Origin of the sequence: Rhodococcus mengyinensis (genome assembly GCF_048381435.1) — a bacterium.
Classification (GTDB): Bacteria; Actinomycetota; Actinomycetes; order Mycobacteriales; family Mycobacteriaceae; genus Rhodococcus_F; species Rhodococcus_F opacus_D.
Genome location: NZ_JBLWIT010000154.1, coordinates 55,972 through 113,642, shown reverse-complemented (window position 1 = coordinate 113,642; position 57,671 = coordinate 55,972). Strand labels below are relative to the sequence as shown.

The 57,671-nt window shown below is 69.1% G+C and carries 51 protein-coding genes (2 of these 51 only partly in view); 35 read left to right on the top strand and 16 right to left on the bottom strand.

Translation table 11 applies throughout. The annotated features are described in order from the left end of the window. Positions 1-1,383, bottom strand: the 5' portion of a protein-coding gene (gene pknB / locus ACNJ7E_RS40695; protein ID WP_418342486.1) for a Stk1 family PASTA domain-containing Ser/Thr kinase. 621 nt of this gene lie to the left of the window's left edge; only the first 1,383 of its 2,004 coding nucleotides appear in the window; its start codon is at positions 1,381-1,383; the stop codon falls past the left edge of the window. Between the two features lie 110 nt (positions 1,384-1,493). On the opposite strand from pknB, the gene ACNJ7E_RS40690 reads away from it, so the two are divergent. After that, positions 1,494-1,862: an Rv2175c family DNA-binding protein gene (locus ACNJ7E_RS40690; RefSeq protein ID WP_105413630.1), complete on the top strand. Its 369-nt coding sequence runs from the start codon at positions 1,494-1,496 to the stop codon at positions 1,860-1,862. 7 nt (positions 1,863-1,869) lie between these two features. Here the strand turns inward: ACNJ7E_RS40690 and ACNJ7E_RS40685 are convergent, their stop codons facing one another. The 4 genes from ACNJ7E_RS40685 to ACNJ7E_RS40670 form a co-directional block, all read right to left on the bottom strand. Then, positions 1,870-2,811 (bottom strand): phytoene/squalene synthase family protein, encoded by a 942-nt coding sequence (locus ACNJ7E_RS40685; RefSeq protein ID WP_418342485.1) that lies wholly within the window; start codon positions 2,809-2,811, stop codon positions 1,870-1,872. A 7-nt stretch (positions 2,812-2,818) separates the two neighbouring features. Further along, positions 2,819-4,423: an alpha-(1->6)-mannopyranosyltransferase A gene (locus tag ACNJ7E_RS40680; RefSeq protein WP_280782574.1), complete on the bottom strand. Its 1,605-nt coding sequence runs from the start codon at positions 4,421-4,423 to the stop codon at positions 2,819-2,821. Between the two features lie 121 nt (positions 4,424-4,544). Continuing rightward, complete coding sequence (crtI, locus tag ACNJ7E_RS40675; RefSeq protein WP_418342484.1) at positions 4,545-6,143, bottom strand: phytoene desaturase family protein; 1,599 nt, start codon at positions 6,141-6,143, stop codon at positions 4,545-4,547. A 10-nt stretch (positions 6,144-6,153) separates the two neighbouring features. Then, positions 6,154-7,251, bottom strand: a complete 1,098-nt coding sequence (locus ACNJ7E_RS40670) for a polyprenyl synthetase family protein (RefSeq protein ID WP_418342516.1) — start codon at positions 7,249-7,251, stop codon at positions 6,154-6,156. A 189-nt stretch (positions 7,252-7,440) separates the two neighbouring features. Here ACNJ7E_RS40670 and metF point away from each other — a divergent pair, with 189 nt between their 5' ends. Continuing rightward, the gene (gene metF / locus ACNJ7E_RS40665; RefSeq protein WP_280782572.1) at positions 7,441-8,406 is read left to right on the top strand and encodes a methylenetetrahydrofolate reductase [NAD(P)H]; all 966 of its coding nucleotides are present in this window, start codon (positions 7,441-7,443) and stop codon (positions 8,404-8,406) included. Here metF and ACNJ7E_RS40660 read toward each other — a convergent pair. From ACNJ7E_RS40660 to ACNJ7E_RS40640, 5 genes are read right to left on the bottom strand one after another with little or no spacing between them, the layout of a single operon-like run. After that, a complete protein-coding gene (locus ACNJ7E_RS40660; RefSeq protein WP_280782571.1) occupies positions 8,399-9,559 on the bottom strand; it encodes a glycosyltransferase family 2 protein in 1,161 nt (386 codons plus the stop codon). The genes metF and ACNJ7E_RS40660 overlap by 8 nt on opposite strands. Then, positions 9,556-10,269: an LppM family (lipo)protein gene (locus ACNJ7E_RS40655; RefSeq protein ID WP_280782570.1), complete on the bottom strand. Its 714-nt coding sequence runs from the start codon at positions 10,267-10,269 to the stop codon at positions 9,556-9,558. Before ACNJ7E_RS40655 ends, ACNJ7E_RS40660 begins: the two co-directional genes overlap by 4 nt. A 31-nt stretch (positions 10,270-10,300) precedes the next feature. Next, positions 10,301-11,113 (bottom strand): carotenoid biosynthesis protein, encoded by an 813-nt coding sequence (locus ACNJ7E_RS40650; RefSeq protein WP_418342483.1) that lies wholly within the window; start codon positions 11,111-11,113, stop codon positions 10,301-10,303. After that, positions 11,110-12,684, bottom strand: a complete 1,575-nt coding sequence (locus ACNJ7E_RS40645; protein ID WP_280782569.1) for a phytoene desaturase family protein — start codon at positions 12,682-12,684, stop codon at positions 11,110-11,112. Before ACNJ7E_RS40645 ends, ACNJ7E_RS40650 begins: the two co-directional genes overlap by 4 nt. Continuing rightward, positions 12,681-13,292, bottom strand: a complete 612-nt coding sequence (locus ACNJ7E_RS40640; RefSeq protein WP_280782568.1) for a GNAT family N-acetyltransferase — start codon at positions 13,290-13,292, stop codon at positions 12,681-12,683. Before ACNJ7E_RS40640 ends, ACNJ7E_RS40645 begins: the two co-directional genes overlap by 4 nt. Positions 13,293-13,549: 257 nt before the next feature. On the opposite strand from ACNJ7E_RS40640, the gene ACNJ7E_RS40635 reads away from it, so the two are divergent. From ACNJ7E_RS40635 to ACNJ7E_RS40520, 24 genes are all read left to right on the top strand, one after another. Continuing rightward, positions 13,550-13,930 carry an SAV_6107 family HEPN domain-containing protein gene (locus ACNJ7E_RS40635; protein ID WP_009473746.1) on the top strand — a complete coding sequence of 127 codons (381 nt, stop codon included), beginning with the start codon at positions 13,550-13,552 and terminating at the stop codon, positions 13,928-13,930. 233 nt (positions 13,931-14,163) lie between these two features. Next, on the top strand, positions 14,164-14,592 hold the full coding sequence (locus ACNJ7E_RS40630) for an SCO2097 family morphological protein (protein WP_009473745.1): 429 nt from the start codon (positions 14,164-14,166) through the stop codon (positions 14,590-14,592). Between the two features lie 488 nt (positions 14,593-15,080). Beyond that, positions 15,081-15,512: a division/cell wall cluster transcriptional repressor MraZ gene (gene mraZ / locus ACNJ7E_RS40625; protein WP_005247637.1), complete on the top strand. Its 432-nt coding sequence runs from the start codon at positions 15,081-15,083 to the stop codon at positions 15,510-15,512. A 196-nt stretch (positions 15,513-15,708) separates the two neighbouring features. Further along, complete coding sequence (gene rsmH / locus ACNJ7E_RS40620) at positions 15,709-16,725, top strand: 16S rRNA (cytosine(1402)-N(4))-methyltransferase RsmH (protein WP_105413639.1); 1,017 nt, start codon at positions 15,709-15,711, stop codon at positions 16,723-16,725. Then, positions 16,722-17,399: a cell division protein FtsL gene (gene ftsL / locus ACNJ7E_RS40615; protein ID WP_105413640.1), complete on the top strand. Its 678-nt coding sequence runs from the start codon at positions 16,722-16,724 to the stop codon at positions 17,397-17,399. Before rsmH ends, ftsL begins: the two co-directional genes overlap by 4 nt. After that, positions 17,396-19,246, top strand: a complete 1,851-nt coding sequence (locus tag ACNJ7E_RS40610; protein WP_418342482.1) for a peptidoglycan D,D-transpeptidase FtsI family protein — start codon at positions 17,396-17,398, stop codon at positions 19,244-19,246. Before ftsL ends, ACNJ7E_RS40610 begins: the two co-directional genes overlap by 4 nt. A gap of 169 nt (positions 19,247-19,415) precedes the next feature. Beyond that, positions 19,416-21,029: a UDP-N-acetylmuramoyl-L-alanyl-D-glutamate--2,6-diaminopimelate ligase gene (locus ACNJ7E_RS40605; RefSeq protein WP_418342481.1), complete on the top strand. Its 1,614-nt coding sequence runs from the start codon at positions 19,416-19,418 to the stop codon at positions 21,027-21,029. Next, on the top strand, positions 21,026-22,540 hold the full coding sequence (locus tag ACNJ7E_RS40600) for a UDP-N-acetylmuramoyl-tripeptide--D-alanyl-D-alanine ligase (RefSeq protein ID WP_280782564.1): 1,515 nt from the start codon (positions 21,026-21,028) through the stop codon (positions 22,538-22,540). Before ACNJ7E_RS40605 ends, ACNJ7E_RS40600 begins: the two co-directional genes overlap by 4 nt. Beyond that, on the top strand, positions 22,537-23,616 hold the full coding sequence (gene mraY / locus ACNJ7E_RS40595) for a phospho-N-acetylmuramoyl-pentapeptide-transferase (protein WP_005247625.1): 1,080 nt from the start codon (positions 22,537-22,539) through the stop codon (positions 23,614-23,616). The genes ACNJ7E_RS40600 and mraY overlap by 4 nt, the downstream gene beginning before the upstream one ends. Positions 23,617-23,620: 4 nt before the next feature. Continuing rightward, positions 23,621-25,120 carry a UDP-N-acetylmuramoyl-L-alanine--D-glutamate ligase gene (murD, locus tag ACNJ7E_RS40590; protein WP_280782563.1) on the top strand — a complete coding sequence of 500 codons (1,500 nt, stop codon included), beginning with the start codon at positions 23,621-23,623 and terminating at the stop codon, positions 25,118-25,120. After that, positions 25,117-26,652, top strand: a complete 1,536-nt coding sequence (gene ftsW, locus ACNJ7E_RS40585) for a putative lipid II flippase FtsW (protein WP_280782562.1) — start codon at positions 25,117-25,119, stop codon at positions 26,650-26,652. The genes murD and ftsW overlap by 4 nt, the downstream gene beginning before the upstream one ends. Continuing rightward, positions 26,649-27,797: an undecaprenyldiphospho-muramoylpentapeptide beta-N-acetylglucosaminyltransferase gene (gene murG / locus ACNJ7E_RS40580; RefSeq protein ID WP_280782561.1), complete on the top strand. Its 1,149-nt coding sequence runs from the start codon at positions 26,649-26,651 to the stop codon at positions 27,795-27,797. Before ftsW ends, murG begins: the two co-directional genes overlap by 4 nt. After that, the gene (gene murC, locus ACNJ7E_RS40575; RefSeq protein WP_280782560.1) at positions 27,794-29,305 is read left to right on the top strand and encodes a UDP-N-acetylmuramate--L-alanine ligase; all 1,512 of its coding nucleotides are present in this window, start codon (positions 27,794-27,796) and stop codon (positions 29,303-29,305) included. Before murG ends, murC begins: the two co-directional genes overlap by 4 nt. Continuing rightward, the gene (locus ACNJ7E_RS40570) at positions 29,302-30,189 is read left to right on the top strand and encodes a cell division protein FtsQ/DivIB (protein ID WP_283334265.1); all 888 of its coding nucleotides are present in this window, start codon (positions 29,302-29,304) and stop codon (positions 30,187-30,189) included. Before murC ends, ACNJ7E_RS40570 begins: the two co-directional genes overlap by 4 nt. A gap of 217 nt (positions 30,190-30,406) precedes the next feature. Further along, positions 30,407-31,603 (top strand): cell division protein FtsZ, encoded by a 1,197-nt coding sequence (gene ftsZ, locus ACNJ7E_RS40565; protein WP_105413648.1) that lies wholly within the window; start codon positions 30,407-30,409, stop codon positions 31,601-31,603. After that, positions 31,600-32,343: a peptidoglycan editing factor PgeF gene (pgeF, locus tag ACNJ7E_RS40560; protein ID WP_280782558.1), complete on the top strand. Its 744-nt coding sequence runs from the start codon at positions 31,600-31,602 to the stop codon at positions 32,341-32,343. The genes ftsZ and pgeF overlap by 4 nt, the downstream gene beginning before the upstream one ends. A gap of 45 nt (positions 32,344-32,388) precedes the next feature. After that, a complete protein-coding gene (locus ACNJ7E_RS40555; RefSeq protein ID WP_418342480.1) occupies positions 32,389-33,114 on the top strand; it encodes a YggS family pyridoxal phosphate-dependent enzyme in 726 nt (241 codons plus the stop codon). Between the two features lie 85 nt (positions 33,115-33,199). Continuing rightward, on the top strand, positions 33,200-33,877 hold the full coding sequence (locus tag ACNJ7E_RS40550; protein ID WP_280782556.1) for a cell division protein SepF: 678 nt from the start codon (positions 33,200-33,202) through the stop codon (positions 33,875-33,877). A 133-nt stretch (positions 33,878-34,010) separates the two neighbouring features. Continuing rightward, a complete protein-coding gene (locus ACNJ7E_RS40545; RefSeq protein ID WP_005247609.1) occupies positions 34,011-34,313 on the top strand; it encodes a YggT family protein in 303 nt (100 codons plus the stop codon). Positions 34,314-34,415: 102 nt separating this feature from the next. Continuing rightward, positions 34,416-35,261 carry a DivIVA-like cell division protein Wag31 gene (gene wag31, locus ACNJ7E_RS40540; protein WP_011594219.1) on the top strand — a complete coding sequence of 282 codons (846 nt, stop codon included), beginning with the start codon at positions 34,416-34,418 and terminating at the stop codon, positions 35,259-35,261. Between the two features lie 49 nt (positions 35,262-35,310). Beyond that, positions 35,311-35,562 carry a hypothetical protein gene (locus ACNJ7E_RS40535; RefSeq protein WP_280782555.1) on the top strand — a complete coding sequence of 84 codons (252 nt, stop codon included), beginning with the start codon at positions 35,311-35,313 and terminating at the stop codon, positions 35,560-35,562. A 286-nt stretch (positions 35,563-35,848) separates the two neighbouring features. Beyond that, entirely contained in the window at positions 35,849-38,983 is a 3,135-nt protein-coding gene (gene ileS, locus ACNJ7E_RS40530) for an isoleucine--tRNA ligase (RefSeq protein WP_280782554.1), read from the top strand. Positions 38,984-39,014: 31 nt separating this feature from the next. Further along, positions 39,015-40,364: a DNA polymerase IV gene (locus tag ACNJ7E_RS40525; protein WP_489686855.1), complete on the top strand. Its 1,350-nt coding sequence runs from the start codon at positions 39,015-39,017 to the stop codon at positions 40,362-40,364. 152 nt (positions 40,365-40,516) lie between these two features. Beyond that, positions 40,517-41,017 carry a WKL family lipoprotein gene (locus ACNJ7E_RS40520; protein WP_005247603.1) on the top strand — a complete coding sequence of 167 codons (501 nt, stop codon included), beginning with the start codon at positions 40,517-40,519 and terminating at the stop codon, positions 41,015-41,017. 102 nt (positions 41,018-41,119) lie between these two features. Here the strand turns inward: ACNJ7E_RS40520 and ACNJ7E_RS40515 are convergent, their stop codons facing one another. Then, positions 41,120-41,872, bottom strand: coding sequence for a sensor domain-containing protein (locus tag ACNJ7E_RS40515; RefSeq protein ID WP_418342479.1), 753 nt, complete (start codon positions 41,870-41,872; stop codon positions 41,120-41,122). Continuing rightward, positions 41,872-42,825, bottom strand: coding sequence for a hypothetical protein (locus ACNJ7E_RS40510; protein ID WP_280782552.1), 954 nt, complete (start codon positions 42,823-42,825; stop codon positions 41,872-41,874). The genes ACNJ7E_RS40515 and ACNJ7E_RS40510 overlap by 1 nt, the downstream gene beginning before the upstream one ends. 51 nt (positions 42,826-42,876) lie before the next feature. Here ACNJ7E_RS40510 and lspA point away from each other — a divergent pair, with 51 nt between their 5' ends. The 5 genes from lspA to dnaE all read left to right on the top strand — a co-directional run bounded on the left by lspA (position 42,877) and on the right by dnaE (position 49,624). Next, entirely contained in the window at positions 42,877-43,473 is a 597-nt protein-coding gene (gene lspA / locus ACNJ7E_RS40505; protein WP_280782551.1) for a signal peptidase II, read from the top strand. Further along, complete coding sequence (locus tag ACNJ7E_RS40500) at positions 43,470-44,396, top strand: RluA family pseudouridine synthase (RefSeq protein ID WP_029537355.1); 927 nt, start codon at positions 43,470-43,472, stop codon at positions 44,394-44,396. Before lspA ends, ACNJ7E_RS40500 begins: the two co-directional genes overlap by 4 nt. Before the next feature lies 1 nt (position 44,397). Then, the gene (locus ACNJ7E_RS40495; protein WP_280782550.1) at positions 44,398-45,075 is read left to right on the top strand and encodes a hypothetical protein; all 678 of its coding nucleotides are present in this window, start codon (positions 44,398-44,400) and stop codon (positions 45,073-45,075) included. Beyond that, positions 45,072-45,989 carry an EamA family transporter RarD gene (gene rarD, locus ACNJ7E_RS40490; protein ID WP_280782549.1) on the top strand — a complete coding sequence of 306 codons (918 nt, stop codon included), beginning with the start codon at positions 45,072-45,074 and terminating at the stop codon, positions 45,987-45,989. Before ACNJ7E_RS40495 ends, rarD begins: the two co-directional genes overlap by 4 nt. A 98-nt stretch (positions 45,990-46,087) precedes the next feature. After that, positions 46,088-49,624, top strand: a complete 3,537-nt coding sequence (gene dnaE, locus ACNJ7E_RS40485; protein WP_280782548.1) for a DNA polymerase III subunit alpha — start codon at positions 46,088-46,090, stop codon at positions 49,622-49,624. Between the two features lie 4 nt (positions 49,625-49,628). Here the strand turns inward: dnaE and ACNJ7E_RS40480 are convergent, their stop codons facing one another. After that, a complete protein-coding gene (locus ACNJ7E_RS40480) occupies positions 49,629-49,865 on the bottom strand; it encodes a hypothetical protein (RefSeq protein WP_280782547.1) in 237 nt (78 codons plus the stop codon). A 171-nt stretch (positions 49,866-50,036) separates the two neighbouring features. Here ACNJ7E_RS40480 and ACNJ7E_RS40475 point away from each other — a divergent pair, with 171 nt between their 5' ends. The 3 genes from ACNJ7E_RS40475 to ilvA are packed head-to-tail and all read left to right on the top strand — an operon-like array spanning position 50,037 to position 53,694. Then, complete coding sequence (locus ACNJ7E_RS40475) at positions 50,037-50,471, top strand: nitroreductase family deazaflavin-dependent oxidoreductase (RefSeq protein ID WP_280782546.1); 435 nt, start codon at positions 50,037-50,039, stop codon at positions 50,469-50,471. A gap of 51 nt (positions 50,472-50,522) precedes the next feature. Continuing rightward, positions 50,523-52,298 carry a pyruvate dehydrogenase gene (locus ACNJ7E_RS40470; protein WP_280782545.1) on the top strand — a complete coding sequence of 592 codons (1,776 nt, stop codon included), beginning with the start codon at positions 50,523-50,525 and terminating at the stop codon, positions 52,296-52,298. Positions 52,299-52,341: 43 nt separating this feature from the next. Then, entirely contained in the window at positions 52,342-53,694 is a 1,353-nt protein-coding gene (gene ilvA, locus ACNJ7E_RS40465) for a threonine ammonia-lyase IlvA (protein WP_280782544.1), read from the top strand. A gap of 4 nt (positions 53,695-53,698) precedes the next feature. Here the strand turns inward: ilvA and ACNJ7E_RS40460 are convergent, their stop codons facing one another. After that, complete coding sequence (locus ACNJ7E_RS40460) at positions 53,699-54,223, bottom strand: TetR/AcrR family transcriptional regulator (RefSeq protein ID WP_005260248.1); 525 nt, start codon at positions 54,221-54,223, stop codon at positions 53,699-53,701. A gap of 125 nt (positions 54,224-54,348) precedes the next feature. Between ACNJ7E_RS40460 and ACNJ7E_RS40455 the strand changes: the two genes are divergently transcribed. Then, positions 54,349-55,914, top strand: a complete 1,566-nt coding sequence (locus ACNJ7E_RS40455) for an MFS transporter (protein ID WP_280782543.1) — start codon at positions 54,349-54,351, stop codon at positions 55,912-55,914. Here ACNJ7E_RS40455 and treZ read toward each other — a convergent pair. Together treZ and ACNJ7E_RS40445 are read right to left on the bottom strand one after the other, a co-directional pair. Continuing rightward, positions 55,881-57,614, bottom strand: coding sequence for a malto-oligosyltrehalose trehalohydrolase (treZ, locus tag ACNJ7E_RS40450; RefSeq protein WP_418342478.1), 1,734 nt, complete (start codon positions 57,612-57,614; stop codon positions 55,881-55,883). The genes ACNJ7E_RS40455 and treZ overlap by 34 nt on opposite strands. A 40-nt stretch (positions 57,615-57,654) precedes the next feature. Beyond that, positions 57,655-57,671, bottom strand: the 3' portion of a protein-coding gene (locus ACNJ7E_RS40445; protein ID WP_198601994.1) for a hypothetical protein. The gene runs 133 nt beyond the window's last position; only the last 17 of its 150 coding nucleotides appear in the window; its start codon lies off the right edge, out of view; its stop codon occupies positions 57,655-57,657.

Below are 57,671 nucleotides of genomic sequence, written 5' to 3'. Positions count from 1 at the left end.
GTCGCGGGAGATCCGCGAGCCGCCGGTGGGATCGGTACCCAGCACCGTGTCGAGCGCAGCCGTGTCGGAGTACTGGCCCCGGGTCTCCGTCGACAGTCCGGCCGCTTCGATCGCCGTCACCGCCGCACCGCGATCGAGACCGTCGGTGGTCGGGACCGCGGTGAAACGGCCCGAACCCATCCACCAGCCACCGAAACCCACCGCGAGGGCGAGCATCAGGATCACGAGCAGCCACACGATCGTGGTCCGGCGCGACCGCTGCCGTTCGGCGGCGAAGTCGGGGTAGTGGTAGCCGTCGTCGGGTTCGTCCTCCACCGCGAACGACGGTTCGTCGATCGGCGGGCGCGGAGTCTGCGTGGTGACCACCCGCGTGTGCTGGACACCGGGCTGCGCCGGCAGCGGGCTGGGCGGCGACAGCGGCGGGGCGGGGGGAAGGTGCACCGTGGGCGGTGCGGCGGGGCCCGGCGGCGCGCTCGCGGCGGCCGCAGCGCTCAGGTGCTGCGCCGAGCGTCGCGGGGCGGGCACCCGGTAGGCAGGCAAATCGAGGGCCGCCGCGATGCTGCGCAGGGCCGAGCCCATCTGCTCGGCGTTGGCGAAGCGGTGCGACGGTTCCCGGTGGGTGGCCTCCGCGACGAGTTCGTCGAACTCGGGCGGGACACCCGCGATGAACGAACCCGGCCGCGGCACGTCCTGATTGATCCGCTGATACGCGACGGACAACGACGTGTCCCCGGTGAACGGTGTCCGCCCGGTGAGAAGTTCGAACAGCAGGACACCGGTGGAGTAGACGTCACTGCGGGTGTCCGCGATACCGGACGTCACCTGCTCCGGCGACAGGTACGCCGCCGTGCCCAGAATCACACTGTTCGACGTGGTGGTCGACGCGGCGGCGGCCCGCACCAGACCGAAATCGGCGATCTTCACCTCACCGCCGTCGGAGATCAGGATGTTCTCGGGTTTGACGTCGCGGTGCACGAGACCGGCCCGGTGGGCGACTGCGAGCGCGTCGAGAACCGGGCCCGCGACCGCGGCCACCGCGTGCGGCGGCATCGGCCCGCGTTCCCGCAGGAGTTCGCGGAGCGTTCCGCCGTCGACGAGTTCCATCACCAGGAACGCGTGCTCGCGGTCGTGTCCCTGGTCGTAGACCGCGACCAGGGAGGGGTGCTTGAGTCGCGCGACCGAGCGGGCCTCGAACTCGAACCGGGTGACGAACGCCGGATCGGCCGCGAACTGCGGATCCATCACCTTGATGGCCACCGGACGGTCGAGACGCGTGTCGAGCCCCCTGTAGACGGTGGACATGCCGCCACGCGCGATCGTGGCATCCACCCGATAGCGCCGGTCGAGCAGCTCGCCGATCAAACGTTGACCTCCATCGTGCACAGTGTCCGTTCCCCCGTCAGTGCGCGCAGCCCGGCCACGCGCCCCTCAATCGTAGCCAGCGACACCGACCGGTAGCGCCACGCCGGAGGCGACCAGATAACGTTAGGGGAGTGAGTGCCATCCCTTACTGTGACGATGTCCTGGACCCTTCCGTCTCGCTCCTCCAGTTGGTGGACGTCGCGAAGAACCTCGGTGTGGCCGTCACCCGCGTGCAGCAGCTTCTGCGCGATCAGCAGTTGATCGCCGTCCGACGCGACGGCGTCCTCGGTGTTCCCGAACTCTTCTTCGACGAGACCGGCGAGATCGTCAAATGGCTGCCCGGTCTCGTCGCCGTGCTCCACGACGGCGGATTCAAGGACGAGGAAATCCTGCAGTGGCTGTTCCGCGAGGACGACAGCCTCCCCGGCACGCCCGTCCAGGCCCTGCACGGCGACCTCGCCCGTGAAGTGATCCGCCGCGCTCAGGCGATGGGATTCTGACGGCCGGTCACCACACTCGGCCACGGGCAGGCACCGCGAGCCGGGCGAACTGAGGCAGCGCCGTCGCCCACCGGTTTCTCCGGGACACGGTGGCGCGCCGGTCGAGCACCCGGTAACCACCTCGCTCGATCTCGTCGAGAATGCGGGAATACAGCACGAACGCGGTCCGGATACCCGGTTGCACCCGCCGGTCCAGCATCGCGATGCCCGGTTCCGCGTCCCGGTACACCGACCGAGTGACCGAGATCAGGTGGGCGAGGGCCCGCACGATCCGCTGGTCCGTCGTGCCGCTGCGGCGACCGTGCGCGAGAAGTTCGGTGTCGACACCGAACGCGGCCAATTCGTCGGCCGGGAGATAGACCCGGCCCCGATCCAGGTCCTCGCCGACGTCGCGAAGGAAATTGGTCAGCTGGAACGCCTCACCGAGAGCCGCAGCGTGCGGTTCGGCATCGGCGACGGGCCCGGTGGTTCCGAGGACGGGCAGCATCTGCAACCCGATCACGACGGCCGATCCGTACATATACGTCCGGAGTTCGGTCATGGTGCCGTACTCGGACCGATGCTCGGCAGTCCCCGGAACATCCATCCGCATGGACTGCAGGAACGCGAAGAAGTAGTCGTGGGGGATGTCGAAAGACGCGACGGTGTCGAGGAACGCGGGAAGGACCCGCCGCATCTCCCGTGAGCACGCATCCGGCCCGACCGCGGTCCGGTCGGTGAAGCCGAGTCGCAGTGCCGCGTCGATCCGATCGAGTTCGGCGGCGCAGTCGCCGGCCGTCCGGCCGGGATCGACGTCCACGATGTCGTCGACCGTGCGGGCGAACCCGTACAGGGAATGCACGGCGGCGCGTCGGCGCTCGGGAAGGAGCCGGGTCGCGAGATGGTAGGTGCGTCCGTGCTCCGCCGTCACCGCGCCGCAGTACCGGTAACTGTCGGCCAGCTCGGTCATCAACCGGTCATTCGACGCGCGGCGACGACGCGGCACCCGCGAGGTCGGCGGTGCGCTGTTCCTCGACGGGCCGAGGTGTGCGCAGCCGCAGCGGGTCGACCGTGCGGAGCGACACGGCCGCGACGACCGCAGCGAACGTTGCGAGCACGACGTGCGGGAACGTGTAGAGGCCGATCGAACCGTCGGGCTGGAAGACCAGCATCAACCAGGTGGACAACCCGACGAGGATCATCAGGGTCCGGGTCGACAACGCGAAGCCGGCTGCGATGGCGATCGGCCACGAGTAGTACCAGGGCAGCGCGGCGGGCGACAGGATCACGATCGCGACCAGGACGATGAGGATTCCGAGAATCGCGTCACGCTCGGTCTTCCGGTAGCGCCACCAGGCCGCCAGCACGAGAGCGACCAGCGCCACCGCGCAGATCGGGCGGGTGATGGCCAGCACCTCACCCAGCCGCAGTTCCGCGAACCACGACGTTCCGACGGTCACGATGTGGGCGAGGATCGTCGGCAGCGACAACCAGTTGATGATCTTGTTCGAACCGGACAGCGCGGTCATCCAGCCCAGTCCGACACCGGCGACGGCGGATGCGGCCGCGAAGATGGCCACGAACACGGCGAACCCCGCGCCCGCGGTCTTCGCGAACGACGCGAGCGGCGACGCGGGTGTGCGCCCCTCCGCCTCGGCCTTCTCCTTCTCGTGGAGCATCCAGATCCACACCATGAAGGGCAGCGCGGCGCCTGCGGTCGCCTTGATCGCGACCGCGACGGCGACGAGGGCGATCCCGGCGAGATGGCGACGTTCGAGGACGAGCGCGATGCCGGCGATCATCAGGCCGACCATCAGCAGCTCGTTGTGCACCCCGCCGATGAGGTGGACGAGGACCAGCGGATTGAGCACGGCGAGCCACAGGGCGATCGCCGGATTGCCGCCGAGGTGCCGCGCGAGGTGCGGAACCCCCCACACCATCAGCGCGAGTCCGGGCAGCATCGTCACGCGCAGAAGCATCGTCCCGGCGATCACGTTGTCGCCGGTCAGCCCCGTGATCCCCTGACTGAGGAGCAGGAACAGCGGACCGTACGGCGCGGTGGTGGTGGTCCACACGTTGCTGACGTTGTCGAGGAGGACTCCCGGGTTGACCACCGGCCCGACGGCGTACGGGTCGAACCCGTCACGCAGGAGCGCACCCTGCGCCAGGTAGGAGTAGGCGTCGCGGCTGAACATCGGCACTGCGAGGAGCAGCGGCGCCGTCCACACCGGGACGATCATCCGCAACTGCCGGAGGGTGACGTCGCCGCCGAGCGTGGCACGACCCAACCGCACCCAGGCCGTGATCATCGCGACCACACCCACCCAGACGATGACCGTCGACAGGATCTGACCGTGACCGAACCGGAGCCACGACAGGTGCATCGCCTCGAGGAGTGGGTCCTCGCGGCGGACGCTGCCCGCACCGAAACCACCGAACGTGATCATCACGGCGCCCACGAAACCGAGGATGGCAGCGTGTCCCTCCGGGCTGCGGAGGAAGTCGGCCGTGGTCTGGGGCCACGACCGCTGCGGCGTGGTCGTCGCAGCGGCGACGGTCGCCTGCCGGGCAGAGGACGTCATGAGTGCAGATTCCTCCCCCGAGGTGAGTTCGGTTGCGGTCGGTGCGCTCATCGGCGTGCGCATCGCATGGTCGAGGAACCAGTTTAATTGCTGCCGGCACCAGTTCCCGCCACGCCTCGCCCTATCCTCCCGCACTTGATGCTTCCGTGGGTCTTTCCGCGCTTCGTGCTGCGGTGGGCCCGGTGATGCGGGCGGCCGCGAGCTTCCCCGACAGCAGGACGGTCGGAACTCCGACGCCCGGAACGGTGCCGGAACCGGCGAGCACGACGTTGTCCAGGCCTCTGACCAGGTTGGGGCGCCGGAACGGTCCGGTCTGCCGGAACACGTGCGCTGCCGCGAAGGGGCTGCCCGCCGCCATGCCCTTGCCGAGCCAGGTGAAGGGGGTGTCGACACGGTCGATCGTGAAATGCTCCGCGATCCCGCGGTACCCGCGCGTCTCGAGTTCGCGCAGCAGTTCGTTCACGTACGGGCCGGTCAGCGACGACCACTCCAGCGGTGCGCTGTGCAGGTTCGGGCAGGGCGCCAGCACCGACAGCGGTTCCGAGGGAATCCCCGAGCGGTCCAGGACGAGGCCCGGATCCGACAGGGCGGGCCGGGTGATCAGCAGCGACGGGTCCGTCATCAGCCGTCCGCGCCCCGCGCGGGCGGTGATCTCCGCGAACGTCCGCTTCCACGCGTGACCGAAATCGATGGTGTGGTGTCGTTGGGCGGCCCACTGCGACGCGACCGCGGTGGGGACGGTCCCGTGCAGGACCACGGCGGACGGCGACACCCGCACCCGCCGGGGGGTCCGGCGTGTCACCGGGCGGAGCAGTTCGTCGACGACGGCGGTGTCCGGGGTGAGCACCAGCGCGTCGCAGTCGATGCGGTCACCCGCCGCCGTGACGACGGCGCCGACGCGGTCGCCGGTTCGCTCGAGTGCGGCGACCTCGGTGTCGAACCGGATCTCGCCACCTGCTGTGGTGAGGGCGTCGGCGAGGGCGAGCGCGATCGAGCGCATCCCGCCGCGGGGGAAGTAGACACCGAGCGAGGTGTCCATGTGGGCGATCGCGCCGTACACCGCGAGGGCGTCGGCGGGCGCGACCCCGGCGTACAGGGCCTGGAACGTGAAGATCCGGCGGAGTCTCGGATCGGTGATCGTGCGGTCGACGCGGGCGCCGAGCCTGCCGAACCCGCCCAGGGCGGTGAGCGTCAGCAGATCCCGCGCGGCCGCGGGGGACGAGACGAGATCCAGCGGCGAGTCGAAGTTCGCATCCATGAACCGGTGGTATTCGGCATCGAAGATCCGGCCGAGCCAGCGCCGCAGCCGCAGGTACCTGGCCGACTCCTCCGGCCCGCACACCCGGCTGACCTCGGCGACCATCGCGTCGGGATCGGAGTGCACGTCCAGCGAGGAACCATCGGCGAACCGCGCGTGATACGCCGGCGCCAGCCGCTCCAGGACGAGCGGCGGCCGGGTGGACGCGAAATCCGCGCCGACGGCGGCGAGGGCCTCGCCGACCAGTTCGGGCATCGTGAGGACGGTGGCACCGTTGTCGATGTCGTAGCCGGGACCACGGTAGGTGCCGACCCGGCCGCCCGGCGACGACTCCCGTTCGAGGACCGTGACCCGCCGGCCCGATCCGGCGAGGTGCAGAGCGGCCGAGAGACCGGCGAGACCCGCACCGACGACCACGACGTGATCGGTGCGGCCGGGAACCGTCCGGAGCGCGCGGGCCATCCCCGGACCCTCAGTAGTCGCGGCGCGTCGCGGCGACGGCCATCTCGGTGAGCTGCTGCTTCGCCTCGGCGGTGGCGGTGCTCGCCGCCAGCGTCGACAGCGCGTTCCCGACGAGTTCCTCGATTTGCTTCTCCACGTCCGCGACCGCGCCGAGCGACGTGATCGTGGTCCGGAGGGTGTCCACGTCCGAATCGGACAGATCGGTGCCGATGCCTTCGCGGAGGAGTTCGGCCGCCGCGGGGTCTTCGGCGTCGGCGCGCTGCAGCGACATCGCGAAGAGGACGGTTCGTTTGCCCGCCCGGAGGTCGTCGCCGGAGGGTTTCCCCGTCACGGCCGGATCGCCGAACACGCCGAGCAGGTCGTCGCGGAGCTGGAAGGCGATACCGATGTCGGTGCCGAATCGGCGGTACGCCGAAACCAGGGTGTCGTCGGCGCCTGCGAGCGCCGCGCCGAGGTGCAGGGGCCGCTCGATGGTGTACGCCGCCGTCTTGTACCGATTCACCTTCATGGCGGCGTCGATCGACTCGTCCGCCCGGGCCTCGTTGCTGATGTCGAGGAACTGCCCGCCGAGCACCTCGGTGCGCATCGCGGACCAGACGGGGGAGATGCGGGCCGATGCGTCCGGGGTGATGCCGGCTTCGCGGATCATGTCGTCGGCCCAGGCCAGCGCAAGATCGCCGAGGAGGATCGCGACGCTCTCGCCGAAGTGAGCGGAATCACCGCTCCACGCCCCGGCGCGGTGCTGTTCCGCGAACTCGACGTGGACGGTCGGGAACCCGCGGCGCGTCGTGGAGGCGTCGATGATGTCGTCGTGGACCAGCGCGCAGGCCTGAACCAGTTCCAGCGCGGAGCAGGCGCGGAGCACGGGTCCGGCGTCGGGGCCACGCGCGTCGCCGCCCGCCCCGAGCCAGCCGGTCCACGCGAAGGCCGGGCGGACCCGCTTGCCTCCGCGCAGGACGAAGTCTTCGAGCGTGGTCACGGCCTCGCGGTAACCACCGCCCACGGAGTCGACGAGGTCCTGCCGGCTGGTGAAGAAGTCGCGAAGCGCATTTTCGACCTCGGCCGCGAGGGCGGCGGGGCGCGTTCCAACGGACAGTGTTGCCTCCAGGATCGAATTCTCGCGTGCGCGCCGAGACCGGCGACAGGCGTCGACACCACCATAGTGGGCGCCCTCCCGGGTGGCCGGATACCCGGATCCCGTCGCCCGCGCAGACGCAGTGGGTGCATTGCCCCGGGCACTACCTATGCTGGACGGGTGACATTCGATTCCGTCAGGGGGCGGGCCAGCGAAGGTTGGGTGACCCGCACTCCGTCCATCGTCGACCGGATCCGGTCGTCCAGCGACGGACGGGTCCCCTTTTCCGTCGAGTTCTCGCCGCCGCGTGACGAGGCCGCCGAGGCTCGCCTGTGGCGTGCCGTCCGGGAGTTCGAGCGGATGGGTCCGGCCTTCGTGTCCATGACCTACGGTGCGGGCGGGTCGACGCGGGACCGCACGGTCCGCGTCACCGGGCAGCTCGCCGAGGAGACCACCCTCCTGCCGGTCGCGCACCTCACGGCCGTGTCGCACAGCGTCGACGAACTGCGGTCGATGGTCGGCGCCTACGCCGACCGCGGAATCAGCAACATCCTGGTCCTGCGCGGCGACCCGCCCGGTGACCCGCTGGGCGAGTGGGAGAAGCATCCGGACGGAGTCGAGTACGCCGAGGACCTCGTCCGGCTCGTCCGCGACCTCGGCGACTTCCATGTGGGCGTCGCGTCGTTCCCGGAAGGCCACTACCGGGCGCCCGATCTCGCGCACGACACCCGGTACCTGGTGTCGAAGCTGCGGGCAGGCGCCGAGTACTCGATCACCCAGATGTTCTTCGACGTGGACGACTACCTGCGGCTGCGCGACCGGGTGTCGGCGTACGACCCCGAACAGGGCGCCAAGCCGATCATCCCCGAGATCATGCCGATCACGTCGCTGCGGTCGGTCCGCCGCGTGCTCGAACTGTCGGGGTCGCGTCTCCCGGCGCACCTCGAGAAGCGTCTCGCCGCGGCTGCCGGGGACGGTCCGGAGGAGAACCGCGCCGCCGTGCGCGAGATCGGCATCGACGTCGCCACCGAGATGAGCGAACGCCTCATCGCGGAGGGCGCACCCGGCCTGCACTTCATCACCCTCAACTTCGCGCGCGCCACGAGCGAGGTGCTGGCCCGGCTCGGCGACAAGGTCGGGTCGGGTGTGGCGGATCCCGCCGCGGTCACCCCGGCGCGGGTCAGCTGAGGCTCCGCCCCTTCCACCGGGTGCGCCCGCGGCGGTGATTGCGGTGTGACGACACCGTCAGTGCCGTCACCGCGGCGACGGACAGCGGGTGCGCGACCGCCCCGGCCACGTCGGCGGCGGTGATGCGGCCACCGCGTTCGAGTGCCCGGGCGCACAGCCGCGACGTCGTGGCCGCGAGATATCCCACCGCACCCCACCGGCGCACGCGTCCCCGTCCGGCCGCGAACGCGACCGGCGGCGCGAGGTACGCCACACTCGCCGCTCCGAGGACCGCTGCGGCGCCGAGGCGGGAGCCGAATGCCGTCCACAGCCAGCGGTCGTAACCGCGGCGCAGCGCGCCGGCGTCCTCGTACATCCGGCACGACGCCGACCGGCCGGCCACGACCAGTGCGGTCGCGTGACCCCGAGTGCGGAGCAGCCGCGCGATGTCGAGGTCCTCGGTCACGCTGTCCACGACGGCCCGGTGACCTCCGACCCTGCGGTACGCGGCGGAATCGAACACCATGAACTGCCCGCAGCCCACCGCCGTCGACGGGCGCCGCGACCGGTCGGCCACGCGGATCGGCAGCGTCGCCGCCCACGACCACGCGAGCAGCGGCTGCACCAGCGCCTCGGTCACCGACCCCGCCTGCTGGAACGGCCACGGGCAGACCAGCGCGGCCTCGGACTCGCGCAGTGCGGCGCAGGCGGCCTTCAGGGCACCCGGACGCAACCGCACATCGGCGTCGAGGAACACGAGTATCCCGCCGTCGCCGCGGCCCCGGGCGAAGGCGTGCTCACTCAGCCGATGGCAGGCCGCGGGTTTGCCCACCCAGCCCGGCGGCGGTTCCGCGGTCCCCCGCACCACGGAGAAGCGGGGGTCCGCGCCGCTCGCGGCGTCCGCGACGTCGGCGGTCCCGTCCGTGGAGGCGTCGTCGTAGACGAACACCCGCAGATCGTCGACGCCTCGCTGTTCTCGCAGGTCACCGATCAGGTCCGGCAGCCGGTCACGTTCGTCCCGGGCCGGGATGCAGACGGTGACGGGTTCGGTGACCGGGCGGGCCGCCGTGGGGAGGCGCGGGGCGCGGCACAGGTTGACGACGGTGGTGGCGAGTCCGAGAACCGAGATCAGGGAGCCGATCCGGACGACCCGCTCGATCGGGCGAGAGGTCACACCTCCGAGTGGTCCCGTGCGCGACCGCTGCCGATCACCGGATCCTTGTTGCGGGCCATCCAGGCCAGCGCACCGACGATCACGGCGACGCCCAGCGTCACGCCGGCCATGATGCCCGCCCAGCCCGCGAAGCTGCGGGTGCTCGGGTCCGAGTAGCGCACCTCGGCGCGGATCGTCGAGGTGTCGCCGGCGGGAAGTTTCCACGACACGATCGAGTCGCCCTCGCGGGTGCCGTTGGTGGTGGCGACGCGCGCCGGGAAGGCGATCGTGAACTGCACGTCCGTGCCCTGCGCGGGGACCGAACTGAGATCGGCCTTCCCGTCGAGGGTCACGAGGTCGCCGGTCCGCTGGAGCGAGATCTGGAAACTCCCGTTGGCCTGCTCCGACATGGTACCGAGCTGCTGCACGTCGCCGAACGTGAGGTCGCTGAAGAACGCCTGGCTGCCGACGTACCCGTCCTTCTTGTACTCCTGGACGCGCACCTTGTCCGACAGCGAGTCGGGCGGAGTGAGTTGCGGGCCCTTGTCCTGATCGTTCGCCGGCACGGCGGCGGCCACGATCTGGCCGGAGACCCGGTCGTCGGCGGACACCCCCATCGACACCTGAACCCGCAGGCATCCCGCGAGGAGGGGCACGAGGAGGAGCCCGAGGGCCGCGAGGGACAAAGCCCTCCGCGAGCGGGTCGAGGTCGGAACTGAGGGCGGCTGCACAGTCGTATCGTGCCAGGGGAGTGGATCGGTGTCAGGCGTGAGGGTGCGTGTCGTGGGTCCCGGGTCGCCGGGCGCGCGGCCGAAGCAGCGACACGAGCAGCGGAACTCCCAGGATTCCCATCGCCAACCACCCGTAGATCGCCGAATACCGCAACTCGGGAGAGCCCAGGAACACCGAGTGGGCCAGCGCCGAACCGAGCCACGTCCACAGGAACAACCCGATCGGGACACCGTCACGGTGCCGGGTCCCGGCGTCCAGTCGACGGTCGATGCGGTCCACGGCGACGGCCATCACGGCCGCGACGACGAACCACCCGGCGTAGTTGGTCAGCGGAATGTGCTCGATACCGGGCAGGCCGGCGTCGGTGACGCACCAGCGCCACTGCCCGTCCGCGACCATCTGCGGGTCGAGGTACAGGTCCCAGCCGACCACCCCGATCGTCGTCAGCGCGATGCGCGTCAGCCGTCGACGCGGACCGCGCGCGAGCACGGACGCCACACACCACACCGGATAGAACCCGGCCGTCCACGCGAACGGCACCACGAGAGGCACCCCGGCGAGTGCAGGCCCGAGCCGGTCGACGCTGTAGTCGTAGCAGCCGTAGGGGAAGCCGGTGGCCGTGCCGACGACCTCGGAGCACAGACCGAGCCCTGCGGTGACGAGCACCAGTCCCACCGTCCAGCGGGCACCCCGGGTCACGGCCGCGTGGGTGACGGACGCCGCGGCCAGCAGCGCGACGACGAGCACGGTGACCACGTCGCGGGTACTGCCGTGCACCAGCGGGTAGACGATCTGCGCCGCGACCGCCGCGCCGGCGAGGATCAGGGGCAGGCGGGAGGTCATCGCCGGCGTCGCAGGCGTCCCAGGCCCCGCCGGTCGTCGTGGAGCGCGATGCGTGCGGCGCTGCGACCGCTCGCGCCGGACACCCCGCCGCCCGGGTGGGTGGAGGCGCCGGTGAGGTACAGGCGGTCGGCGCCCGGCACCCGGTGCCCGGACAGTTCGGGGAGGGGACGCCACATCATCATCTGGTCCAGCGACATCTCCACGTGCATGACGTTGCCGCCGAGCAACCCCATCTCGTCTTCGAGGTCCTGCGGCGACTGCACGTGCCGGTCGAGGACGGACTGACCGAAACCGGGTGCCAGCGCGTCGATCTCGGCGACGATCCGATCGGCCTCCGGTCCGGCGAGGTCGCTCCAGCGCCTGCCGCCGCTCAGCCGGTACGGCTGCCACTGCGACCACAGGGTCACCTGGTGCCTGCCCTCGGGTGCGATGGTGGGGTCGAGGCCACTGAAGCTCATTCCCAGCACCGCGGGCCGCGGCGGGAGTTCCCCGGCGAGCGCCGCGCCGTGCGCGAGCCGCAGGTGCGCGCGATCCGAGACCAGTAACTGGAGCCCGTGGGTGACCGAGGCGTCGGGCGCACTCGGATAGGCGGGGAGGGCGTCGGTGGCCAACCGCACCACCATCCCGATCCCCGGGCCGACGCGGATCCGGCGACGCCACCGGTGGAGGGTCTGCGCGTCGTACCCGCCGCGCTCGAGCAGGCCGAGCGTGGTCAGCACGTGACAGCCCGCGATCACGGCCCGTGAGCGGATCTCCCGCCCGGACGCCGTCCGCGTCGTCCAGGAGTCGCCGTCGCGGCTCAACGAGACCACCGAGTCGCCGAGCGAGACGGTCCCGGAGTCGGCCCGCAGCCTCGCGGCGAGAGCCGCGGTCAGGGCTCCGCTGCCGCCGACGGCACGGCCGGGCGGAATGGTGTGCATCAGCGCCGCGAATCCGACCATCGGCGCCGTCCCCGGCTCCGACATCGGCGGACCGGACTGGGCGCCGAACCATGCGAGGGCGGCCTTGAGACGCTCGTCGTCGAAGTACTCGTCGAGCAGCGCGTCGCCGGAACCGAGGAACTGCCGGGACAGGTCGCTGCCGCCGCCGCCCGTGTCGAGCCCCCAGAACGACGAGAGCAGCGCAGGCCCGGTCGGCGGGTTCGAGAACGCGCGCATGACGCGTGCGCTGCGCGGACCCCACACCGCCACGAACCGGCGGTACGCGTCGGCATCCGCGGCGCCGCAGGACTCCTCGATGGACCGGCACGTCGCATCCAGGCTGCGGCGGAACACGATGCCCGGCCGATCCGTACCCGCCGGGGCGGGGGCGAACGCCCACGGATCGCAGTCGAGGTACCGCAGTCCGTGCGAACCGAGATCGAGTTCCTCGACGATCCCCGTGTGACGGACCATGATGTGCGCGGACGACCCGCGGTCGACCTTGTACCCGGGGAAGCGTTCCACCGTGGACACCGCGCCGCCGAGCACGGTGTCGCGTTCGATCACCTCGACCGACCAGCCGGATCGCGCGAGGTAACACGCCGACACGAGGGCGTTGTGTCCCGACCCCACCACCACCGCGTCGATCACAGGGGAAGCCCGCGTCCCAGCACCGCGAACGGCCGGTTGTCCCCGGCGAATCGGAAGTGGCGCAGGACGTCTCTGAAGCCGAGGCGGCGATACAGCCGCCAGGCGCGGTTGTCCTCGTCCGCCACTTCGGGGGTGGAGAGCAGCACCCCGCGTTCGGGCCTGCGTTCGAGGAGGCGGAGGAGCAGGGTCTCGCCGAGCCGGTGTCCCTGGGCGTCCGGGTGGACGTGGAGTTCGGTGAGTTCGAAGTAGTTGCCGAGGATCACGTCGATCTGGTCCCGGGTCCACCCCGTGTGGCGCAGACCCGAACGGACCTGCTGGTGCCACCACTGTTCGGGCGCCCCGCGGTAGCCGTAGGCGACGGCGACGAGCCGGGCGGCCCCGTTGTCGGTGGATCCGTCACCGGCCGGGACGAGCGCGCCGACGCCCCGCCACCCCGAACGCTGCAGGTGCTCGTTCCACATCGGCGCCCGGTGGTATTCGGTGCCGTGGGGATAGCCCATGGCGGCGACGTAGATCGACAGCGCCTCGTGCAGGCGGTCGCGGAACTCGGTGGCCGAGAGTTCGACCACGAGCGGAGTCTGGTCAGCGTTCGTGTCGACCGGTCTCACCTTTCTCTTGACGACGTGTCGGTGGGTCCAGCTATATTGAATAGGTCGAACAGATGTTCGATAGCGGGGATCCGGCGATGCTCGAGGGAAGCGAGCATCGCCGGCCCCCGAACTCACGACCTGACTACGCCCGGCGGGGTGGTTGCACCGGGGTTTTGGAGGTGTTCGAAGTGATGACGAACCCGGTCACGGGACCGACCTCTGGGAACTCACGCCGACCGGGTGACGTACGCAACCCGGGCTCCAGGCGGGGTTCGGTGCTGCTCGATCGCGCCGACGCGCTCCTCGCTCAATCGGTGGGGGCCGGTGGGCCGGCGGATCGATTCCACAGCGCGTATCTGGCCGCGCTCCGCGGGGCGGGCGCAGTGCTGGCCGCCGTCGAGGGGCCCGCAGCGGGGCGCAGACGGACACGAACGCGTAACGCCTGGGTTCTCATGGCCGACGCGGCGCCCGAATTCGTGAACTGGGCCGACTACTTCGCCGGGCACTCCGCCACCCGCGCCGCGATCGAGGCGGGAATGTCGCGAACCCTCACCGATCTCGAGGCCGACGAGTTCTTCGTCGAGGTCGGACGCTTTCTCCAGGCCGTCGAAGATCACATCGGACGTGGCGCGGGTCTCGATCTGCGGGCGTCCTAGTCGGCGGCGGGCCCGGAAACGGCGGGAAAACGGTGGGACGTCCGCGACATTGCGGTGCCCCGAACGGGGTTCGGTGCGGGAGTCCGTAAGGTTGGTCGGGAACTCGTACGTGGAGTAGGTGGTACGGGGATCGAACTGCTCGTATTATTAAATCTAGGTAGCCGCCAAAGTCGGTTACCCACCGTCTCGCACCGTGAGGCGGTGGCCAACACTCCAGTGCCGGGGGAGGTACCGTGCCACTCTCCGAGCACGAGCAGCGCATGCTCGACCAGATCGAGAGCGCTCTCTACGCCGAGGATCCCAAGTTCGCCTCCACTGTGCGAGGCGGTCGCATGCGTGCGGCATCGAGTCGTCGTCGATTGCAGGCGGTGGCCCTGTTCGTTCTGGGGCTGGTCCTGCTCATCGCCGGCGTCGCCCTTCCGATCAAGCCGGGCGGTTTTCCCGTCATCAGTCTGATCGGCTTCATCGTCATGTTCGGTGCCGGAGTCCTCCTCCTGTGGGGTGGAGGAAAGAGCAAGTCCGGACAGTCCTCACGTGGTGGCTCGACCACGCAAGGTGAGACCGGCCGTGCCGATCGCGGTAAGCCCCGAAGCGGGCGCAAGAGTGGCGGATTCTCGTCGCGAATGGAAGACCGCTTCAAGAAGAGATTCGAGCAGGAGTAGTACTACCCGCTCAGCAGCCCAGTGGCGGCGTGGCATGTGATGCCGCGCCGCCACTGCTGTGTCGGGGCCCGGTCCCGGGTCGCCCGGGTGCGGAGGCGGGTCGATCCGGTGGGGCCAGTGAACCGTCCCGCCCACGAATTCCCACCCTCACCCACCCCGTTTCCCACTTTCCCCCCTTTGCTCCGCGACGAACCGCGAGACGGGGGCGCCGCCACCTCGCGTTGGGCTTTCACCTGGGCTTTTGCGCCATCCTGCCCTGTTGTGGGGACGAGCCCGATCGGCTCCGCTCGTGGCGGTGATCACGTCGGGAATTTTCCCCCACCATCTGCAATGAGCGTTGACCAGCAAGTATTGGGCAAATTGGGGAACAACACGCCGTTATCCACCTTGTGGGTGGGGGAAAGTGGGGTACTGTGGTGCGCAGCGGGGAGCGAAGGTGAACCGCCCGGGCATACGGCGTTCGATATGAACGCGGTGGGAGGTGTCGAGTGTTTCTCGGTACCTACACGCCGAAGCTCGACGACAAGGGGCGGCTCACGTTGCCCGCAAAGTTCCGGGATGCGCTGGCGGGAGGGTTGATGGTCACCAAGGGTCAGGATCACAGCCTCGCGGTGTATCCCCGGGAAGAGTTCACCGCTCTCGCACGCAAGGCCGCGGCCGCGTCGAGAAGCGATCCGGAGGCGCGAGCCTTCGTTCGCGGACTGGCGGCAGGTACCGACGAGCAGCACGCAGATGCCCAGGGGCGCATCACCCTCTCGGCAGATCACCGTCGTTACGCGGGTCTCTCCAAGGACTGCGTAGTGATCGGTTCGGTCGATTTCCTCGAAATCTGGGATGCGCAAGCCTGGCAGACCTACGTCGAGGCGAACGAGGAGAACTACTCGCAGGCAACAGGAGTCGCGCTCGGCGAGATCGTCTGAGCGTGACCGCGTCCCCGCGAATGCCGCGAGGCCTCTGTCCGACGGAACCCTGACGCACTTCCCCAGCGCCAGGTTTTCATTTCGGGCAGGGACCTCGAAGCATTCGCCACGGCAACTGGCCGACAAGAGAAGGTCGAGCAGTGAACCCCGGCATCGGGCACTTCACCCGCACCACTGAGCAGGAGCCGGAGGGATCATGGTGGATCACGAGGGGGAAGATTCCTCGCCCGCCGATGGTTTCGGTCACATTCCGGTTCTGCTTCACCGCGCCGACGAACTGCTGGGTCCCGCCCTCACCGTGAACGACCCGCAGGGCGGGGGAGCCGTCATGATCGACGCGACCCTCGGTCTCGGCGGACACTCCGAGCACTTCCTGCGGACCTACCCTCAGCTGAGGCTCATCGCCCTCGACCGAGATCCGCACGCGCTCGAGATCGCCGGCGGACGGCTCGCACCGTTCGCCGATCGCATCACGTTCGTGCACACCCGCTACGACGGCATCGAGGACGCGCTCGACCAGGCGGGCCTGCCCGCGCAGGAGTCGGTGCACGGGATCCTCTTCGACCTCGGCGTTTCCTCGATGCAGCTCGACGAATCGGATCGGGGGTTCGCGTATTCGATCGACGCGCCCCTCGACATGCGGATGGACCCGACCACCGGCATCACCGCGGCCGAGGTCCTCAACACGTACAGCCACGGAGATCTCGCTCGTATCCTCAGCACGTACGGCGAGGAGCGCTTCGCGGGCAAGATCGCGTCGGAGATCGTCCGGCAGCGCGCGAAGGAGCCGTTCACCACCAGCGCAGCGCTGGTCGAACTGCTGTACCGCTCCATTCCTGCGGCGACCCGCCGTACCGGGGGACATCCCGCCAAGCGGACGTTCCAGGCCCTTCGAGTGGAGGTCAACGGCGAGCTCGATTCACTGCGCGCCGCGGTCCCGGCTGCACTCGACGCGTTGACCGTCGGGGGACGCGTCGTGTTCATGTCGTACCAATCCCTGGAAGACCGGGTCGTCAAGCAGGAAATCACTCCCAGGTCGAAGTCGAAGAGCCCCGAGGGGCTTCCTGTCGAACTACCGGGGATGGGACCGGAGTTCCGGATCCTCACACGAGGGGCGGAGCGGGCGTCCGAACAGGAAGTCGAAGAGAACCCACGATCAGCCCCGGTGCGTTTGCGCGCTGCAGAAAGAATTGCCAGGAGGTCGGCGGCATGACGGTTCAGGTGAGTTCCACCGAGATGCGGCCCGCGCGGGCGGCCAACCGGACGGGCGCGGCTGAGCGGGCGTACAAGAAGCGCACCCAGCGTGCGGCCGTGCACAGTGGGTCCGCGATCGCCGTCTCCGGCAAGAACCGCACCGGTACGCTCACCGCCCGCATCCCGTTCGTGGCGACGATCCTCGTTCTGCTCGCCATGGGTCTGGCCATGACACTGCTGCTGACCACCCGCTCCGCCGAGGACTCGTACCAGCTGAGCGCCGCCCGCGCTCACAACCAGTCACTCGCGGAGGAGAAGGCCGCGCTGCAGCGTGACGTCGAGACCGCCAACTCCGCCCCGAAACTGGCAGAGGAAGCGGCCAAGCTCGGCATGGTGCCCGCCAACGATCCCGCTCGCCTCGTAGTCCACCCCGACGGCAGCGTCGAGGTCGTCGGAAAGCCGGCCCCGGCGTCCGGTGCACCCGTGCCGCCGCTGGATGTCGCTGTCCCGCCCACCCAGCGCGGCAACGCCGTCGCGACCGCCCCCAACCGCGGGACGACGACGCAGTCGCCGCGCGCCACGCCGCAGCCCGGCAATGGCACGGAGATCCAAGCTCAGGGTGAACAATTGGTTCCCGTGATCCCCTCGACCACCGCTCCGACGACTGCTCCACCGTCCGGCGGTCGCCGGTGAATCGAAGCGCACCGAGAAGTCGTCCCCGGCGCCCCAAGGGCGCCGGTTCGGCGTCCTTTCCGTTCAGGCAACGGTACGGACGCCTGGTGATGTTCTTGGCGCTCGGCCTCGCCGCAGTGCAGCTTCTGTGGATCCAGGTCATCGACGCACCACAACTGTCCGCGGAGGCGGCGAACCAGCGCACCACCACCGAGGTGGATCCGGCGCTGCGCGGGTCGATCACCGACCGCAACTCCAACCCCATTGCGTTCACGATGGAAGCGAAGGCCCTGACGTTCCAGCCCGTACGGGTGCGGAAGGAACTCGAGGAGGCGAAGGCCAAGAGCGACACCGCCCCCGACGTCGACTCCCGTCTCGACGCGATCGCGAAGGAGATCCACGACCGGCTCGGCGACGCCGCACCCGAGAAGGATCTGAAGGAGAAACTGCACGGCGACGACACGTTCGTCTATCTCGCGCGCAGCGTCGACCCCAACATCGCGGCGCAGATCAGCGACAAGTTCCCGGAGGTCGGACTCGAACGCCAGGACATCCGCGAGTATCCGGGCGGATCCCTTGCCGCCAACCTCGTCGGCGCCACCGGCTGGGACGGCCACGGACTGCTCGGCCTCGAGGACTCGCTCGACTCCACCCTGGCAGGCACCGACGGCTCCCAGACCTACGACCGGGGCTCCGACGGCGCGGTGATTCCCGGCAGCTGGCGTGACAAGCAACCGGCGGTGGACGGGTCGAGCGTCGAGCTCACCATCGACTCCGACCTGCAGTACTACGTTCAGCAGCAGGTGCAGATGGCCAAGGACAAGTCCGGTGCGAAGGACGCCTCGGCGGTCGTGCTCGACTCCCACACCGGTGAGGTGCTCGCGATGTCGAACGACAGCACGTTCAACCCGGCGATCGGGGTGGGCAACAATCCGCGGACCGCGGAGATGGGCAACCTGTCGGTGAGCACGCCGTTCGAACCGGGCTCCGTCAACAAGATCGTCACCGCGGCCGCCGCGATCGAGTACGGGCTGACCACACCGGACGAAGTTCTCGAAGTTCCCGGCAACATTCAGATGTCGGGTGTGTCGGTGAAGGACGCGTGGGACCACGGGGTCGCCCCGTACACGGCCACGGGTGTGTTCGGGAAGTCCTCGAACGTGGGCACCCTGATGCTCGCTCAGCGGGTGGGGGAGGACCGCTACGCGGACATGCTGTCCAGGTTCGGGCTCGGCCAGCGCACCGACGTCGGGCTACCCGGTGAGAGCGCGGGCAGCGTCCCCAGCCGCGACCAGTGGTCGGGGGGCACGTTCGCGAACCTGCCGATCGGTCAGGGCCTGTCGATGACGCTGCTGCAGATGACCGGCATGTACCAGGCGATCGCCAACGACGGCGTTCGCATCCCGCCGCGCATCGTCAAGGCGACCGTCGACGCGTCGGGGAACCGGACGGAGACCGAGGCGCCCGAGGAGGTGACGGTCGTCAGCCCCCAGACCGCGTCCACCGTCCGTGACATGTTCCGCTCCGTCACCCAGAACGACACGGGCAACCAGCGCGGTACCGGGGTGCAGGCAGCCGTCGACGGGTACCAGATCAGCGGCAAGACGGGCACCGCCCAGCAGGTCGACCCCGCCTGCAAGTGCTACTCGAACTCGAACTACTGGATCACGTTCGCCGGGATCGCCCCCGCCGACAACCCTCGGTACGTCGTCGGAATCATGCTGAACGCGCCGACACGCAGCGCGGACGGTTCCGGCGGCCAGTCCGCGGCGCCGCTGTTCCACAACATCGCGTCCTGGATGCTGCAGCGCGACAGCGTGCCGATGTCCCCGGACCCCGGACGCAGGCTGGTGCTGCAGGCCGATTGAGCGAAGGTCGGCCGAATCGGGTTCCGAGAGCGCTCGCGGTAATCTGACACGTCGGCCGTTCAGTGGACACGGACTTTCCCGTGGACGCAGGGAACTGCCGAGGTAGCACGCTGTATCGATCCGTGCACTATGCCGTTGTCAGTGAGAGTCGACATCCGAGAGGAGCCCGGTGCCTGTTCCGTCCCGCCCGCAGTCGGCGTCAGTGGAGGTGAAGGTCACAGACAGCCTTCGCCCCGCCCAGCCGGTCCGTACCACGGTGAGCGCTCTGGCGGCGCTCGCCGGAGCGAGGGTCGAGGCACCCACCGGAACCGCCGAGCACGTCATCGTCACCGGGGTGGATCTCCGCGCCCAGGGGATCGTCGAGGGCGATCTGTTCGCGGCCCTTCCCGGGGCCCGCGCGCACGGCGCGGAATTCGCCGCCGACGCTCTCGCACGCGGCGCGACCGCGATCCTCACCGACGAGGCCGGATTCGCGCTGGTGTCCGCGCTGGGCTCGGACATGCCGGTGCTCGTCCACGACGACCCACGCGGCGTCCTCGGTGAGCTGTCGGCAACCATTTACGGCCGGCCCTCGGAGAAGATGCAGGTCATCGGCATCACCGGGACGTCGGGGAAGACCACGACCTCGTATCTCGTCGAAGCCGCGCTCACCGCCGCGGGGCGGACGACCGGTCTCGTGGGCACCATCGAGACCCGGATGAGTGGCCGCCGGGTGCCGAGCGCACTGACGACCCCTGAGGCGCCGCAGCTCCACGCCCTGTTCGCCGTGATGCTCGAGCAGGGGATCGACACCGTCGTGATGGAGGTGTCCAGCCACGCGCTGTCGCTCGGCCGCGTCGACGGAGTCCGCTTCGATGTGGGCGCCTTCACGAATCTCTCCCAGGACCACCTGGACTTCCACCGCGACTTCGAGGACTACTTCGCCGCGAAGGCGCGGCTCTTCGCGGCCGATTCGTCCGTGCACGCCCAGCACGCCGTCATCTGTATCGACGACGTGTGGGGACAGCGGATGGCCGACGTCGCCCGCGGTGCGCACTCGATCGTGACGACGGTCGCGACCACGCCGGACAGCGAGGGCGCGGTGTGGACGGCGGGCCCGGCGACGGTGTCGCTCTCGGGCTCGCAGACCTTCGCGCTCACCACGGCCGAGGGCACGACACTCGACGTGGAGCTCCGTCTGCCGGGGCAGTACAACGTCGCCAACGCTTCCCTCGCCGTCGCGCTGTGCGCGGCGCTGGGTGCCGATCCGCGCGACGCCGCCCGGGGCATCGCCGGGGTCGACGTGCCGGGCCGGGTGCAGCGGATCGACCGGGGACAGGACTTCCTCGCCGTCGTCGACTACGCGCACAAGCCCGCAGCGGTCGAGGCCGTGATCGCGACGCTGCGCGACCAGGTGCGCGGTCGCGTCGCTGTCGTCGTGGGTGCGGGCGGCGATCGCGACGCAGGCAAGCGGCCGCTGATGGGCGCCGCGGCCGCGCGCGGTGCCGACCTGCTGATCATCACGGACGACAACCCCCGCACCGAGGACCCGGCGAAGATCAGGGCCGCGGTCCGCGAGGGCGCTCTCGGAGTGCCCGAATCCGAGCGGGGACAGGTGTGGGAAGTAGCGGACCGAGCGAAGGCGATCGCCGACGCCGTCGGCTGGGCGCAGGCAGGCGACGTGATTCTGGTCGCAGGCAAGGGACACGAGATCGGTCAGGAGATACACGGGGTGAAGTACCCATTTGACGACCGCGACGTACTGGGCGACGCGATCGAGCGACAGGTCGGAGGAGCGCGATGATCCCGATGACACTCGCTCGCATCGCCGAGATCGTGGGCGGCGAACTGCACGACGTCGCCGATCCGTCGGCCGAGGTGACGGGAACGGTGGAGTTCGACTCGCGCAAGGTCACCGCCGGGGGGCTGTTCCTCGCCCTGCCCGGCGCCCACGTGGACGGCCACGATCACGCGGCGTCGGCGGTCGAGGCCGGTGCGGTCGCGGTCCTGGCCGCGCGCCCGGTCGGCGTCCCCGCGATCGTCGTCACCCCGACGCCCAGCGACATCCCGAGCAAGGCGATGGCTCTCGAACACGACACCGACGGATCGGGCGCCGCCGTGCTCGCGGCCCTCGCGAAGCTCGCGCGCGCCTCCGTCGACGGCCTCACCGCGAAGGGGCTGACCGTCGTCGGCGTCACCGGATCGGCGGGAAAGACGTCGACCAAGGATCTGCTCGCCGCCGTCCTGCGCCCCCTCGGCCTCGTCGTCGCGCCGCCCGGATCGTTCAACAACGAACTCGGCCACCCGTGGACCGCGCTGCGCGCGGACGCGGACACGGGATTTCTGGTTCTGGAGATGTCGGCCCGCGGCCGCGGCCACATCGCCTCCCTCGCGAACATCGCACCCCCGAGGATCGGGGTCGTCCTCAACGTGGGTACGGCGCACCTCGGCGAATTCGGTTCGCGTGACGCGATCGCCGCCGCCAAGGGCGAACTCGCGGAGTCGCTGCCCTCGGCGGACGAGGGTGGTGTCGCGATCCTCAACGCCGACGATCCGCTGGTGGCAGCCATGGCCCCGCGCACGTCGGCCCGTGTGGTCCTCGTCGGCCGGTCGGAGTCCGCGCACGTGCGGGCCACCGACATCGTGCTCGACGAGAAGGCAAGGGCGCGTTTCACTCTCACGGCGCCGGCGGGCAGTGTCGCCGTCGAGCTCGCCGTGCACGGCGAACACCAGGTCGGCAACGCGCTCGCCGCAGCGGCGGTGGCGCTCGAATGCGGGGCGGACCTCGAGCAGATCGCGCAGGCCCTCTCCGGTGCCGCCGCCGTCTCGGCGCGCCGGATGGACGTCCGCGACCGGCCGGACGGTGTGACCGTCGTCAACGATTCGTACAACGCGAACCCCGACTCGATGCGGGCGGCCCTGAAGGCGCTGGTGTCGATGGCCAGGACGGGCCGGGGTGCGGCGCGCCGGAGTTGGGCGGTGCTCGGAGAAATGGCCGAGCTGGGTCCAGAATCAGTGGTCGAACACGACGCCATCGGCAGATTCGCCGTCCGACTGGACGTGAGCAGGCTGATCATCGTCGGAACCGGCAGGCCCGCCCGCGCCATGCATCAGGGTGCGGTCATGGAGGGTTCGTGGGGTGAGGAGTCGATCCTCGTCCCCGACATCGCCGGTGCGGTCGCCTTGCTCGAAGCGGAACTGGCGCCGGGTGATCTGGTGCTGGTCAAGGCGTCGCAGTCCATCGGATTGTGGGAGGTCGCGGACACGGTGTTGGCGGGAAGCACGGGACAGAAGGGTTCGGAGGCTACGCGGTGAGACAGATCCTCTTCGCGGCGGGCATCGCGCTCGCCGTCTCGATTCTGCTGACCCCCGTTCTCATCAAGGCCTTCTCCCGTCAGGGATTCGGCCAGGAGATCCGTGTCGAAGGTCCGGCGAGCCACCAGTCGAAGCGCGGCACCCCGACGATGGGTGGCGTCGCCATCCTCGCCGGACTGTGGGCCGGCTACTGGGGTTCGCACCTGATCGGCATCGGCTACAACGCGGACGGGCCGTCGGCATCGGGACTGCTGGTTCTCGGTCTCACGACGGCGCTCGGCGGGGTCGGGTTCCTCGACGACTTCATCAAGATCCGCAAGCAGCGCAACCTCGGACTGAACAAGACGGCGAAGCTGGTCGGACAGCTCATCGCGGCAGTGGCGTTCGGCATTCTCGCGCTGCAGTTCCGGGGCGCGAACGACCTCACACCGGGCAGCGAGCACCTGTCGTACGTGCGTGACATCGCGACGGTCACGATGGGCTCCGTCGTGTTCGTCGCGTTCTGCTACCTCCTGGTGAGCGCCTGGTCGAACGCGGTCAATCTCACCGACGGCCTCGACGGTCTCGCTGCCGGGTCCATGAGCCTGGTCCTCGGCGCGTACGTGATCATCACGTTCTGGCAGTACCGCAACGCGTGCGAGACGAGCCCCGGCAAGGGCTGCTACGACGTCCGAGATCCGCTCGACCTGGCCCTGATCTGCGCAGCCGGTGCCGGTGCGTGCATCGGATTCCTGTGGTGGAACGCGGCGCCGGCGAAGATCTTCATGGGCGACACCGGTTCGCTGGCACTCGGCGGCATGCTCGCCGGACTGTCGATCACGACGCGCACCGAACTGCTGATGGTCGTGATCGGCGCGCTGTTCGTCGCCGAGGCGGCATCGGTCGTGATCCAGGTCGCGGTGTTCCGGTCGAGCCGAAGACGAGTGTTCCGGATGGCTCCGTTCCATCACCACTTCGAACTCGCAGGGTGGGCGGAAACCACGGTGATCATCCGGTTCTGGTTGTTGGCCGCCATCGCCTCCGCGATCGGGCTCGCGCTGTTCTACAGCGAGTACCTGGCAGCGATCGGGGGCTGACGACGTGGCAGAGGAACACGGCGGGCTCGACTGGTTGCGGGGTCGCAGCGTCCTCGTCGCCGGTGCGGGTGTCTCCGGCCGGGCCACCATCGAACCTCTTCGTGACCTCGGTGCGCTCGTCACCGTGACCGACGCGAACGTCGACGCCCTCGCCGAGTGCGCGCGGCTCGGCGCCGCGACCGTCCCGATCGACGATCTGCTCGCCGAGCGGGACCGGGTCGCCGAGTTCGCGCTGGTCGTGACGAGCCCGGGGTTCCGCCCGGACGCACCGCTGCTCTCGCTCGCCGCCGGGGACGGGGTACCGATCTGGGGCGACATCGAGTTCTCGTGGCACGTGGACCGGGCCGGGCTCTACGGCCCGCCGCGACGGTGGCTGGTGGTCACCGGCACCAACGGCAAGACCACGACGACCTCCATGCTGCAGTCCATCCTCGAGGCGGCCGAGCTGCCGAGTCTGGCCTGCGGCAACATCGGGCTTCCGGTGCTCGACGCCCTGCGGCACACCGAACCCCGGGCGGAGGCGCTGGCGGTCGAACTCTCGTCGTTCCAGCTGCACTGGGCGCCGTCGGTCCGGCCGGCCGCAGGCGCGATCCTCAATATCGCCGAAGATCATCTGGACTGGCACGGCGGGATGCAGCCGTACATCGATGCGAAGGCGCGCGCCCTGACCGGTGAGGTCGCGGTGCTGGGCCTCGACGACGAGGTCGCGTCCTCTCTCTTCTCATCGTCCCTCGCAGCCCGGACCCTGGGTTTCCGGCTGGGGGTGCCGGCGCCGGGCGAGCTGGGTGTCGAGGACGGGTACCTCGTCGACCGCGCGTTCGCGGACGGCGAGCGGCTGGCCCCGACCGAGGGGATCACTCCGCCCGGGCCTGCCGGACTGATGGATGCCCTGGCCGCGGCGGCTCTGGCACGGGCGATCGGAGTTCCGCCGGACGCGGTCGCCGCAGGTTTGGCCGCCCACGTCGTGGGCCCGCACCGCGCGGCACTCGTCGCCGAGGTCGGGGGCGTGACGTTCGTCGACGACTCCAAGGCCACCAACCCGCACGCCGCCCGCCCGTCGATACTCGCCCACGAGCGGGTGGTGTGGATCGCCGGGGGTCTGCTGAAGGGTGCGCGGGTCGACGACCTCGTCCGGGAGGTGGCCGGTCGCCTCGCCGGCGCCGTCCTACTCGGCCGCGATGCGATGCAGATCGCAGAGTCCCTTGCGCGACACGCCCCCGAGGTTCCCGTGGTCACTGTGGAAACGGGAGACGATGCAGGTGTGAGTGCAGTCCCGCAGACCGCGACGCACCGGGTGGTGCTGCCGGCGGACACCGACAGCGACGCCGTGATGGGTGTCGTCGTGCGTGAGGCGGCTGCGCTGGCAACGGCAGGGGATTCCGTCGTCCTGGCGCCTGCGGCGGCCTCGCTCGACATGTTCGCCAGTTACGGCCACCGGGGGGACAGCTTCGCGGAAGCCGTCGGCGGGCTCGACGCGTCGGACATCTCCAGGACGCTGCGATGACCTCCGCCGGAGCCCGCACCCGACGCGTCCCCGAGGGACAGCGGTCCCCGGCTCGCACGGCGGCCGCCCCCGGTGTGGCGAAGCGTGCACCATCCGGTCCCCGCACCCGCACTGCACCTCCGCGCGGCCCGCGCACCCGGATCGGGGCCTGGCTGTCGCGGCCTCTGGCGTCGTTCCACCTCGTGGTCACCATCGCGTTTCTGCTGACGGTCCTCGGCCTGGTGATGGTGCTGTCGTCGTCGAGCGTCGAGGCCTACGCCTCCGACGGTTCGGCGTACACCCTCTTCACCCGGCAGGCGTTGTTCGCGGCTCTCGGGCTCGGCCTGTTCTACGCGGCGCTGCAGATCCCGGTCCGGGTGATGCGCGCCCTGTCGTTCCCGGCCTTCGCGGTCACGATCATCCTGCTGGTTCTGGTCCTCATACCCGGCATCGGCACCGTGTCCCAGGGCACCCGCGGCTGGTTCGTCGTCGCGGGATTCTCGTTGCAGCCCGCCGAGCTCACCAAGATCGCGCTGGCCGTGTGGGGTGCGCACATCCTGGCGTCGCGGCGCAGCGACATCTCCAGTGTCCGGGACATGCTCGTTCCGCTGGTGCCGGCCGCGCTCGTCGCGTTCGTCCTGATCATCCTGCAGCCCGACCTCGGCACGACGGTCTCGCTGGCCATCATCCTGATGGCGCTGCTGTGGTTCGCGGGCCTGCCGCTGAAACTGTTCGTCGCCATCCTCGGCACCGGTTTCGGCGGAATCGTGATCCTCGCGCTCACCGCCGGCTACCGCTCCGCTCGCGTGCGCGAGTTCCTCAATCCCGGTTCCGACCCGCAGGGCATCGGGTACCAGTCGCGGCAGGCGATGTATTCGCTCGCGGACGGCGGGATCCTCGGACGAGGGCTGGGGCAGAGCCGCGCGAAGTGGAGCTACCTGCCGAACGCCCACAACGACTTCATCTTCGCGATCATCGGCGAAGAGCTCGGATACCTCGGCGGCGCCGCCGTCCTCGGCTTGTTCGGACTGTTCGTGTACACGGGCCTGCGCATCGCGGCCCGGTCCGCCGACCCGTTCCTGCGCCTGCTCACCGGAACGGCGACGGTGTGGATCACCGGACAGGCGTTCATCAACGTGGGGTACGTGATCGGGCTGCTGCCCGTCACCGGCCTGCAATTGCCGCTGGTGTCGGCCGGCGGAACGTCGACGGCCACCACATTGTTCATGTTCGGCCTCGTCGCCAACGCGGCGCGGCACGAACCGGAGGCGGTCGCGGCGCTGCACTCCGGGCAGGACGGCCCGTTCGGTCGTCTTCTGCGTCTCCGCAAGCCGGAGGCGTATTCGCCGGTGCGGGCCGACGCGGCACGCGCCGAGGCGGTGCGCCGCGCCGAAGCCCGGCGGAGGGCCGGTCGCGAGATGGCCCCGCGGACCCGCAGCGTCACATACGAGAAGGGCCGCCCCGAACGCGGCAAGGGCCGCACCCCCGAACGAGGTGCACGTCAACAGCGAAGCTCGGGTGGCCGAGCAGGAGAGCGAGGATTTCGTAGGTGAACGGCGACAAGTCCACCCTGTCGGTGATCGTGGCCGGTGGTGGTACCGCCGGGCACATCGAGCCGGCTCTGGCAGTGGCCGATGCGATCAAGGCGATCGACGACACCGCGGTGGTGACCGCTCTCGGCACGGCGCGCGGCCTCGAAACCACCCTGGTTCCCGAGCGGGGCTATCCGCTCGAGCTCATTCCGCCGGTGCCGCTGCCCCGTAAACCCACCCTCGACCTGCTGCGGCTTCCCGGCCGGGTACGCGCGTCGGTGCGCCGCACCCGCGAGGTACTCGACGCGACCGGCGCCGACGTCGTCGTCGGGTTCGGCGGGTACGTCGCACTGCCCGCATACCTGGCGGCCGGCCCCGGTCTGCTCCGCCGCAGGCGCCGCATTCCGATCGTGGTGCACGAGGCGAACGCCAGCGCCGGGATCGCGAACAAGATCGGTGCCCGCCGCGCCGCCCGGGTCCTGGCGGCGGTCGCCGGTTCCGGAGTGTCCGCTCGCGGCCGCTCGGAGGCGGAGATCCTCGGGATCCCGGTCCGGGCGTCGATCACCGGTCTCGACCGGGCGGCTCTGCGCGCGGAGGCGCGTGCACACTTCGGGCTCCCCGCCGAGGGTCCGGTGCTGCTCGTCTTCGGCGGCTCGCAGGGTGCGCGGTCGCTCAACGAGGCCGTGTCGGGCGCGGCGGAGTCGCTCGCCGCGGCCGGTGTGGCCGTTCTGCACGCGCACGGACCGAAGAACACCCTCGACGTTCCCGCGACCCCGGGCGGCCCGCCCTACGTGGCCGTTCCCTACCTGTCGCGGATGGACCTCGCGTATTCGGCCGCGGACGCGGTGATCTGCCGGTCGGGCGCGATGACGGTGGCGGAGGTGTCGGCGGTGGGACTTCCCGCGGTATACGTGCCGCTGCCCCACGGCAACGGGGAGCAGGAACTGAATGCGCGACCGGTGGTCGCCGCCGGAGGTGGAATGATTGTCGCCGACGGAGACCTGTCCGCCGGATTCGTCGCGGAGACCGTGATCCCTCTGCTGCGCGACCCCGCACAGCTCGAGGACATGGGGCGACGGGCGGCCGGCGCGGGTCACCGCAGCGCAGCCACCGAGGTTGCGCGGATCGTGCTCGACGTGGCCGCGCTGACAAGGGGAACCCGATGACCGACCTGCCCGCGGAGTTGGAACGAGTCCACATGGTCGGGATCGGCGGCGCCGGAATGTCCGGAATCGCGCGGATCCTGCTGGCCAGGGGAGGGCAGGTGTCCGGATCGGACGCCAAGGAGAGCCGCGGCGTCCTCGCCCTGCGTGCCCGCGGCGCGCAGGTCCGCATCGGCCACGACGCCGGCGCGCTCGACCTGCTGCCCGGCGGCCCGACCGTCGTGGTCACCACCCACGCCGCCATCCCCAAGGACAACCCGGAACTGGTGGAGGCGGCCAGGCGCGGGATTCCCGTGATCCTGCGGCCCGCGGTGCTGGCGTCGCTGATGCAGGGGCACCGCACCCTGCTGGTTTCCGGCACCCACGGCAAGACGTCGACCACGTCGATGCTGGTGGTGGCGCTGCAACACTGCGGCTTCGATCCGTCGTTCGCGGTCGGCGGCGAACTCAACGAGGCCGGAACCAACGCGCACCACGGCAGCGGCGACGTGTTCGTCGCGGAGGCCGACGAGAGCGACGGTTCGCTACTCCAGTACGACCCGGACGTCGTCGTCGTCACCAACGTCGAAGCCGACCACCTCGACTACTTCGGCAGCACCGAGGCGTACATCCAGGTGTTCGACGATTTCGCGGCCCGTCTGTCGCCCGGCGGTCTGCTCGTCGCCTGTCTCGACGATCCAGGGTCCTCGGCGCTCGCGCAGCGGGTGGCGGCGCGGGGGCTGCCCGGTGTGCGGGTGCTGGGATACGGCAGCGCCGAGAACGCGGACGGGGCCTTCGCGTCGGTCGACGGTGTCGAGGTCGGCGCGCGACTGCTCAGCTTCGAGGCGAGGGACGTCGGCGGAGTCCTGCAGTTCCAGCTGGCCGGCGAGCAGTCGCCGAGGACGGTCCGGATGGGTGTGCCCGGCAGGCACATGGCGCTCAACGCGCTGGCGGCTCTCCTCGCCGCCCGGGAGGCAGGCGCCGACGTGGACGAGATCCTCGAAGGCATCGCCGGATTCGGGGGAGTGCACCGCCGGTTCCAGTTCACCGGCCGCGAGCACGGGGTCCGCGTGTTCGACGACTACGCGCATCACCCGACGGAGGTGCGTGCCGTGCTCGGCGCCGCCGCCGATCTGGTGCGCCATCCCCACGAGGCCGACCGCCGAGAATCCGAGGACTCGGTGCGCAGCGGCAAGGTCATCGTGGTGTTCCAGCCCCACCTGTACTCCCGCACAGCAACATTCGCGGAAGAGTTCGGACACGCCTTGGATCTCGCCGACGAGGTTGTGGTCCTCGACGTGTACGGCGCGCGCGAAGAACCGCTCCCGGGTGTCAGCGGCGCCCTGGTCGCGCTGTCGGTGTCGAAGCCGGTGCACTACCAGCCCGACCTGTCGCTGGCACCGCGTCAGGTCGCGGCACTCGCGTCCCCCGGGGACGTGGTGATCACCATGGGTGCCGGTGACGTGACGATGCTCGGCAACCAGATCCTCGACGCTCTGCGTGCGGCTCCGCACCACCACCCGTCGCGATGACGCGGGAGCGTCGGGGCCGGTCCGAGCGGCCGGACCGCCCGGTTCGCCGCGACGTCCAGCGAAGTCCGCGGCCGGGGGCTGCGGCCGGTGCCCGCGCGACGGCGAGCGATCGGGCGTCCTCGCGTCGGCGCACCTCGACGGTCACCGAGCCCGGAACGCGGCGCACCCGCGAATCGGCCTCGGCGGCACGGAAGTCCGCGGCGGTGGAGACACCGCGGCGGCCGTGGTACCGGCGGCCGGCGGTGATGGGCGCCGTCGGTGTCGTGGTGGTCGTGGCGCTCGGTCTCGTCGCCTGGTTCACGCCGCTGCTGTCGGTGCGGAAGACGGATGTCGCGGGGGCGATGTCGATCTCCGAGGAGCAGATTCGGCAGGTGCTGGCGGTGCCGCAGGGGCAGCCGTTGCTGCGTGTCGACACGGAGGGCGCGGCTCAGCGGGTCGCCGCGATCCCGAAGGTGGCGTCCGCGCGCGTCCAGCGGGTGTACCCGTCCACCATCCGGGTCACGGTAACCGAGCGGGTGCCCGTCGTGTTCGTCGACAGCCCCGGCGGTACCCATCTGCTCGACGCGGAGGCCGTGGACTACGAGATCGCACCGCCGCCGCCCGGGGTGCCGCGTCTGGTGACGGAGTCGCCGGGGTGGGGCGACCCGTCGACGGCGGCGGCGATCGAGGTGCTGGAGTCGATGCCGCCTCAGCTGCGCGGTCAGGTGGGACAGGTTGCGGCGAAGTCGATTTCGGATATCTCGGTGACGCTGCTCGACGGCCGGATCGTGGTGTGGGGCGGTACGGAGAAGTCCGAGCGCAAGGCTGCGGTCACCCTGCCGCTGCTCACCCAGCCCGGGCAGACGTACGACGTGTCGAGTCCCGACCTGCCGACGGTGCGGTGAGGGGTCGTGACCCGGATGCGAAACAGTTGCGGGCGAGTTCGTCAAATAACTCGGCGCGTCTCGGCGCGCCTAATGGCGTATCCCTATGCCGGTGCATAGCGTTTCGCTCTAGTCGAGCAGCACTTGACATAACCGTAACCCTATGGTTGAGGTTGAGAGTTCAGGCTGGACCGATCTGTACGAAAGCGTGATACACACTCATGGAAGGCGAGAGCCGATGACGCCCCCGCACAACTACCTCGCCGTAATAAAGGTCGTCGGCATCGGCGGCGGCGGCGTGAACGCAGTCAACCGGATGATCGAGCAGGGACTCAAGGGAGTCGAGTTCATTGCCGTCAACACCGACGCGCAAGCGCTGCTGATGAGTGACGCCGACGTCAAGCTCGACGTCGGCCGGGAACTCACCCGCGGGCTCGGCGCCGGCGCGGATCCCGAAGTCGGCCGCAAGGCCGCAGAAGACCACAAGGACGAGATCGAGGAAGTCCTCAAGGGCGCCGACATGGTGTTCGTGACCGCAGGCGAGGGCGGCGGCACGGGTACCGGTGGCGCACCGGTCGTGGCGAGTATCGCGCGCAAGCTCGGAGCCCTCACCGTCGGTGTCGTCACCCGCCCCTTCTCCTTCGAGGGCAAGCGCCGCGGCGGCCAGGCCGACACCGGCATCCAGTCGCTGCGCGAATCGTGCGACACCCTCATCGTGATCCCGAACGACCGCCTCCTGCAGCTCGGCGACGCCGCCGTCAGCCTCATGGACGCGTTCCGCAGCGCCGACGAGGTGCTGCTCAACGGTGTCCAGGGCATCACCGACCTCATCACCACCCCCGGTCTGATCAACGTCGACTTCGCCGACGTCAAGGGCGTCATGTCCGGCGCGGGTAGCGCGCTGATGGGCATCGGATCCTCGCGCGGCGAGGGCCGCGCCATCAAGGCCGCGGAATCGGCGATCAACTCTCCGCTGCTCGAGGCGTCGATGGAGGGTGCGCGCGGCGTGCTGCTCTCGATCGCCGGTGGCAGCGACCTCGGCCTGTTCGAGATCAACGAGGCGGCGTCGCTGGTGCAGGAAGCTGCCCACATCGACGCGAACATCATCTTCGGCACCGTCATCGACGATTCGCTCGGCGACGAAGTGCGGGTCACCGTCATCGCCGCCGGGTTCGACGGCGGCGCCCCCGCCCGCCGGCCGGTCGAGTCGGGCGCTGCCGGTCGCAGCGCCATCGGTGCCGGGCGCGCAGGCGAGGTCGGACAGTCGGCCGACCAGCACAGCGAGCCTATGTCGGTGACCCGCGAGACGATCAGCTCCCACCAGAGCCCGAGCAGTCTGCCGCCGCTTCCGGGAAACGGTCAGTCCCGCGCGGTGCCGGTGTCCGACGAGGAGGGTGAAGACGAAGTCGACGTGCCCTCCTTCATGCGTCGTTGAGTTCACCGTCCGCCCCCGATTTCAGGGTTCGCCGGGTCGTCACCACCCGTGCCGGAGGGCACTCCGTCGCACCGTACGACACGTTCAACCTCGGTGATCACGTCGGCGACGATCCGGCCGCGGTGGAGGCGAACCGGCGTCGACTGGCAGACAACATCGGCGTGGCCTTCGACCGCCTGATCTGGATGGAGCAGATCCACAGTCGCAACGTCACCGTGGTCGACGGGCCCACCGACGTGCCGGTACCCGCCACGGACGCGCTGGTGACGACGGTTCCGGGGCTCGCACTCGCGACCCTCAGCGCCGACTGCGTCCCGGTGCTGCTGTCCGACGACGAGGCCGGAGTGGTCGCCGCAGTCCACGCCGGCCGGATCGGCGCCCGTATCGGCATCGTTCCGCGGGTGCTCGACGTCATGGTCGAGCAGGGGGCGCGCGTCGACCGGATCGGCGCATTCCTGGGTCCGGCGGCAAGCGGCCGACAGTACGAGGTCCCCGCGGCGATGCAAGCCGACGTCGAGAAGTTCCTTCCCGGCAGCGCCACCCGCACCGTCAAGGGCACCCCCGGCCTCGACCTGCGGGCCGGCCTGCGGAAGCAACTGCTCGACGCGGGTGTCGCGGGGGTGGCGGAGGATCCGCGCTGCACCATCGAGGACCAGACACTGTTCAGTCATCGCCGGCAGGCCCCGACCGGTCGGCTCGCGGCGGTGATCTGGATGGATACTGGGCAAGACAGCGTGTGACGACGACCGCCGACGGCGGTGAGGATCGGTGTGGGAGTGGAAACGATGAGCAGGGTCGGGGAGATCGAGGCTGCGCTCGGCGCCGTGCGCGCACGGCTCGACGCGGCGTGCCGGGACGCCGGCCGCGACCCCGCGGAGGTGTCGCTGCTGCCCGTCACCAAGTTCTTCCCCGAATCCGACGCGCGGATCCTGTACGAACTCGGGTGCCGCGAATTCGGGGAGTCGCGGGAGCAGGAGGCCACGGCCAAGATCGCGGAGTTCCGCACCGTGGTGACGGATCCGTCGGTGCGGTGGCACATGATCGGACACCTCCAGCGCAACAAGGCGAAGGCCGTCGCGCACTGGGCGTACGCCATCCACTCGGTGGACAGTGAACGGCTCGTCGGCGCACTCGGCCGCGCGGCCACGACGGCGCTCGAGGCGGGGGAGCGGCCCGGGCCCCTGCGGGTGCTGCTGCAGGTCAGTCTGGACGGCGATCCGCAGCGCGGCGGTGCCGCGATCGCCGACCTCGAACGCCTTGCTGCGCAGGTGCAGGCGTCGCCGGGACTCGAGTACCGCGGGCTGATGGCGGTTCCGCCGATCGACGCCGACCCGGACGCGGCGTTCGAGGAATTACAGCAGATTCACGCGCGGCTCAGGCGCGACCATCCGGATGCGACGGACCTCTCAGCGGGCATGACGAATGATCTCGAGCACGCTGTCCGACACGGGTCGACGTGCGTGCGTGTCGGAACCGCGCTGTTGGGTTCGAGGCCTATAACCTCGAAATAGATCGCCCAGGTGATCGCCAACCCGTCCACACCGCTGCGACCGGTCGCAGTTGGATCCTGTCCGCCGCGCCAAGGAAGGTCGATCAATGAGCAGTCTGCACAAGTTCAAGGCTTACTTCGGCATGGTTCCCCTCGACGATTACGAGGACGAGTACCTGGACGAGCCGGAACCTGGTCGCAGGCCTGCTCGACCGGCCCGCGACAGTGGACGTGATCCGTACCTCGACCGTGACGACCGCGACTTCGCCGAGCCGGCCTTCAGCAAGGCTGCCTATGCTCCCGGCCGCCGGGACGACCTCGACGACGACTTCGACCGGTACGACGGCCCCCGGCACTCGTCCCGGGTCGAACCCGTGGCCGTTCGGTCGGCCCGTCCCAGCGCGAGCGGTGCGGTGCGCGGCAGCACCCGTGGCGCGCTGGCCGTCGACACGCGGTCCGAGCGGGTGGAGAGTCGTCGCGGACCCCTCTTCGACGAAGGTGGGCCGCTGTCCAAGATCACCACGCTGCGCCCCCGCGACTACGGGGAGGCCCGCACGATCGGCGAGCGGTTCCGTGACGGCACCCCCGTCATCATGGACCTCGTCGAGATGAGCAACGCGGACGCCAAGCGCCTCGTCGATTTCGCCGCCGGACTGGCATTCGCGCTGCGCGGGTCGTTCGACAAGGTGGCCACGAAGGTGTTCTTGCTCTCACCCGCAGACATCGACGTGTCCGCCGAGGAGCGTCGCCGCATCGCGGAAACCGGCTTCTACAGCCAGAAGTAAACCGGGGAGCGGGGGAAACGACCATCGGGATCCGAACGTCCGAAACGGCGCGGGCCGCGGCGGCTGTGGCGGAGAAAGCCCTGGCCAAGCGGCTCGTTTTGATCGGCCGGACATTCTCAGGCAGAGTGAAGGTGTGGCCTTGTTCTCGGTGATCTACTTGATACTGTTTGTCTTTTGGCTGCTACTCATCGGCAGAATCATTGTCGAGTTCGTACGGACCTTCGCACGAGACTGGCGGCCAACCGGCGTCGTGGTCGTCATTCTCGAGGCGATTTTTACGGTCACCGATCCACCGGTCAAACTGCTACGGCGGTTGATCCCCCCGATCAATCTCGGTGGGGTGCGGTTGGATCTATCCATCATGGTCTTGCTGTTCATCGTCTTCATCCTGATGTCGATCGTTCAGGGACAAGCGCGTGCTACGGGTCTGGTGTGACAGAATGGACCCCATTGATCCAGTCTTGTTTCACCGTTACGTAGACTGCGCTGTAACTGAATGCTTGCTAGACCGCCAAATGACGCGTGAAGGGATCCTTCCATGCCGCTGACTCCCGCTGATGTGCACAATGTCGCGTTCAGCAAGCCACCGATCGGTAAGCGGGGCTACAACGAAGACGAAGTCGATGCGTTTCTCGACCTCGTCGAGCAAGAGTTGTCGCGCCTGATCGAGGAGAACGCCGACCTTCGGCAGCGAGTAGGGGAGCTCGACAAGGAGCTCGCCGATGCGAAGAAGGCTCCACGCTCCGGGTCCGCAGCACCGACTCCCGCCCCCAAGGCGGAGCCGGCTCGCGTGGTCGAGCAGCCCAAGGCTCCCGCGCCGGCACCGGCTCCCGCCGCTGCGGCCGCGGCCGCTCCCGCCCAGGGCGCCGACGCTCACATGCAGGCCGCCAAGGTTCTGGGTCTCGCCCAGGAGATGGCGGACCGCCTCACGAGTGACGCGAAGACGGAGTCCGAGCAGCTGCTCGGCAACGCGCGCACCAACTCGGAGCAGCTGGTCAGCGATGCACGGACCCGTTCCGAGACGATGATCGCGGACGCCCGCCAGAAGTCGGAAGCACTGATCACCGACGCTCAGACCCGGTCCGAGACCCAGCTGCGCCAGGCCAAGGAGAAGGCCGATGCGCTGCAGGCGGACGCGGAGAAGAAGCACACCGAGATCATGGCGACGATCAACCAGCAGCGTTCCGTGCTCGAGGGTCGTATCGAGCAGCTCAAGACGTTCGAGCGCGAATACCGTGTGCGCCTGAAGTCGTACCTGGAGTCGCAGCTCGAGGAACTGGAGCAGCGGGGATCCGCGGTTCCGGTGGACGGCGGTCAGGATTCGTTCGCGCAGGGTGGATCGCAGTCCAACTACAGCCAGTCCTACGCCAAGGGCAATAGCTGACTGAGCGCGCGGTAGTTGCCCAGCCAGCGGCCCGGATAGAGGTTGAGCCGTGCTGGTCGTGACACTCGCTCTTGCAGCGGTGGGGTTCGCTCTCCTGGTGGTGGCTCTCATGACCGGTTCGGTCGTGTGGGCCTGGGGATGCATCGTGGTGTGCGTCGCCGGAGCGGTCCTGCTGCTCGTCAGCGCCCTTGCAGGCAAGAAGGCGGCGGCCGTTCCGGGGCAACCCGCGAGCGGTGTCCCCGGTGACCGCGGTCCCGCACGGGACGCGGACACGGCGCCCGGATCCGACGAGGGCGACTGAGCTGCCGTATCCCGGTGCCGACTGAGCCGCCCCGCGACGGTGGCGGCTAGACTGCATTCAGCGAATAATTCAGTAACCGAGTTTCGCGGCGACGATCCGGCCATCACCGGGGAGCCTTCGGAAGAACGGCCGGCACGCCGGCTCAGTAGAACCGAACGGGTGGGCCCGTCACAGCCCGGCACCGAGAGGCGCCCTCCGGGGTGCAAGCGGGGTGGTACCGCGGTGGTGACGCAGGAGGCGTCTCCGTCGTCCCCGTGCCGAGTACGTCAGGCACGAGGAGATCGCGGTGACCGACACCAGCAACGTGACCAGCAGCAACGAGTCCTACCCCAAGGTCGACTACGGCGTCTCCCAGGACGCGGGTGTCCGGTTTCCCCAGATCGAGCAGCGTGTGCTGGCCGGCTGGGACGAGGACGACACCTTCCGGGCGTCGGTCGCCCAGCGTGACGACGCCCCCGAATTCGTGTTCTACGACGGTCCGCCGTTCGCGAACGGTCTCCCGCACTACGGCCACCTCCTGACGGGGTACGTCAAGGATCTGATCCCCCGGTTCCAGACCATGCGCGGCAACAAGGTCGAGCGCCGATTCGGCTGGGACTGCCACGGACTGCCCGCCGAACTCGAGGCGGAGAAGCAGCTCGGCATCAAGGACAAGTCCGAGATCGACGTCATGGGTCTCGAGAAGTTCAACGAGTACTGCAAGTCCTCCGTGCTGCGGTACACGGACGAGTGGCGCGACTACGTCACCCGGCAGGCCCGGTGGGTCGACTTCGACAACGACTACAAGACCCTTGACCTCGACTTCATGGAGTCGGTCATGTGGGCGTTCAAGGAACTGTTCGACAAGGGCCTGATCTACCAGGGCTTCCGTGTGCTGCCGTACAGCTGGTACGAGCAGACGCCGCTGTCGAACCAGGAGACCCGGCTCGACGACGCGTACAAGATGCGCCAGGATCCCGCCGTCACGGTCGACATGCCGCTGCACGGCGAGGGCCCGCTCGACGGAGCCAACGCGATCATCTGGACCACCACGCCGTGGACGCTGCCGTCCAACCTCGCGGTCGCGGTGCACCCGGACATCGACTACGTCCAGGTGACGGGCGCCGACGGCAAACGCTACGTGCTCGCCAAGGATCGGCTGGGGCACTATGCCCGCGAACTCGGCGAGGCACCCGAGGTGCTGTCCGAGCACAAGGGTGCGGACCTCGTCGGGCTCCACTACGACCCGCCGTTCGACTTCTTCGTCGGTCACGAGAACGCGCACCGCGTCATCTCCGCCGACTACGTCACCACCGAGTCCGGTACCGGAATCGTCCACCTCGCACCGGCTTTCGGTGAAGAGGACATGGAGTACTGCACGGCGAACGGGATCGAGATCGTGCAGCCGCTCGACCCGGGCGGCAAGTTCACGGCGATGGTGCCGCCGTACGAGGGTCTCCAGGTGTTCGACGCGAACCCGGTGATCATCAAGGACCTCAAGGCTGCTGGAAAGTTGCTGCGGCACGAGACGATCGAGCACTCGTACCCGCACAGCTGGCGCAGCGGGCAGCCGCTGATCTACATGGCGGTCCCGTCGTGGTTCGTCGCGGTCACCAAGTTCCGCGACCGCATGGTCGAGCTGAACCAGGACATCACGTGGGTGCCCGAGCACATCCGCGACGGACAGTTCGGCAAGTGGCTCGAGGGCGCCCGCGACTGGAACATCAGCCGCAACCGGTACTGGGGCAGCCCGATTCCGGTGTGGGTGTCCGACGACCCGGCGTACCCGCGCACGGACGTGTACGGCTCGCTCGACGAACTCGAGCGCGACTTCGGGGTGCGGCCGACGGATCTGCATCGGCCGATGATCGACGACCTGGTGCGCCCGAACCCGGACGACCCGACCGGGAAGTCGATGATGCGGCGTGTCCCCGAGGTCCTCGACTGCTGGTTCGAGTCCGGCTCGATGCCGTACGCGCAGGTGCACTACCCGTTCGAGAACCGTGAGTGGTTCGACGGCCACTTCCCGGGCGATTTCATCGTCGAGTACAACGGGCAGACCCGCGGCTGGTTCTACACGCTGCACGTGCTGGCGACGGCGCTGTTCGATCGTCCCGCCTTCAAGACCGTTGCGGCTCACGGCATCGTCCTGGGTGAAGACGGACTGAAGATGAGCAAGTCCAAGGGCAACTACCCGGACGTGAAGGAGGTGTTCGAGCGGGACGGCTCGGACGCCATGCGCTGGTTCCTCATGTCCTCGCCGATCCTGCGCGGCGGGAACCTCGTCGTCACCGAACAGGGCATCCGCGAGGGTGTCCGGCAGGCGCTGCTGCCGCTGTGGAACGCGTGGAGTTTCCTGCAGCTGTACGCGCCGACGTCCGGTGAGTGGCGCACGGATTCGACGAACGTCCTGGACCGGTACATCCTCGCGAAGCTGGCCGGAACCCGGGACGCCATCACCGGCGCGCTCGAGACGAACGACATCGCCGGGGCGTGTGACGAACTGCGCACGTTCTGCGACGCGCTGACGAACTGGTATGTGCGGCGGTCGCGTTCGCGCTTCTGGGACGAGGACAAGGACGCCGTCGACACCCTCCACACGGTGCTCGAGGTGGTCACCCGGCTCGCCGCTCCGTTGCTGCCCCTGATCAGCGAGGTCATCTGGCGGGGACTGACCGGCGGACGGTCCGTGCATCTTGCGGACTGGCCGGCCCACGGTCAGCTGCCGGCGGATGCGGAGTTGGTGTCGGCGATGGACGAGGTGCGGTCGGTGTGCTCGACGGTGCTGGGACTGCGCAAGGCGCAGAACCTCCGGGTGCGGCTGCCGCTGCCCGAGGTGACGGTCGCGTCCGACGACGCGGAGCGCCTGCGCCCGTACCTGGGTCTCATCGCCGACGAGGTCAACGTCAAGAAGGTCGACCTCACCACCGACGTGGACGTGCACGGCCGGTTCGAGCTCGTCGTCAACGCGCGCGCCGCGGGACCGCGCCTGGGCAAGGACGTGCAGACCGTCATCAAGGCCGTGAAGGCCGGTGACTGGTCGGAGAATTCGGACGGCGTCGTCGTCGCGGCGGGGATCGAGTTGCTGCCGGAGGAGTACACGCAGCGGCTCGTGGCCGCCGAACCGGAGTCGACGGCAGCCCTGCCCGACGGGGCCGGTCTGGTCGTCCTGGACTCGGCGGTCACCGAGGAACTGGAAGCCGAGGGGTGGGCGAAGGACCGGATCCGCGAGTTGCAGGACGCGCGGCGCGCCGCCGGGCTCGAGGTGTCCGATCGGATCACCGTCGTCCTCGACGTGCCCGAAGAGCGGCGGGACTGGGCGCTCGCGCACCGCGAGCTGATCGCGGGCGAGATCCTCGCCGTCGAACTGGAACTGGCCGAGGCGCCGGGCGACGCCGTCGAGCTCGGTGAGGGTGTGCGGGCGGCGATCGCGAAGGCGTGACCTGTCGGACCGGGCGGGTATTTTGCATCAGGTGAGTCGTCGGTGGGTGCTGCACCTCGACATGGACGCGTTCTTCGCGTCGGTCGAGCAGCTCACCCGGCCGACGCTCCGCGGCCGCCCGGTTCTCGTCGGTGGTCTCGGCGGGCGCGGCGTCGTCGCCGGCGCCAGCTACGAGGCGCGGGTGTTCGGCGCGCGTTCGGCCATGCCGATGCATCAGGCCCGCCGGCTGGTGGGTCCGGGTGCGGTGGTGCTGCCGCCGCGGGGTCGCCTTTACGGCATGTTGAGCAAGTCCGTGTTCGACGCGCTCCGCGGCCCGATGCCGGTGCTCGAGCAACTGTCGATGGACGAGGCGTTCGGCGAACCCATCGAGCTGGCCGGGGCTGATGCGGGCACGGTGCAACGGTATTGCGAGGGACTGCGCGCCCTGGTGCTCGAGGAGACGGGACTGGTCGCGTCCATCGGCGCCGGGTCGGGCAAGCAGGTGGCCAAGATCGCGTCCGGTCTGGCCAAACCCGACGGGATCACGGTGATCCCGCCGGACGAGCAGCATGCGGTGCTGGACGAGCTTCCGGTGCGGAAGCTGTGGGGCATCGGCCCGGTCGCCGAGGAGAAGCTGAAGCGGCTCGGCATCGAGACCATCGGCGGGTTCGCGCGGACCCCGGAATCGGAGGTGGCGTCCATTCTGGGCACCACGGTCGGACCGGGCCTGCACCGGCTGGCGCAGGGCATCGACAATCGGCCGGTCGCCGAACGCGCCGAGTCCAAACAGGTCAGTGCGGAGACGACTTTCGCCACCGACATCATCACGATGGCGGAGTTGCGCGGTGCCGTCGAGTCGAGCGCTGCGTCCGCGTTCGGGCGCCTGCAGAAGGACGGCCGGGCCGCGCGGACGGTGGTGCTGAAGCTGAAGAAGGCGGACATGAGCATCGTGACGCGCTCGGTCACGCTGCCCTACGCGACCCTCGACCGTCAGATCCTCGTCGCGGCGGCGCAGCGGCAGGTGATCGATCCGCTCGAACTCGGGCCGGTGCGTCTGGTCGGGGTGGGATTCGCCGGACTGTCGACGGTCCGCCAGGGCTCGCTGTTCCCCGAACTGGACCTGGACGTCCCGGGTTATCAGGAGTCGAAGATCACGGAGGCGGGCGCCGACGACGGCCTCTCCGCGCCCACACCCGCACCCGCCCGGGCGATCGACACCCGGTGGCATCCCGGTCTCGACGTGACGCACCCGGACTTCGGTCACGGCTGGGTGCAGGGGGCGGGTCACGGTGTCGTGACCGTCCGATTCGAAACGCGCACAACGGGTCCGGGGAAGGCGCGGACCTTCAAGGAGGACGACGCACAACTCGAACAGGGCGATGTGGAAGGCTCGCTCGAGTGACCGGACCCACCGCCCGGACGAAGGAGTGGAGACCGGCTCCACGAGAAGGTAGCCTCGGGCGCTGATGCTTACCCTTGGGTAATGTTGGCCCGGGTAGCGATAGATGCTCAGATCGTCCGAGAACGAACACCGAGAATGAAGAGGTTATTGAGTTGAAGCTTCGTAAGATCACGGTTGCCGGAGTAGCAATCGCCGCAGCCCTCACGATGTCCGCGTGTGGCTCCGACGAGAGCGACACGGCGACCAAGACCACGACGACGACTTCCGCAGCTGCCGAGACCTCGGAAGCCATCGAGGTGCCCACCGCGGCCGATCTCAACGCGCTTCTGGTGCAGGGCCTCGATCCGGCCACGCCGCTCGAGGTCAAGTCCGCGATGGTCGAGGGCTCGGAGCAGGATCCGGAGCTCATCAACCAGGTCGCCGCCGCAGCCAAGGCCAACAACGCCGAGGTCACCGTTCTCGACCCGGTCATCGACAACGGTGACGGCACCGCCAGCGGCCAGCTGCAGCTGACCGTCAACGGCCAGGTCCAGCAGGGTGGCGTCCCGGCCATCTTCGTTCCCGGCGAGAACGGAACGTGGAAGCTGTCGAAGATCACCGCATGCCAGATCGTGTCGCTCGCGCAGCTGACCTCGCCTGCATGCCCTGCCTGATTCCAGGCCGAATTACGCGGTCCTGACGGATCGCCGTGTTCTACCACCGATGCCGGTGTCCCCTCGGGGACACCGGCATCGTTCGTTCGTGGCCTGGTCGGTTCAGCCGGCGGGGGCGGGTGCGAGCTTCGCGACGGCGGTGGCCGTCAGGTCGCCGAGGACGCCGGCGTCGATCGGGTCCTGGCCCGTCGCGACCAATTGAGTGACGGTGCTCCCGACGACGACCACCACCACGTCCGAGACCAGACTGACGCCCTCGCTGGTGGTGACGAGCCGGAACGCCACCGATGCGTCGCCCGCGGGCTGCTGCTCGCGGCCGCCGACCCGGTACTGCACCTGCACGCCGTCGGCGTCCGTGCCGGTGTACTCGGTGCATCCCACCAGCCGGTCCTGCACCGCCGCGAACGCCGCGGAGGCGTCGGCGCCGGTGCCGTAACTGGCCGCGTCCTGGTCGATGGTCGCGAAGCCGGGGCCGGTGAACCAGCCGGACGCCGACGCCACCGCGCCCGCACGCTGATCCGCGACGGGCGACAGCACGGCGCCGCATTCCGCGGGATCCGTGCTCGACTTGTCGGAGTCCGCCGACCCCGACGCCGGAGGCAGCCCCAGATCGTCCTCGGGATCGGGCACGGGGGTGAAGCCGACGGGAAGGTCCCCGACGTCGAGGAGAGCCGCCTTCAGCGCGCCCCGATCGGTGAACGGTGTGCCCGCCGCATCCGGCGCTGCGGTCACCACCGGTCCGAGCGGCGCGAGTGAGGCGCCGGCACCGGAGTCGCCGGACGCGCTCGACGAGCACGCCGACAGTGCGAGCACCGCGAGGAGGGAACAGGATGCGGCGACGGTTCCGCGGCGCATCAGGAACCCCACCGGACCGAGTTCGACGTGGTCTGGTGCAGGCGGGTGGAGCCGTCCGGGTCGCTGTACTCCTGGTCACCGCGCACGGTCACCGTCCCGGTGACGGGCAGCGGAAGGCCGAGGTCGACGGTCATGGTGCCCGAGCCCTGCATCACGTACTGGTCGACGTTCAGCGTGCCCGCCTCCCCGGGCAGCTCCCAGACGGGGGACTTCGGTTTCTGGTCGATCGTGTAGTCGACGGTGAGGCGGTTGCCGTCCCGGGCGGTCAGGGTGGCCACCGTGGTCTGGTCGAGGGCGATGCCGCTCATCACCTGCTGGTGGATCGTCCACTGGGCGCCTACACCGACGGGCTCCGCCGGAAACGGGACGGTGCGGTACACGGCCTGGTAGAACGCCTGCTCGATCGCGGAACGGGCGATGTCCTGAGCTTCGGCGTCCGGACGCAGTCGCAGTGCGGTGATCGCACCGGTGGGGTCGACGGTGAATCCGGCGCCCGAACCGGCACTGGCCTCGAGCGCGCTGCCGAGCCGGTCGTCGGGGCTGGTGACGTCACCGAGCGTGAGGTCGACCGTGGTGCCGCCGTCGGTGTCGTCGGTCGACTGCCCGACGGCGGCGGTGAGGGGGAGTGTGATCTCGGGTGAGGAGAAGTCCTGGGCGGGCTGGTCGTCGATCTGCTGGAACACCTGTGCGTCGGTGATCAACTGCACCTGCTGCGTGACCCCCACCGGCGGTCTGCGCTGGATCACCTCGCGCGGCTCCTCGCCGGGCTGGATCAGTTCGACGGTGGTCGCGGAGATCGGGACGGTCACTTCGGCGGGCGTGGACGTGGACCCTGCGGGGTTCGACTCCGAGGAGTCGCCGTCATCTCCGCACCCGGCGGTCAGAGCGACCAGGGAGAGGGTTGCGGCGAGTAGGCAGAATCCGGGTCGCAGAGCTTTCGAGAACAGTGGCACGCCCCCAGGTTAGTGCGCGCGGGAGCGCGTGAACGGAGGCTTGCCTCCGTAGTGGATGATGAACGGGTGAGTCAAGACCCCACGGCAGAGAACGAGACCGACGCCGAAGACCGAAACGACGGTGACCCGTCCGGCAGCGCACCGCCGCAGCCGGTGAAGCATCAGCGCAGGCTGCTGCTCTTCGTGATCGCAGGTGTCGTCCTGGCCACGGACCTGCTGACGAAGATCCTCGCCGTCGCCAACATCGAGCCCGGCCGGCCGGTCTGGCTGATCGGGGACATCGTCTCGCTGCGGCTCGTGCGCAACCCGGGCGCGGCGTTCTCGATGGCCACCGGCATGACGTGGCTGCTCACGCTCGTCGCCGTGGGTGTGGTGATCGGCGTCGTCCGCATCGGCCGCACGCTGCGGTCGCCGTGGTGGGCGCTCGGTCTGGGGCTGGTACTCGGCGGCGCCCTCGGCAACCTCGTCGACCGGTTCTTCCGGGCGCCGGGAGTGATGCAGGGGCACGTCGTCGATTTCGTGTCCGTCGGCTGGTGGCCGGTGTTCAACGTGGCGGATTCCGGCATCGTGTGCGGTGCGATCCTGCTCGTCGTGCTCACCCTGATCGGGCTGGAACCGGACGGAACACGTAAGGGGGTAGAGAAGTGAGGGAAACACGGTCGATGCCGGTCCCGGACGGGCTCGAAGCGATGAGGGTCGACGCCGGACTCGCTCGACTACTCGGGTTGTCGCGCACCGCGGTGGCTCAACTCACCGAGGAAGGCTCGGTGCTCGTCGACGGCGCGCCCGTCGGCAAGTCGGATCGCCTGTCCGCAGGCGCCTGGCTCGAGGTGGAACTGCCCGAACCGCCGCGTCCGCTGACCATCGAGGCGGAGCCCGTCGAGGGCATGGAAATCCTGTACGCCGACGACGACGTGGTCGCCGTCGACAAACCGGTCGGTGTCGCCGCCCACGCCAGTGTGGGCTGGACCGGTCCGACGGTGATCGGCGGACTCGCCGCCGCAGGCTTCCGGATCTCGACGTCCGGTGCGCACGAGCGCCAGGGCATCGTGCATCGGCTGGACGTCGGCACGTCCGGAGTGATGGTGGTGGCCACGTCGGAACGCGCCTACACACTCCTCAAGCGCGCATTCAAGCAGCGGACAATCGACAAGCGGTACCACGCGCTGGTGCAGGGTCACCCGGATCCGAGCAGCGGAACCATCGACGCGCCGATCGGCAGGCACCGCAGCAACGACTGGAAGTTCGCCGTCACCGCGGACGGCAAGCCCAGCATCACGCACTACGACACGGTCGAGGCGTTCCAGGCGGCGAGCCTGCTGGACATCCACCTCGAAACGGGCCGGACCCATCAGATCCGCGTCCACTTCGCCGCACTGCGGCACCCGTGCTGCGGCGACCTCACATACGGGGCCGATCCGCGGCTGGCGGAACGTCTCGGGCTGGAGCGGCAGTGGCTGCACGCCCGGTCGCTCGGTTTCGCGCATCCCGCGGACGGGCGGTGGGTCGAGATCACGTCCAAGTATCCGAAGGATCTCGAGGACGCTCTCGGGGTTCTGCGGGCGAGCTGATTTGAGGCACCCGCACCCGAGCGGTCCGGCGGTGCCGGCAGTGCTCACCGCCGTCGTCCTGATCGCGGTGACGGTCGTGCTCGGAGCACTGCATCCCGTCCGGCGTGCACCCGTGTCGACGGACACGTTGGGCCCGGACAACGGGGAAGTGGTGGCCGATTACCTGGCCCGGACGGACCGATCACTCGACGCGGCGGACGGGCGCCGAGAGCACTGGGCGCTGGTGTCGTTCACGCGTCCGGTGACGACGGAGGTCGTCCGGGACGCCGCCTCCGGCACTCGGGTGTCGCAGGTTCTCTTCCGTGTGCCCCTGGACCGGGTGCAGACACCCCTCGTTCCCGTGTCCGTCGGGGCAGGCGATGCGGCGCTCGCACGGGCGAGCGTCCTGGCCGCCGGACGCGCCCAGGCGATGACGGGCGAAACGGAGCGGCAGGCGCAGATCGCGGCGGTGTCGTCGGAGGAACTCGCCCGGAACTGCGCGTGCGTGATCGGTGTCGTCGTCCGCGGTGATCACGAAGCCCTCACCGCGCTGCGGTCCGCCCCGGACGTCCGGGCGGTCGAGGCACTCGGAGCCGACGCCGTCGCCGGGCGGTTCGCCGTGCGCCCGCTGCTGCCGGAGCAGGTCGAGATCGTCGCGCCGGGCCCCGACGACGGCATCGTCCCGGGGAGCGGTTCGTGAAGGCGAGGAAGGCGGAAACCGTGGGCGCCGCCTGCGGAGTCGGCGCCTACGTGCTGTGGGGCGCGTTCCCGGCGTTCTTCGGATTGCTCGGCCCGGCCGGGTCGGTGGAGATCCTCGCGCACCGGGTGGTGTGGACGCTCGCGCTCATGTTCGTCGTCCTCGCGGTCTCGGGCCGGCTCCGGTCGCTGCGCGGGCTGAGTGTGCGCACCTGGCTCCTGGTCTCGGCCGCGTCGACGGCCATCGCGGTGAACTGGGGCACCTATATCTACGGGGTCACCTCGGACCGGGTGGTCGAGACCGCGCTCGGCTACTTCATCAACCCGTTGGTGAGCGTGCTGCTCGGGGTCGTGATCTTCCGGGAACGGCTCGTCCCCGCCCAGATCGTCGCCCTCGCGCTCGCCGCAACCGCGGTGATCGTGATCACCGTCGACTACGGGCATCCGCCGTACATCGCGCTGACCCTGGCCGCGTCGTTCGCCCTGTACGGGCTGTGCAAGAAGGTGATGCCGCTCGACCCGCGGACGAGCCTGACCGCCGAGGGAATCGTGGCCGCGCCCGTCGCGGTCGGCTACCTCGTGTTCCTCGCCCTCACCGGGGCCGGCACGTTCCTCGGGTTCGGGATCGGTCACACCCTGCTGCTGCTGGCCGCGGGACCGGTGACCGCGCTGCCGCTGTTGCTGTTCGGCGCGGCCGCGCAACGGGTGCCGTTGCGCACACTCGGCATGCTGCAGTACCTGACACCGGCGCTGCAGATGGCGTGGGGTGTCGCCGTTCTCCACGAGGACATGCCCGCGTCGCGGTGGATCGGTTTCGCGCTGATCTGGGTGGCACTCGCGATCTTCAGTACCGATGCGCTGGTACGGGTCCGGCGCGAGCGGCGAAATCCCGAACCGTCCCAGGCGCCCGTCCAGTAACTCGCGTCACGACTTCTCCGACACCCGCCGTCGGCGACCGGTGCTGTCGGTCCGAGGGCCTACACTCGTGAGGCTCCCAGACCTTCAGAGAGGCGCACGTGGCTGACTCGTTCGTACATCTGCACAATCACACCGAGTACTCGATGCTCGACGGTGCGGCCAAGGTCGGCCCCCTGTTCGAAGAGGCCGAGCGACTGGGGATGTCGGCGGTCGGCATGACCGACCACGGCAACATGTACGGCGCCAGCGAGTTCTACAACGTGGCCAAGAAGCAGGGCATCAAGCCGATCATCGGCATCGAGGCGTACATCGCGCCCGAGTCTCGCTTCAACACCAAGCGCGTGTTGTGGGGCGACCGCAGCCAGAAGTCCGACGACGTCTCCGGTAGCGGTGCGTACACCCACATGACGATGGTCGCGGAGAACGCGACCGGCCTGCGGAACCTGTTCAAGCTGTCCTCTCTCGCGTCCATCGAGGGTCAGCTCGGCAAGTGGGCACGAATGGACGAAGAGCTCATCGCCACCCACCACGAGGGCATCATCGCGACCACGGGCTGCCCGTCCGGTGAGATCCAGACCCGGCTGCGGCTCGGCCACGACCGCGAGGCGCTCGAGGCCGCCGCCAAGTGGCAGGAGATCTGGGGCAAGGACAACTTCTTCCTCGAGCTGATGGACCACGGACTGTCGATCGAGCGACGGGTGCGCGAGGGCCTGCTCGAGATCAGCAAGAAGCTGGAGATTCCGCCGCTCGCCACCAACGACTGCCACTACGTCACCAAGGAAGCCGCGGAGAACCACGAGGCCCTCCTCTGCATCCAGACCGGTAAGACACTGTCCGACCCCACCCGGTTCAAGTTCGACGGCGACGGTTACTACCTGAAGCCGGCCGCGGAGATGCGGGCGCTGTGGGACGACCAGGTGCCCGGCGCGTGCGACAACACACTGCTGATCGCCGAGCGGGTCCAGTCGTACGACGACGTGTGGGCGCACCACGACCGCATGCCGATCTTCCCCGTCCCCGAGGGCGAGACGCAGGGCACCTGGCTGCGCAAGGAGGTCATGCGCGGACTGGACCGCCGGTTCCCCGACGGACCGCCCGAGGAGTACCTCGCCCGCGCCGATTACGAGATCGGCGTCATCCTCGAAATGGGTTTCCCCGCCTACTTCCTCGTCGTCGGCGACCTCATCAACCACGCCCGGGAGGTCGGCATCCGCGTCGGCCCCGGACGAGGCTCGGCGGCCGGTTCGCTCGTCGCCTACGCGATGGGCATCACCAACATCGATCCCATCCCGCACGGCCTGCTGTTCGAGCGGTTCCTGAACCCCGAGCGCGTCTCCATGCCCGATATCGACATCGACTTCGACGATCGCCGTCGCGGCGAGATGGTGCGCTACGCGACGGACAAGTGGGGCAGCGACCGCGTCGCCCAGGTCATCACGTTCGGCACCATCAAGACGAAGGCGGCCATCAAGGACTCCGCCCGAGTCCAGTTCGGTCAGCCCGGTTTCGCGATCGCCGACCAGATCACGAAGGCGCTGCCGCCGCCGATCATGGCCAAGGACATCTCGGTGTCCGGCATCACCGACCCGAACCACGAGCGCTACAAGGAAGCGGTGGAGGTTCGCGCCCTCATCGATTCCAACCCGGACGTCGCGAAGATCTACCAGACGGCCAAGGGACTCGAGGGCCTGATCCGTAACGCCGGCGTCCACGCCTGCGCGGTGATCATGTCGTCCGAACCGCTGATGGACGCGATTCCCGTGTGGAAGCGCGCCCAGGACGGTGCCATCATCACCGGCTGGGACTACCCGTCGTGCGAGGCCATCGGCCTGCTGAAGATGGACTTCCTCGGACTGCGCAACCTCACCGTCATCGGTGACGCCATCGACAACATCAAGGCCAACCGGGGGATCGACCTCGATCTCGACACCCTCGCGCTCGACGATCAAGCCACGTACGAACTGCTTTCGCGCGGAGACACTCTCGGCGTGTTCCAGCTCGACGGCAGCGCGATGCGCGACCTGCTGCGCCGTATGCAGCCCACCGGTTTCGAGGACATCGTCGCGGTGCTCGCGCTGTACCGGCCCGGTCCGATGGGCATGAACGCGCACAACGACTACGCCGACCGTAAGAACGGGCGGCAAGAGGTCAAACCCATCCACCCGGAACTCGAGGAGCCCCTGAAGGAGATCCTGGCCGACACGTACGGCCTGATCGTCTACCAGGAGCAGATCATGCAGATCGCTCAGAAGGTGGCCGGGTACTCGCTCGGACAGGCCGACATTCTCCGCCGAGCCATGGGTAAGAAGAAGCTCTCGGTGCTGGAGGAGGCGTACGCCGGCTTCCGGGAGGGCATGCTCGCCAACGAATTCTCCGAGCCCGCCATCAAGGCACTGTGGGACACCATCCTCCCGTTCGCCGGGTACGCGTTCAACAAGTCGCACGCGGCCGGGTACGGCCTGGTGTCGTTCTGGACCGGGTATCTCAAGGCCAACTATCCGGCCGAGTACATGGCCGGTCTGCTCACCTCGGTCGGTGACGACAAGGACAAGGCCGCCATCTACCTCGCGGACTGCCGCAAGATGGGTATCACCGTGCTGCCGCCGGACGTCAACGAATCGGAGGTCAACTTCGCCTCCGTCGGTGAGGACATCCGGTTCGGAATGGGCGCCGTCCGCAACGTCGGCGCCAACGTCGTGGGCTCGATCATCAAGGCGCGCAAGGAGAAGTCCAAGTTCGTCGACTTCTCCGACTACCTCAACAAGATCGACGCCGCCGCCTGCTCCAAGAAGGTCACCGAATCGCTGATCAAGGCAGGCGGGTTCGACTCGCTGGGCCATCCGCGCAAGGGACTCATGCTCGTCCACGCCGACGCCATCGACGCGGTGATGGGCACCAAGAAGGCGGAGGCGATCGGACAGTTCGACCTCTTCGGCGGCGACGACGCCGACGAGTCGATCTCCTCGGTCTTCAACGTGAAGATCCCCGAGGAAGAGTGGGACTCGAAGCACCGATTGGCGCTGGAACGGGAAATGCTGGGACTGTACGTGTCCGGGCACCCGCTCAACGGCGTCGAACACGTGCTGTCGGCGCAGTCCGACACCGCGATCCCGACCATCCTCGAAGGCGACATCAAGGACGGCACCCAGGTCACCGTCGGCGGCATCCTCGCGTCGGTGAACCGGAGGATCAACAAGAACGGTCTCACCTGGGCGTCCGCGCAGCTCGAGGATTTGACCGGTGGTATCGAGGTGCTGTTCTTCCCGCAGGCCTACTCGGTGTACGGGATGGACGTCACGGAGGACTCCGTCGTGCTGGTCAAGGCGCGCGTGTCGATTCGTGACGACCGGATCTCACTCATCGCCAACGATCTTGCGGTGCCGGATCTCTCGGCGGTGGGGGTCGCGAAGCCGCTGGCGGTCAGTCTGCCGCTGCGTCAGTGCACCAAGGACAAGCTCGGCGCGCTGCGTCAGGTCCTCACGCGCCATCCGGGCACCTCGGACGTGCACGTGCGGTTGATCGGCGGCACCGAGGTCACGTTGTGGAAGGTGGACGACGTGCTCCGGGTGGAACCGTCGTCGGCGTTGATGGGCGATCTCAAGGCGCTGCTCGGACCGAGCTGCCTGTCGGTGTGACGGGCTAGGGGCGCGGCGGGTAGAGGCGCCGCGCCCACCACACGACGACGGCCACCGCGGCGGCGGTGAGGACGGCCGCCTGCAGTGTCTGGGTGACGACGAGGATCGTGACGAAGACCAGGAGCGCGACAGCCAGCGCTTCCAGCTTGTACAGGGGCCACGCGGTGCCGGCGAGATCGACGGTGCGGGCAGGGTTGCTGCGGCGAATCTCGCGGCGCACCCATGCGTCGTGTGTCGTCATCGCAGGTCACCTCACTGGCGCGGATCGGGAGAGCGGACGTCCCCCGCGTGGGATCAGGGTACTCGGAACCCGGAGTTCGGCGCAACGAACAATCGGATGTGGTTCTTCGCATGTGCGCTCGTTCGGTGGAATCGGTGGCGCGTTCTCGCGCATCAGGTGTTGACTGGACGCATGCCACTCACAGGTGAATATGAGCCCAGTACGTCCAAGTGGGCAGCAGATCAGGCCGAGTTGATGGAATCCACCGATGGAGCGAAGGGCACGACGCTGGGCGGCAGGCCCGTCGTCCTGCTGACCACGCGTGGCGCGAAATCCGGCAAACTCCGCAAGACGCCATTGATGCGTGTCGAACACGACGGGACGTACGCGATCGTCGCCTCGCTCGGCGGCGCACCCAAGAACCCGGTCTGGTACTACAACGTGAAGGCCGAGCCGCACGTCGAACTCCGCGACGGCTCGACCACACAGGACATGGTGGCCCGTGAGGTGACGGGCGAGGAGAAGACCGCCTGGTGGGACCGCGCCGTCGCCGCGTTCCCGGACTACGCCGAGTATCAGAAGAATACCGATCGGGAGATCCCGGTGTTCGTGCTCGAACCCGCCTGACCCGCGCCCCGCTGTCTTTCGCCGTTCGACCGTCCCCCGACCGGAGGCCCGATGAGAGCGAAAACCGTTGCCGATCAGCTTGTACGTCAACTCCAGGACGCCGGCGTCCAGCGGATCTACGGAATCGTGGGCGACAGCCTCAATCCCGTCGTCGACGCGGTCCGGCGGTCGGGCGGCGCGGCGAAGGGCGGGATCGACTGGATCCACGTGCGTCACGAGGAGGCCGCCGCGTTCGCCGCGGCCGCGGAGGCGCAGGTCACCGGCAAGCTGGCGGTGTGCGCCGGCTCGTGCGGCCCGGGAAACCTGCACCTGATCAACGGTCTCTACGACGCGGACCGCTCGGGGGCGCCGGTGCTCGCGATCGCGGCACAGATCCCGAGCGAGCAGATCGGACTCGGCTTCTTTCAGGAGACCCACCCGGACCGCCTGTTCGTCGAGTGCTCCCGGTACGCGGAGCTGATCGGAAGTCCCGCCCAGGCGCCACGCGTGACGGCGTCCGCCATCGCGCACGCGACCGCGCTGTCCGGTGTCGCGGTCATCACGCTGCCCGGCGACATCGCGGACCGGCCCGCCGAGGGGAAGGCGCCGTCGGTGCCGCGGACCGGCGCACCGGCAATCGTGCCCGACCAGGCCGACGTGCAGGCGCTCGCCGACGCCGTGAACGCGGCGGGAAAGGTCGCGATCTTCGCCGGCGAGGGTGTGCGGGAGGCGCGCGAGGAGTTGCTGAGCTTGGCCGACACGATCGGTGCGCCGATCGGCCACACGCTCCGCGGCAAGGAATGGATCCAGTACGACAACCCCTTCGACGTCGGAATGACGGGGCTGCTGGGGTACGGGGCGGCGCACGACGGGATGCACGGCGCCGACCTCCTGCTGCTCGTCGGAACGGACTTCCCGTACAACCAGTTCCTGCCCGACGGAGTCCGCACCGCGCAGATCGACTGGGCTGCACAACGAATCGGCCGGAGAACGAACGTCGATCTGGCCGTGCACGGCGACGTGGCGAGCACGTTGCGTGCCCTCGCCCCGTTGATCCGGCGGAAGGACGATCGCCGATTCCTCGACGACATGCTCGACAAGCACCGGACGCTGATGAACAAGGTGGTCGGTGCGTACACCAAACCCGCCAAGCAGCGCATCCCGATCCACCCCGAATATGCGGCGTCGATCCTCGACGACCTCGCCGCCGACGACGCGATCTTCACGACCGACACGGGAATGTCGAACGTGTGGACGGCGCGCTACCTGACACCGAACGGGTCGCGGCGGTTCCTGTCCTCGGCCCTGCACGGATCGATGGCGAACGCCCTGCCCCACGCGATCGGCGCCCAGGTGTGCGCGCCGGGCAGGCAGGTGGTGTCCGTGTCGGGCGACGGCGGGCTGTCGATGCTGCTGGGGGAACTGGTGACGGTCGCGATGTACCGGCTCCCGGTCAAGATCGTGGTGTTCAACAATTCCACTCTGGGGATGGTCAAGCTGGAAATGCTGGTGGACGGGCTGCCGGATTTCGGGGTGGACGTGGCACCCGTCGACTACGCGGCGGTGGCGTCGGCCCTGGGCATCTTCGCCCGCCGGATCGAGGATCCGGCCGACATCGAATCGGGCCTGCGGCAGGCGTTCGATCACGACGGACCGGCGCTCGTCGATCTGGTCACCGACCCGCTGGCGTTGTCGCTGCCACCGACCATCACGGGCGGGCAGGTCACCGGTTTCGCGTTGGCGTTGTCGAAGATGGTGATGAACGGGGGTGTCGGCGAGGCCGTGAAGATGGCGAAGTCGAACGTCCGCAATGTTCCGCGACCGTCCCAGTTCGATCCGCGCGGCTGAACCCGACTGGTATCCCGTGGCTGGAGAGTGGGAACATATCCGGGTGTCCACATCGCCCGATACCGCAGCCCAGAACATCACCTCGCCCCTGGCGGTGGGCGACATCGATGCGGCCATCGAGCGAATTTCCCACGTGATCGACGCGACCCCCTTGCAGCGGAGCGAGCGCCTGTCGTCGCTGACCGGCGCGAACGTCTACCTCAAGCGCGAAGATCTGCAGGTCGTCCGCTCCTACAAGCTGCGCGGCGCCTACAACCTCATGGCCCAGCTCGATGCCGGCGAGCGTGCGGCCGGAGTGGTGACGGCCAGCGCGGGCAACCATGCGCAGGGCGTCGCGTTCGCCTGCCGGACAATGGAAATCACCGGCCGCATCTACGTTCCGTCGAACACCCCCAAGCAGAAGCGGGATCGCATCCGCGCGCACGGCGGCGAGTTCGTCGAGCTGATCCTGACAGGGGAGACGTACGACGCCGCTGCCGCTGCGGCCGCCGCCGACGTGCGGCGGACGGGCGCGACGATGGTTGCGCCGTTCGACGACGCACGTACCGCGGCCGGTCAGGGCACCATCGCCGCCGAGATCCTCGCGCAGCTCGGTGCGGCCCCCGATACCGTGCTCGTCCCGGTCGGTGGCGGCGGATGCATCGCCGGCATCGCCACGTATCTGCGTGCGCACGCACCCCGCACGGCCATCGTCGGGGTGGAGCCGACGGGGGCGGCGTCGATGACGGCGGCCCTGGTCGCCGGTGGTCCCGTGACGTTGACGGAGATCGACCCGTTCGTCGACGGCGCCTCGGTGAAGCGGGTCGGCGACCTTCCCTACGCCGTGGTGTCCGCCCTGGGCGCCGAGGTGGTGACGCACACGTCACTGGGCCAGTCCGACCGGGCCACCACGATCCGGCTCGATCCCGAGAGCTTCGTGATGGCCAACCTCGACGAGGGCGCACTGTGCACCACGATGCTCGAGCTGTACCAGAACGAGGGCATCATCGCCGAGCCCGCGGGCGCCCTGTCGGTGGCGGCCCTCGGGAACATCACGTTCGAACCGGGGTCCACGGTGGTGTGCCTGATCTCCGGAGGCAACAACGACGTCTCGCGGTACGGCGAGATCCTGGAACGTTCGCTGGTGAATCTCGGCCTGAAGCACTACTTCCTCGTCGACTTCCCGCAGGAGCCGGGCGCGCTGCGCCGCTTCCTGGACGAGGTGCTCGGCCCCGAGGACGACATCACCCTGTTCGAGTACGTGAAGCGCAACAACCGGGAGACCGGCGCCGCCCTGGTGGGTATCGAACTCGGCAAGGCCGAGGGGCTCGGCGAGCTGCTCGAGCGGATGGAGCAGTCCCGGATGCAGGTGGAACGCCTGGAGCCGGGGAGCCCGGCGTACCGCTACCTCACCTGAGCCGCTACTTCTGCAGCAGCCGCGCGACGACCTTGTTGTACAGCTCGGGCTCGGGCATGGGGAGCCCGAGCAGCGCGGACAGGTAGATGCCGTCGCCGACGAGCCGGACGATCTCGGCCTGCACGGGGTCGTCGATCTCGCTCTGGAGACCTTCGTCCCAGCCGCGCATCACTTCGGTGACGGCCTTCTGGATCTCGTCGTGCTGACCGTCGACGCTCCGTAGCGCGGCGATGGTCGAACGGTAGAGGGCGAGTTCCTCGGTGGTGCTCGCGTCGGGAACCTGCAGATACCACTCGGACAGCGAGGTGCCGCCGGAGACGGCGTCGGCGAGCTGGGCGTCCGCTCGTTCGCCGAGCCGGCGCACCATGGCGGCGAGCAGCGCTTCCTTGCTGGGGAAGTGGTAGAGCAGGCCGCCTTTGGACACCCCGGCCTCCGTAGCGACCGCTTCGAGGGTCACCTGGGCTATCCCCACGTCGAGCAGCAGCTTCTCGAGGGCGTCGAGTATTCGATCGCGCGTTCCGGCAGCCATGGAGAGGGACTGTACCCGGGAAATAACTTTACCGTCCGGACGGTTCACGATAAGGTAACGGAACTGTACCGGCTGGACGGTTCTCGCCGTGCCAGCTCTTGAATCGGAAAGTCGCAGGAAGATAAATGTCTGTCTCCACGGATCGCGGGATCAACGACGCCTACGGCGCGCCAGGTCAGTCCTCCGCATCACGCCGAGACTGGCTCGGATTGGTCGTCCTCGCCTTCGCCGTCCTCCTGATCGCCGTCGACGGCACAGTGCTCGACCTCGCGCTGCCGTTCATCAGCGCCGACCTCGAACCCAGCAGCACGCAGCTGCTGTGGATCATCGACGTCTACTCGTTCGTCCTCGCCGGCCTGCTCATCACGATGGGCACGCTCGGCGACCGGATCGGACGGCGTCGTCTGCTGCTCCTCGGCGCCGCCGGATTCGGCATCGCCTCGCTGATCGCAGCGTGGTCGCCGACACCCGAGATGCTGATCGCGGCCCGCGTGCTGCAGGGAATCTCGGGGGCGACGCTGATGCCCGCGACACTCGGTCTGATCCGCACGATCTTCGTCGACCCGCGCCAGCGGACCCTCGCCATCGGAGTGTGGGGTGCGATGGCCGGTGGCGGTACCGCGGCCGGCCCGCTGATCGGCGGCTGGCTGCTCGAGCACTTCTGGTGGGGCTCGGTGTTCCTGATCAACATCCCCGTGATGCTGATTCTGATCGCCGTGGGACCGCTCGTGATTCCCGAGTCCAAGGACCCCGCCCCGGGGCGCTTCGACCTTCTCAGCGCCGCGCTGTCGATGACGACGATGCTGCCGCTGGTGTACGCGGTCAAGGAGACCGTGGTGCACGGTGTCGACCCGGTGCTGCTCGCCGTCGGACTCGTCGGCGTCGTGTCCGGTGTGGTGTTCGTGCGCAGGCAGAAGGGGATGAAGGACCCGATGATCGATATCGGCCTGTTCGCCAAGCCGGCGTTCTCGACCGCCGTCCTCACCAACCTGCTGTCCATCTTCGCGCTGGCCGGTGTGCTGTTCTTCGGCTCGCAGTACCTGCAGTTGGTGCTGGGCAACAGCGCGTTCGAATCGGGTGTGCTGATGCTGCCCGGCATGCTGATGAGCGCGGTCACCGCACTCGCGGCGGCCTGGATGGTGCGCCGGTGGGCCACCTCGCACGTGCTCGGCGGCGGTCTCGCGATCGCGGCTGTGGGTGCGGCACTGATGCTCACGCTCGGCGTGGACGGTGCCCCGACGATGTTCGTGATCGGCTTCGGCCTCGCGGGCGCCGGTGTCGGTATCGCACTGACCCTGACCTCCGACCTCGTGGTCAGCGCCGTCGAGCCCGAGCGGGCCGGCGCCGCCTCCGCGGTGTCCGAGACGGCATACGAACTCGGTATCGCACTCGGCGTCGCCGTGCTCGGCAGCGTCGTCATGGCGATCTTCCGGAACGGCCTCGACACATCGATGCTGCCGGCGGAACAGGTCGAGTCCGCCCAGGGCACGCTCGGTGCCGCCGTCGCGGAGGCCCAGCACCTCCCGGAGACGGCCCGGACGGTGTTCCTGGAGTCCGCGCAGTCGGCGTTCGTCGACGGCATGCACGTCGCCGCCGGCGCGACGGCCGTGATCCTGTTCGCGACCGCCATCCTCGTCCTGCGGATGCTGCGTGACCGTCAGGGCGAGCTGTCGAGCACCACGAACGAGTGACCCGGTAGCACCGTCGCCGACGCGGTCTCGTCCTGGGTCGGCGGCTCCCACCACAAGACGGGGGAGCCGCCGACCGGGACGGTCACCGGTTCGGCACCCAGGTTGCACGCGAGACGAAGTGCGCCGCGGTGCACCACGATCCACTGCTCCGCCTCGTCGTAGTCGACCGACAGGTTCTCCAGCCACGGATCCGTCAGCTCGGCGCGCTCCCGCCGTAGGCGCAGCAACGAGCGATAGCAGTCGAGCAGCCGGGCATGCGGTTCGCGGACCAGTTCGTCCCAGTCGAGCTTGGACCGCTCGAACGTCTCCGGGTCCTGTGGGTCGGGGACGTCGTCCGTGCTCCAGCCGTGCTCCGCGAACTCGGCCTTGCGCCCCTCGGCCGTCGCCCTCGCGAGTTCCGGTTCGGGGTGGGAGGTGAAGAACTGGAACGGGGTGCTCGCACCCCACTCCTCACCCATGAACAGCATCGGCGTGAACGGCGAGCACAGCACGAGCGCGGCCTTCACGGCGAGCTGCCCGGAATCGAGATACGTGCCGGGGCGGTCGCCGATCGCCCGGTTGCCGATCTGATCGTGCGTGCACGTGTACGTGACCAGCGAACTGGCCGGGGTCCGGCGGGTGTCCAGCGGCCTGCCGTGGGTGCGACCGCGGAACGTCGAGAACGTGCCCGCGTGGAACCACCCCTGGCGCAGGGTGTCGGCGAGGCAGGCCATCGAACCGAAATCTCCGTAATAGCCCTGCCTCTCGCCCGAGACGGCGGCGTGGATGGCGTGATGCACGTCGTCGTCCCACTGCGCGTCGAGGCCGCAGCCGCCTGCCGACCGCGACGTGATCAGGCGCGGATCGTTGAGGTCGCTCTCCGCGATGAGCGTCAGCGGCCGCCTCAGGTGCGCGGACAGCCGGCGGGTCTCGATGGCCAGGTCCTCGAGAAGATGGGTGGCGGTGTGGTCGACGAGTGCGTGGACGGCGTCGAGGCGGAGCGCGTCGATGTGGAACTCACGGAACCACCGCAGCGCGTTGTCAATGATGTAGCGGCGGACTTCGCCGCTGTCCGGTCCGTCCAGGTTGATGCTCCGGCCCCACGTGTTGGCGCCCTGCGCGAGGTACGGGCCGTACCGGTCGAGGTAGTTGCCGGACGGTCCGAGGTGGTTGTACACGGCGTCGAGGACGACGCCGAGACCGCGGGCGTGGCACGCGTCGACGAGGGTCTGCAGCCCGTCCGGCCCGCCGTAACCCTCGTGCACCGTGTACCAGAGAACGCCGTCGTATCCCCAGTTGTGGGTCCCGTTGAAACCGTTGACGGGCATCAGTTCCACAAAGTCGACGCCGAGTTCGACGAGGTGGTCGAGCCGGTCGACGGCGGCCGCGAACGTGCCCTCCGGAGAGAACGTGCCGACGTGCAGTTCGTAGACGACGGAGCCGGCGAGCTGCCGCCCGGTCCACCGCGAGTCGGTCCAGAGGCTCTCGTCGAGGGTGTGGAGTTGGGACGCGCTGTGCACTCCGTCGGGCTGTCGCGGCGACCGGGGATCGGGAAGTGGGGTGTCGCTGTCGTCGAGGACGAACGCGTACCGCGAATCCGGCGACGCGTCGACGTCGGCTCGCCACCATCCGTCCGATGACGGGGTCATGTCGTGGCGTCGGCCGTCGACCTCCACAGAAACGGAATCCGGAATCGGGGCCCATACCTCGAATGTGTGCACCCGATCAGCATGCCTCGATGCGGCGGGCCGCGCAGAACAGTCAGCTCTCGGACGTGC

What these genes read in the sequence shown, in the direction of transcription:
- ACNJ7E_RS40515 (WP_418342479.1), bottom strand. Translation starts at nt 41,872, where the DNA reads ATGCGCCGCGGAACCGTCGCCGCATCCTGTTCCCTCCTCGCGGTGCTC.
- ACNJ7E_RS40455 (WP_280782543.1), top strand. Translation starts at nt 54,349, where the DNA reads ATGTCTGTCTCCACGGATCGCGGGATCAACGACGCCTACGGCGCGCCA.
- ftsZ (WP_105413648.1), top strand. Translation starts at nt 30,407, where the DNA reads ATGACGCCCCCGCACAACTACCTCGCCGTAATAAAGGTCGTCGGCATC.
- rsmH (WP_105413639.1), top strand. Translation starts at nt 15,709, where the DNA reads ATGGTGGATCACGAGGGGGAAGATTCCTCGCCCGCCGATGGTTTCGGT.
- ftsL (WP_105413640.1), top strand. Translation starts at nt 16,722, where the DNA reads ATGACGGTTCAGGTGAGTTCCACCGAGATGCGGCCCGCGCGGGCGGCC.
- ACNJ7E_RS40570 (WP_283334265.1), top strand. Translation starts at nt 29,302, where the DNA reads ATGACGCGGGAGCGTCGGGGCCGGTCCGAGCGGCCGGACCGCCCGGTT.
- ftsW (WP_280782562.1), top strand. Translation starts at nt 25,117, where the DNA reads ATGACCTCCGCCGGAGCCCGCACCCGACGCGTCCCCGAGGGACAGCGG.
- ACNJ7E_RS40555 (WP_418342480.1), top strand. Translation starts at nt 32,389, where the DNA reads ATGAGCAGGGTCGGGGAGATCGAGGCTGCGCTCGGCGCCGTGCGCGCA.
- crtI (WP_418342484.1), bottom strand. Translation starts at nt 6,143, where the DNA reads ATGGCCCGCGCGCTCCGGACGGTTCCCGGCCGCACCGATCACGTCGTG.
- ACNJ7E_RS40600 (WP_280782564.1), top strand. Translation starts at nt 21,026, where the DNA reads ATGATCCCGATGACACTCGCTCGCATCGCCGAGATCGTGGGCGGCGAA.
- ACNJ7E_RS40685 (WP_418342485.1), bottom strand. Translation starts at nt 2,811, where the DNA reads ATGACCGAGCTGGCCGACAGTTACCGGTACTGCGGCGCGGTGACGGCG.
- ACNJ7E_RS40475 (WP_280782546.1), top strand. Translation starts at nt 50,037, where the DNA reads ATGCCACTCACAGGTGAATATGAGCCCAGTACGTCCAAGTGGGCAGCA.
- ACNJ7E_RS40480 (WP_280782547.1), bottom strand. Translation starts at nt 49,865, where the DNA reads ATGACGACACACGACGCATGGGTGCGCCGCGAGATTCGCCGCAGCAAC.
- ACNJ7E_RS40460 (WP_005260248.1), bottom strand. Translation starts at nt 54,223, where the DNA reads ATGGCTGCCGGAACGCGCGATCGAATACTCGACGCCCTCGAGAAGCTG.
- ACNJ7E_RS40680 (WP_280782574.1), bottom strand. Translation starts at nt 4,423, where the DNA reads ATGACGTCCTCTGCCCGGCAGGCGACCGTCGCCGCTGCGACGACCACG.
- ACNJ7E_RS40650 (WP_418342483.1), bottom strand. Translation starts at nt 11,113, where the DNA reads ATGACCTCCCGCCTGCCCCTGATCCTCGCCGGCGCGGCGGTCGCGGCG.
- ACNJ7E_RS40550 (WP_280782556.1), top strand. Translation starts at nt 33,200, where the DNA reads ATGAGCAGTCTGCACAAGTTCAAGGCTTACTTCGGCATGGTTCCCCTC.
- wag31 (WP_011594219.1), top strand. Translation starts at nt 34,416, where the DNA reads ATGCCGCTGACTCCCGCTGATGTGCACAATGTCGCGTTCAGCAAGCCA.
- ACNJ7E_RS40470 (WP_280782545.1), top strand. Translation starts at nt 50,523, where the DNA reads ATGAGAGCGAAAACCGTTGCCGATCAGCTTGTACGTCAACTCCAGGAC.
- murC (WP_280782560.1), top strand. Translation starts at nt 27,794, where the DNA reads ATGACCGACCTGCCCGCGGAGTTGGAACGAGTCCACATGGTCGGGATC.